We start from the raw sequence: 46,104 nt of genomic DNA on the forward strand, positions 1-46,104 counted from the left end.
TTACGGCGTAGAAGCCGCCAGCCAGCATTATTTTGGCAAACCCGCTAGCAGGCTTAGCGTTAACGAAGCCGCCCGGCTGGCGATAATGCTGCCTAGCCCTCGAAACCGTCACCCGCAGCAGTTAACCCCGTACTTGCAACAGCGAGTTGCTTGGGTAGAGCGGCAAATGCGGCAACTTGGCGCGGGTTATCTTAAGCCAATTCTCGATTAGTATAAAAGTGCCTGCTGATTTTAAGCTTACGGATCAGTGATGTAGCTTTTGCAAACATCAAGCGGCTTTGTTATTCCTCTGCCATGCTCTTGCGCAAGTCTCACCACTTACTATACTTTTGTTTTAAACGGAAGGATGCTAAATGGTGATTAAAAAGTTAATTTTAACGATTTTGCTTTGTTGTTGCCCCTTAGCCGCTGCGTACAAACCGGAGCTTGTACTGGCACAGGTTTATAGCAATAACATCGATGTAACGCAGTATTGGGTTAGCGAAAAGCTAGATGGTGTGCGGGCATACTGGGATGGCAAGCAGCTTATTTCCCGCGGGGGGAATGTGATTGCTGCACCACCATGGTTTGTCGCAGATTTCTCAGCGCAGCCTTTAGATGGGGAGCTGTGGTTGGCCCGGCAGCAATTTGAAAAGGTGCTAAGTATTGTCAGCAAGCAGCAGCCTGTAGCCAGTGAATGGCAGCAGCTGCGTTATTATATTTTTGAGCTGCCAGATGCACCGGGCACCTTTACCGAGCGGGTTAAGGCCATGCAAGTGTTAGTGCAGCAGCAAAACAGTCCTTACTTGCAAGCGGTTAAGCAGTTTCGGGTGGCTGATCGGGCTGAATTATTTGCAACCTTACAACAGCTGGAGCAGAGCGGTGCCGAGGGTTTAATGCTGCATCATCAGGATGCGCGCTATAAAACTGGCCGTAGCGCCGACTTACTTAAACTAAAAAGTTATCAGGATACCGAAGCTATTGTCATTGGCTACCGGCCGGGTAAAGGCAAATATCAGGGGAGGGTAGGGGCGCTAATTGTCAGAACGCCGGAAGGCAAAGAATTTGCCATCGGCAGTGGTTTAACCGATGTATTGCGGCAAACACCACCAGAAATAGGTACTGTGATCACCTATCGATACAATGGTTACACCAACAATGGCATACCCCGCTTTGCCCGGTTCTTAAGGGTGCGGGAAACGTTTTAAAGGTGAGAGCCAGCCTCAACTATTGTCTTATAAGCTGGCCCTGGCTTGCTGATTAACCGGCCATATTTGCTGTACTGCGGTTTAGCAGCAGTGCTCTGATCCTGGCAAAGGGTGTAAGTACTATGGCATTGCCCAGCAGCACCAGCGCAAAGCCGCTAAAGGTGTAGCCGGTCCAATGAAAATCTTCAAATAAGGTGCTAAGCACCACAGCAACTAGCGGGAAGAGCACTATGGTATAGCTGGCTTTTTCCGGCCCTATTTGTTTTAGCAGGGCAAAGTAACTGGCAAAGGCAATCACCGAACCAAATACCGCTAAATACAGCAGGGAGATAATATAGGCCGGTTCGGTGCTAAAATTAAAGCTGTGGCCTTTAAACAGCGCGGCTGCCAGTAGCACCAGGCTGCCATATAACATACCCCAGGCATTAACCTGCATAATCGGCATATTTTCCCGCGAGTTACGTACACTAACCATATTGCCGAATGAGGCTGACAGCGCACCGGATAAAATCAGCAACAGGCCAAGTAGGCTGGCGTTGGTGAAGTCTATACCGTCTAAATCTGGCCAAAACAGCACAACAATGCCGGCAATACCCAGCAAGGCGCCAAAGTAGATGCGTTTGGCTACGGGTTTACCAAAAAATAGCCGGGTGTTAATAATGTTCATTAGCAGCATGGTGGTAAAGGCAATGGCGGTCATGGCCGAGGTAAGGTATTGCTGCGCCTGATAAATAAATAAGAAATTCAGTGCAAAATTCAGGCTGGCTAGCAGCAAAATAAAGCCATGCTGGCGCAGCGTAAAATGCATATCCAGTTTGCGCCACCAGCAAAATAACCACATTAGCGCTGCTGCGATAGCAAAGCGGTACAGCAAGGAGACTTCAATAGCGACTTCGCCTAATTGAAACTCAATAGCAAACCAGGTAGAGCCCCATATAAGTACGGTAACCAGATACAACAGCATATTTTTCATAGTGGGTAGGATGGGCAACGCCGGCAGCAATAAAGGCTGCGATCATAAAGCCTGGCCCGCATTTTAAACAGTAGCGGCGTTAAAAAAATTAAAATGCCTGACGAAAGCGCGCGACATCGGTTTTCGGTGGGGCGCCAAATAAGCGGCTGTATTCACGGCTAAACTGTGATGGGCTTTCATAGCCTACTTTGTAACTTGCTGTCGCTGCTTCGATGCCTTCATGTAACATAATACGGCGGGCTTCATTAAGGCGTAGCTGCTTTTGAAACTGCAACGGCGACATAGAGGTTACGGCTTTAAATGCCTGAAAGAATGCCGACTCACTTAAATGTACCGTTTCAGCCAGTTCTTTAATGCGTAATGGTTCATTAAAGCGTTGGTGCAGCATTTCTATTACTTTGCTGATGCGATGTGCCTGGCTATCAATCTGGGTGAATTCGCGTAACTGGCTACCAATAGGGCCAAGTAATAAGCGATACAGCATTTCGCGTTTTAACAACGGTAACAACACCGGAATATCTTGTGGCGATTGCAGCAACTGGCTTAGGCGCTGCAGCACCGACATCAGGCTTAGATCGGCATCGCCAACGGCAATACCACGAACGGGAGTACTATTAACGGAAGTACTGCTAACGAGAGTGTGCTGCGGTAACTCCTTATGGGCAATATCAATAACCAGATCTGTCAGCTCACGCAAGTCTAAGCTGATACTCATGGCAATGTACGGGCTGGCAGGGCTGGCGGTAACCACTTTTCCGCTTACCGGCAGTGTAACCGGGGCTATCAGATACTGCAGTTCCCGGTATTGTAGTAGCTCATCACCCAGCCATACTTGCTTTGAGCCCTGTACCAACAAACACAAAGTAGGTTCATAAATAGCAGGGGTGGCACTGGTAGGACCGTCACTACGGTACAACTTTACGCCGGGAATATTGGTTTCGTTAAATCCACTTGACTGTATTGTTTGCAACAGCGACTGCAGTATTTGCAGGCGTATGCTTTCACGTTCGTCAGTCATATTGAGGCTCCGCGGGATTGATAAACCCAGTATAAGCAGCAGTAGGCGTTTTGCCTATTGCTGCCGTCGCACTTTGGAGGATTAGGCAATAAGTGTGGAGTTTAAGGCAGCAGAGATGTGCTTAGCTTCGTGGAAAGGCTTGTAAGGTCATTTGCGCGACCTGACGTAGCTGCTCTGAAGTAGCGCCATTATTGGCTTGAATCGCCATACCTTGTAGCACGGTACCAAGATAGCGGGCCAATACTTCAGTGTCGGTATCTGCAGGTAAGTCACCATCGACTTTAGCTTGATCAAAACGTACTTTAAGCTTTTGCTCGCCCTCTACCCGGCGATTCATCAGGGCTTCTTTTACGCTGGCTGCAGCCTCACTGCAAGAGAGTGCGCCCTGCACAATCACACAGCCTTGCGGTTGTGTATTGTCAGCCATATTCATAGCCGCGCCGTGCAGCATATGCTCGGCAACCTGATAGGCGGTAGGCTTTTCCAACGCAGGTAAAAAGAAGGCACAGGGCCGGCTTTCATAAAGCTCAATGGCTTTTAAAAACAGCTGTTCTTTGTTGCCAAAGGCAGCATATAGGCTGGGTTTATTAATACCCATAGCGTCGGTTAAATCGGTTAACGAGGTGCCGTCATAGCCTTTGCGCCAAAATACTTCCAGCGCTTTTTCCAGTGCTGTATCCATATCAAAAGCGCGGGGGCGCCCAACATGGGGTGTGCAACTTACTACTGACATTGCTCAGCTCCTGTGTGAAAAGTTCGGCCTATCCTAAACAGCTAAAGCCCTTATGTCTAGTAAGGCTTACTTACTGACCAGTATAAAACCCCTACTAACAGTATGCTTATCCTTACAGCGGGGCACTTTATGCTATCGCGCTATAGAGTTTTAGGCAAGTTGCCAGCAGCTTTCGGCATTAACCCGCCGCCGTTGCCCTTATACACTATCAGCCAAAATAAAAATATTTTACCGTTCGGTACAAAAATAAATTGACAGCGCGCAGCGGATCTATATATTTACCGAGTGGTACATAATTAGCAAGTTATTTCTATTGCGTGAAACAAGGCTACGGCAATCGGACTATGGAAACGTATTTTTTAGAAACAAATTTATGCAAACAAAGGTGGAGAACCTCGTCATGAGCACAAAAAGCACAGTAAGAACTTTTATGTTAGCAAGCGTCGCGGCGCTGGTGTTGGTTGCTTGTGGTAACCCTGAGGCCGCTAATCAGTCGCAAATACCAGCGGCACCTCAGATCAGTGTGGCGCAAGTCGTATCTGAGCGTATTACTGAGTGGGATGAGTTTACCGGTCGCTTGCAGGCGCCAGAAACCGTTAATTTGGTACCGCGCGTCTCGGGTTATATTGAACAAGTGCATTTTAGCGAGGGGGCCCTGGTAAACAAAGGTGATTTGCTGGTGCGCATTGATCCACGGCCTTTTACCGCAGAAGTAACAAGGTTAAAAGCCGAGCTGCAAAGCGCGCAAAGTGCCGCCGATTTGGCAGCAAGTGATTACAACCGGGCGGAAAAGTTGAGCAATGCGCGGGCGATCTCCGCGGAGTTGTTAGACAGCCGTTTAGCACGTAAACAGCAAACCGCTGCTACAGTGGCGTCGGTAAAAGCAGCGCTGGAGCGTGCCGTACTGGATTTAAGCTACACCAAAATTATCGCGCCTATTAGCGGCCGGGTAAGTTACGCCATGGTTACTACCGGTAACTATGTAACAGCCGGGCAGAGCCAATTAACCAGTTTGGTTTCTACCGAAAAAATGTACGCTTACTTTGATGTAGACGAGCAAAGTTATCTTAAATATAGCCGCTTAACCGAAGCGGGAAAACGTGCCGATACCCGCGATGCTGCCGTCAATCCGGTATATATGGGTTTGGCTGATGATACCGCTTTTAGCCATATTGGCAGCATTGATTTTGTGGATAACAGCGTAAATCAACAAACCGGTACTATCCGCATCCGGGCCAGCTTTAGCAATGCAGATAACAAGTTGCTACCTGGCCTGTTTGCCCGTATCAGATTGGTTGGTAGCGACAGTTATGAGGGTATTTTGATTGACGAAAAAGCCATAGGTACTGATCTCAACAACAAATATGTACTGGTAGTAAATGCGGACAATCAATTGGAATACCGCGCGGTAAAACTGGGTGAGAAGGTCAATGGCTTGCGCATAATCCGCGAAGGGCTGGCGACGGCAGATCGTATTGTCGTCAATGGCTTGCAACGGGTTATGCCCAGCATGCAAATCGAACCAAAGCTGGTAGATATGGCAAGCAAAGAGCAACTCGCCGCTTTGCGCAGCGCACAACAGTTAGTGGATCAGAACAGTAGCGCCTTGACTGCAAAAGCAGATGGCGAGGCGACAGTTAATGCCGGCACAACGCCGGGACAGGGTTAAGGAACGTATCATGTTGTCGCAGTTTTTTATAAAAAGGCCAATTTTTGCTGCTGTTATCTCCCTGCTGTTTTTTATTGTTGGCGCGATAACTGTATGGGAGCTGCCTGTTACCGAATACCCGGAAGTGGTGCCACCAACGGTGGTGGTTACAGCGAATTACCCTGGGGCCAACCCCAAAGTGATTGCTGAAACGGTAGCCTCGCCACTGGAGCAGGAAATTAACGGTGTGGAGAACATGCTGTATATGTCATCGCAGGCAACTTCAGATGGCCGCATGACCTTAACAGTAACCTTTGCTATCGGTTCCAATGTCGATTTAGCCCAGGCTCAGGTGCAGGCGCGGGTAGACCGCGCTATGCCGCGCTTGCCGCAGGAAGTGCAGCGGCTTGGCGTGGTAACGGAGAAATCCTCACCAGACTTAACCATGGTGGTGCATTTAACCTCGCCAGACGATCGTTATGACATGCTGTACTTGTCTAACTATGCAGCACTTAACGTCAAAGACGAACTGGCTCGGATTCAGGGCGTGGGTAATGTGCAGTTATTCGGTGCCGGTGAATACAGTATGCGGGTGTGGTTAGATCCGAACAAAGTGGCCGCTTTAGGGTTATCTCCCACGCAAATTATTGCGGCTATTCGTGAGCAAAACCAGCAGGCGGCGGCAGGTAGTTTAGGCGCCCAACCGAGCGGTGACGCGGATTTCCAGCTACTGATTAACGTAAAAGGCCGCTTGGCTAGCGTAGAAGAGTTTGAAAACATTATTATTAATGTGGGTAGCCAGGGCGAGCTAAGCCGCTTAAAAGATGTTGCCCGGGTGGAGCTTGGTGCCTCTACTTACGCCCTGCGATCTTTGTTAAATAACAGAGATGCGGTAGCTATTCCTATTTTTCAGGCCTCTGGCTCTAATGCTATTCAAATTTCGGATGATGTACGGGCCAAAATGGCCGAGTTGTCAAAGGGCTTCCCGGAAGGTTTAGCCTACGACATCGTTTATGATCCTACGGTGTTTGTGCGTGGCTCTATTCAGGCCGTAGTAAAAACCTTACTGGAAGCGGTACTGCTGGTGGTGTTAGTGGTGGTGCTGTTCTTACAAACCTGGCGCGCTTCTATTATTCCGTTGGTCGCGGTGCCGGTGTCCTTAGTGGGTACCTTCGCCTTTATGCATATGCTTGGCTTCTCGATTAATGCTTTGTCGTTGTACGGGCTGGTACTGGCGATTGGCATCGTAGTAGATGATGCCATCGTAGTGGTAGAGAACGTTGAGCGGAATATCAGTGAAGGCTTAGCGCCACTGGCGGCTACGCAAAAAGCCATGAAAGAAGTAACAGGGCCGATAGTGGCTACTACGCTGGTACTGGCAGCGGTATTTATTCCTACTGCCTTTATGTCGGGCTTAACCGGGCAGTTTTATAAGCAGTTTGCGCTAACTATTACTATTTCTACCTTTATCTCGGCCATTAACTCCTTAACACTAAGCCCGGCGTTAGCCGCCATGTTATTAAAGGGGCATAACGAGAAAAAAGATGCCTTAACCCGCGGTATGGATAAACTATTAGGTGGCTGGTTATTTGGCCCCTTTAACCGCTTCTTTGCCCGCTTATCACAGGGGTATGGCTATGTAGTAAGAAAGGTGATCCGCTTTGGCGCCATTGTGGGCGTAATGTATATCGCCTTAGTTGGAGTTACCGGCCTGCAGTTTGCTACAACGCCTACCGGCTATGTACCAGGCCAGGATAAACAGTACCTGGTCGCTTTTGCGCAATTGCCGGATGCCGCCTCGTTAGATCGTACCGAAGCCGTAATTAAAGAAATGTCGGCCATCGCACTGGAATACCCTGGTGTGGCTAACTCTATTGCCTTTCCGGGCCTGAGTATCAATGGTTTTACCAATAGCCCGAATTCCGGCATCGTGTTTGTGGGCCTGGATGATTTTGATAAGCGTGGTTCAGCTGAACTGTCGGGTAACGCCATAGCGGCGGCCTTAAACCAGCAGTTTGCCGGTATTGAAGATGCCTTTATTGCCATTTTCCCGCCGCCGCCGGTAATGGGGCTGGGTACTATCGGTGGTTTTAGGCTGCAAATTCAGGATCGCGGCAACCACGGCTATGAAGAGCTATACAACGTGACGATGCAGGTGATGATGAAAGCCTGGGCTACGCCAGAACTGGCTGGGGTGTTTTCCAGCTATCAGGTTAATGTGCCGCAATTGGATCTGGATATCGACCGCACCAAAGCCAAGCAGCAAAACGTAGCACTGGACGAAATCTTCCAGACACTGCAGGCCTATATGGGCTCGGTATATGTCAACGACTTTAACCAGTTTGGCCGCACCTATCAGGTTAATGTGCAGGCCGACGAGCAGTTCCGGCAAAGTGCTTCGCAAATCAGCCAGTTAAAGGTGCGTAATCTGCAGGGTGAGATGATCCCGCTGGGCTCCTTTATTAATGTCACCGACTCGGCCGGGCCTGATCGGGTAATGCACTATAACGGTTTTACCACTGCTGAAATTAACGGTGGTCCGGCGCCAGGTTACAGTACAGGTGAAGCGCAGGCGGCAATTGAAAAAATTCTGGCGGAAACTCTGCCAAACGGTATGACCTACGAATGGACAGAACTTACCTACCAGCAAATTCTGGCCGGGAATGCCGGTATGTATATCTACCCGTTGGTTATTCTGCTGGTGTTTATGGTGTTGGCGGCGCAGTACGAGAGTTTGAGCTTACCCTTGGCGATTATTCTGATTATTCCGATGACCTTGTTATCGGCACTAAGCGGCGTACTGATTTACGGTGGAGACAATAACATTCTGACCCAGATTGGTCTTATCGTACTCGTGGGGCTGGCAACCAAGAACGCCATTCTCATTGTCGAGTTTGCCAAAGAGCTGCAAGACCATGGCATGAACGCGCTGGACGCTATTTTGGAGGCCAGCCGTCTGCGCTTGCGGCCAATCCTGATGACCTCTATCGCCTTTATTATGGGCGTGGTACCAATGGCGTTTTCCAGTGGTGCCGGTGCCGAAATGCGTCAGGCGCTGGGGGTAGCGGTATTCTCCGGCATGATCGGCGTCACCATTTTCGGCTTACTGTTAACCCCGCTGTTCTACTATATGCTGGCCAAACGCGGTAAGCAGACCACAGAGCAAGCAGCACAACCAGCACAAGCAGCAGTGACAGACAAGGTGACAAACAAGGAGGAGACGACTCATGCGTAACACCTTAAAAGTATCCGTTATTGCGGTATTGGTGGCAGGCCTTACCGCCTGTGCTGTTGGGCCAGACTATCAAACGCCGGCTAAGGTTGCTGATATCAGCTTTAACAGCCCTTATCAGCAAGCTGAGCAGCTGCAAAACTGGTGGCAGGCTTTTGATGATGCTGCCTTAAACCAGCTGATCAGCCGGGCCTTGCAGCAAAACCGCACGCTGGCAGAAGCCAGCGCCAATGTTGACCGGGCCTATGCGGTATTTCGGGATGCTAATAACGACTTTTTGCCCAAAGGTACCTTGGACGCTGGCTATCAGGCTAGTGAAAACGGCACTGTGCTGCCGGAAGATAACGGCGTGATTAGCCGCGGTTACAGTACCGGTGCCAGTTTAAGTTGGGATCTGGATATTTTCGGTAAACTGCGCCGGGCCAGCGAAGCGGCGGAGGCACAAGCGCAACAAGCCGATTTGCTGTGGCATGATGCGCAGTTACAGATCATTAGCCAGGTAGCGATAAGCTATGGCGAATACCGTGGCGCGCAGCTACGTCTCGCCGTAGCCGAGCAGAATCTGCATAACTTACAGCAAAGCCGCACTATCGTATTGGCGAGATTAGAGGCCGGTATGGCGTCGGAGCTGGAGCTGGCGCAAATAGATGTACAATTGCATCAGGTAGAGGCCTCAGTACCGGCGTACCGGGCGGCCTTACTTAGCGCCGATGCGACCTTGTCGGCGTTATTGGCAATGCGCCCGGGCGAGCTAAAACTGGGTTCAGTACCCAAGTTACCAGAGTTAACGCAGCCGGTGGCGTTGGTGGCCGGTGAGAACTACCTGCGCTATCGCGCCGATATTGCCAGCAGCGAGCGGCAACTGGCGGCGCAAACGGCCAGCATTGGCGTAGCAACAGCAGATCTGTATCCGAACCTGTCGGTACGGGGCTTTTTAGGCTTTATCTCCGGCCCTGGTTTAACCCTGGGTAGCGATACGCAAAGTTGGTCAGTTGCGCCCACGCTGAGTTGGCAAGCCGCCGATTTAGGCTCGGTGAGGGCGCGTATTCGCCAGGCAGAAGCCAGCACACAAATGGCGCTGGCGCGCTTTGAGCAGCAGGTATTTACCGCCATTAACGAGATGCAGTTGTCGTTAACCAGCTATAACTTAAGCCGCGAGCAGCAATTAAGCGCCGAGCAACAATGGCATGCCAGTAATAAAGCAGTGCAGATCGCCCGCCAACGTTATAACGCCGGCAGCGGTGAGTTTTTCGACTTACTCGATGCCGAGCGCGAACAGCTACGCAGCCGCGATCAACTGGCGCAGCTACAACAACAAAGCTTTATCCGTTTAGTGGGCATTTACCGCAGTTTTGGGGGTGGGATACAGCTGATGTAGCCTGCTGGTTTGATAAAAGCCGGAGTAATCCGGCTTTTTTATGCGGCCGCAGTTATTGTCAGCCCTACTGCATTTGGTTTTACGCTTTTAAATTTGCAATACCGTGTCGATACCCAACTGCGCGATAAAGTGCTGATCGTGACTTACCACCACAAAGCCTGCCGGATAGTGATACAGCGCTTCTGCCAGCAAGGTTTTGGTTTCTAAATCCAGATGATTATCCGGCTCGTCTAATAACAGCAGGCTATCGTTATGCTGGCTGACCATAAGCATGGCCAGCTTCATACGTTCGCCGCCACTTAATACGCCCGCGGGTTGTAATGCTTTATCGGCGCGTAAACCGGCGCTGGCTAATAAGGTGCGGGCGGCGGTTTCGCTGATAAGTGGGCAGTATTGGCGCAGGTTAGCCAGGGCACTTTGGCTAAAGTTGAGCAAGCTAAAGTGCTGATCCAGATAGTGCACAGTGCAGTTTAGTTGCAATTGACCTGCCGCAGGTGCGAGCAGGCCCGCCAGGGTTTGCAGTAAGGTCGATTTGCCACTGCCATTACGGCCTTGCAAATGCACCCGTTGCTTGTTGCGCCAGTTAAAACTTAGCGGCTGGCGATTACCGTATGCCAGTTGCAGAGCCACGGCATTGACCCACAACTTATTGTTGTTTGCTGCCGTTGCCTGTAGGTAAAACTGCTGCGGTTTAATGATCTCTTGCTGCGCTTTTACCTGTTGTAGCTGTTGCTGCGCCTGCTTTAGCTGATGTTGCTCTTGCGTGCGCCTTGCTGATACGGCACTTTGGGCGCGGTTTTTTTGGTAGTCCAGCAGTATCGTTGCCTGACTGCCACGCCGCTTTTCGCCTTGTTGCTGCCGTTTAGCAGCGCGTTCTGCGGCGCTTTGTGCCTGGCGCTGTTGTTGCGCCAGATTACGTTCTGCCTGTTGGCGTTGCTGTTGCAAAGCCGTGTGTTGTAACTGGCGCTGCTGCTGATAAAAGGCGTAGTTACCACCATAGCGGTGTAAGCCGATACTGGTTAATTCATACAACACACTGGCTTGCTGCAGAAGTGCCTGATCATGGCTTATCAGCAAAATGGCGGTTTTTGGCCGGGCCAAAAAGCGCGCAATACGCTGACTTAGCCAAAAGCGTGCCTCTGAGTCCAGATGATTCGAGGGTTCATCCAGAATAAGCAGTGGCCGCTGCTGGTAAAAGGCCCACCAGAGTCGCAGGTGATTAAGCTGGCCACCGCTTAAGCTGCTGCACACTTGCCACAGGTCCGGCGTTGCACCAATCTGTTGCAGTTCATGGCAAAGGTCGTCTTGCAGTTGCCAATGCCCGTCAATCAGGCTCAGGGAGCCAGTATCACAATGCCCGTTCGCCAATTGTTGCAGGGCGTTAAGGATAGGGGTAATACCAAGCAGATCGGCCAGCCGAAGTTGCTGCCAGTGCGTTGGTGGTAGTTGTGGCAGCAAATAGCAATCTGCTGGCTGTTGCGCGGCCAGTTGCGCTGCCAACAGCGATTTACCAATACCATTACGGCCAATTAGGGCACTTAGGCCGCTATCCAGCGACAAACGGATATCACGGTACAGTATATCGCCATTCGCCAGGCTAAAGCTGCAAGGGGAAAAGTGGTATAAGGTCATAAAGCCTCCCGATAACTCAGGGGGCGGGTAATAAGAATAGCTAGGGCAGTGCTGCTGAAAGCCCAACCGAAACAAACCCGCTAACCCTGATAAGTCCAAAAAATAATATTGACGGCTAATCAGGATTTAGTTGTTCATTTCGATGTGGTGCTCCAAAAAGTGGGGACTGCGGCGAAATTATAATCTATTTTACTGCGATCTCAAGAGCAGCGATAAATGTAGCTCAGTACTCTTACAGATTCTTATTTTTGAAAGCCGGGTGAGTCCGGCTTTTTTACTCAGCCGGATCAGGCCTGATTAAGGTTGATCCGGGATGTCGGGCTCGGTCAGCAGCGCCAGCAATTGCAAGGATTCCTGCCAGCCAGCATAACAGAATTCAGCCGGTATGGCTTCTGGCACACCGCTTTGCTCAATCGTCAGTTCTGTCCCTATTAGTACTGGCTTTAAGCGGATCGTTACCTGCATTTGACCGGGTAAGATGGGATCGTCAAACTGGTCATTCAAGCGGATCAGGCTATTGGGCACTAACTCTAAAAAAGTACCAGCAAAGCTATGACTTTTGCCGCTGCTAAAGTTAGTGAAAGCCATTTTATAACCACCACCAACCCTGGCATCCATACTGAATACCTGACAAGTAAAACCGTGCGGTGGGTACCATTTTACCAGCGCCTCAGGCTCTAAAAAGGCGCGATACACCCGCTCTGGCGGGGCCTTTAAGACCCGATGTAGAGTAATGGTATTGCCTGACATAATGCGTCTCCTGTAACAAAAAAGCGCTAATGTACAGCTGTTGTTTAAACACTGCGTAAACGATAACGGGTTATTCCAGATCCAGATTTAAGGTACGCAGCTCTTTTACTGTTTGCGTTTGCAACATCTCCAGGGTTTTATGGTGTGGTTCTGGCCGTTGCGTTTGTGCGTCTACTCTCACAAACACAATATCATCGGCAAAGCAGATGGTCTTTTTAGTGGCTTTATTGCGCACTAAGCAGCTTACGGTAATCGAGGTTCTGCCAACGGCTTTGGTGGCCAAGCCAAACTCGACCACATCGCCAAGTTTAGCGGGGCTCTCAAAACTGATGGCGCCCATATGCTTGGTAACCAGGCTATTGGTCTCAAGCTGGCAAATAGCGTAAATCGCTGCCTCTTCATCTATCCATTCCAGTGCCCTGCCACCAAACAGCGCATTGGCATAATTTAAATCACCTTGCATAACTAGCCGACGACTTAGAAAGCGCATATTTTCATCCATACCGTTGTAATTTGATATTTTAGTATAACAGTGCTGACGCAGTGCACCAATGTGCCCTGAGTTGATAGCTAAAAGCATTTAATATTTTGCGGCCCCTGGCGCTTTGCTGCTACCTAAGCCACCACTGAGGACCAGTTGCAAGGCTTCGGCGGGTTTCATATCAATGTTACGGGTACAGCTGCGCGGGATGATGATGGTATAGCCACCGACGTTATAAGCCATTGGAATAAATACCGCCAGTTGCTCTTCCTGCATCAGTGAAGACATACGATCGCCCGGCTGTCCGCCCTGTTTGGTGACAATGCCAATTAATTCAATTTCAGAGGAGGGTAGCTTTACCATCACTACCGAGCCATCGGTAAAGTTTTTGCCGGACATCACGTCAATAATGTCTTGCAGCATGCCGTAGATCTGTTTGGTGCCGGGGAGCTTCATTAAAACCTTGCCGGGCACTTGCCACAACCAGTTAAAACTTGGCCAGCGCGCACTATAGCCAATGGCGGTGCATACGCCTAAAAACCCCAATATTGCCATACCTGGCAGGTACCATTCACCCGGTAAGACGACTTGCAGCACCGGCGTTAATACCGTTTCAACCGTTAGTAGCAGCCAGCGCAGGAGCTCGATAGTGATAACCAGTGGCAAAACAATCGCCAGACCTTTTAATAAACTTTTAACAATGACTTTCATCAGGTTTTTATCGCACAGCTAAACGAAGTAGTCGTAGCATAACAGCTCTGCAAAGCATTACACCATAAAAGCCTGGGTTCAGTTACTTTTAGCTATACTGCTTAGCCATACAGCAACAGGAGCTACTGATGTCGGAAGATTATCTTAACCCGTCTGATCCTTTGGCCAAGCATCATAAACCCGCGAATTTATCGGATCGTATTGCGCTGCGCCTAACCAAAATGCTGCGTTTTTGCGCTGATACCTTTTTTGCCAAACGCTACGGCCACCGTGCGGTGATTTTGGAAACGGTAGCCGGTGTGCCCGGTATGGTCGCCGGTATGTTACGTCATATGCGCAGTTTACGCCGGATGGAAGATGATCATGGCTGGATCCGCACATTGCTGGACGAAGCCGAAAACGAGCGAATGCACCTGATGACCTTTATTGAAATCGCCAAACCAAACTGGTTTGAACGGTTATTAATACTGCTAGCACAGGGGCTGTTTTTTAGCGGCTTTTTATTGCTTTATATTTTTTCGGCTAAAACAGCACACCGCTTAGTGGGCTACTTTGAAGAAGAAGCGGTGTTTAGCTATAGCTGTTATCTGGCAGAGATAGATAGCGGCGCTATCGACAATATTGCCGCGCCGCAAATTGCTATAGATTACTGGCAGCTACCGGCTGATGCCAGATTACGTGATGTGGTTATTGCCGTGCGGGCAGATGAAGCCGGACATCGTGACGTGAACCATGACTTGGCTAACCAATTAGCGAGCTAAGCAAATCAGGCTACGCGAAGACTGCGTAAAAAGTTAGGATAAAAACGCCTTAAGCTATTGCTGTCGTTAGCCTAAGCAGCCAAAATAGCGCTCTTATTGGTTGGGGTGCTTATGGTTAATCTCACATTGCTGGGCGCTTTTATTCCCACTTTTTTATTTGTCTCAGTAACGCCTGGCATGTGCATGACCCTGGCGATGACACTGGGTATGAGCCAGGGTGTACGCCGCACCTTTTGGATGATGTGGGGCGAAATGCTGGGGGTTGGCTTAGTGGCCATGGCGGCAGTGCTGGGCGTAGCAGCGCTAATGCTGCAATTTCCTACAGTGTTTCAGTGGTTTAAGATTGTTGGCGCCTGCTACCTTGGCTATATTGGCCTGCAAATGTGGCGGGCTAAAGGCAAACTGGCAGTACCCGAGTTAGGCGCTTCGCCGCAATTGATGCCCAGAACCACCTTGTTTAGTCAGGGCTTTGTGACGGCGGTGTCTAACCCTAAAGGCTGGGCTTTTCATATGGCGTTGTTGCCGCCCTTTATCGACAGCAAACTGGCATTTTGGCCACAGCTATTGGTGCTGGTGCTGATTATTTTGCTACTCGAATTTTTATCTATGTTGCTGTACGCCAGTGGCGGTAAAGCGCTGGCGTCTTTGCTGCGTCAGCAAAGTAAAGTGCAGTGGCTAAACCGGATTGCCGCTAGTCTAATGTTTGCCGTGGCGCTGTGGATGTTACTTGGATAATTGGCAACTATTTTATACCCCTGTAGTGTAGTTTTTACACTTTGCGACCAGTCTCCAACTGCCTGCTGTGGCGGGTCTCTTCGCCCTGCGCTAGCTATGATAAACTCCGTAAAATTTTTCCAGAGTTGTAATCAGGAGTTACTGTGACCGCTATTTCCAGTTTATATCCGCAGCCGTTGTGGCAATGGTTTGCGCAAATTTGTGCTATTCCGCATCCCTCTAAGCATGAACAGGCACTAAGCCGTCATATTCAGGCCTGGGCGCGTGATAAAGGGTTAACGGTGCTGGAAGATAAAGTGGGCAATTTGATTATCAAAAAACCCGCAACAGCAGGTATGGAGAACCGCAAAACCGTGGTGATCCAGGCACACCTGGATATGGTACCGCAGAAAAACGCCGATAAAAAACATGACTTTACTAAAGATCCTATCGAAGCTTATGTCGACGGTGACTGGGTAACAGCCAATGGCACTACCCTGGGAGCCGATAACGGCATTGGTATGGCTTCTGCGCTGGCCATTTTGGGTAGCGATGAGATAAAACATGGCCCACTGGAAGTATTGTTAACGGTTGACGAAGAAGCCGGAATGACCGGCGCCTTTGCCTTAGAAGCGGGCATGTTAGAGGCGGAGATCCTGATTAATACCGATTCTGAGCAGGAAGGCGAGATCTATATGGGCTGCGCCGGCGGCGTAGATGCCGAATTTACTGTGCCGATGCAATGGCAGCCGCTGCCTGCTGGGCATCAGGCTTACCGTTTAACTATCAGTGGCTTAAAAGGTGGCCATTCTGGCGTGAATATTCATTTAGGTCGCGGTAATGCTAACAAGCTGTTAGCGCGTTTCTTGGTGGAACAGGCCAGCGAACTGGATTTTAAAGTCAGTGAAATTGCCGGTGGTTCGCTACGCAATGCCATTCCGCGTGAAGCAGAAGTGGTGATTACCCTGGCTGCCGATAAAAGAGCGTTGCTGGAAGAGAAAGCAGCAGCATATCAAGCGTTATTGCAGCAAGAACTCTCAGCGACTGAGCCTGCGTTAAAGCTGGCTGTCACCGAAACCATTTTACCGTCTCAGGTAATGAGCACTGAGTCGCAGCAGAGTCTGCTGCATCTGATCAACGTATGCCCGAATGGCGTAATGCGCATGAGTGATGATATTGCTGGTGTGGTTGAAACCTCGCTGAATTTGGGGGTGATCACAACGCAGGGCGACAGCGTGCAGGTACTGTGTTTAATTCGCTCGTTAATTGATTCTGGCCGTGAGCAGTTAGAGTCGATGCTCGCCTCGTTAGCGGCGTTGGCGAAAGTGAACGTGAAGTTTAGCGGGGCTTATCCGGGTTGGAAGCCGGATCCAAGCTCACCGGTGATGGCAATTGTTAAAGACACCTATCAGGATATTTATAACAAAGAGCCGGTGATTATGGTGATCCATGCCGGTTTAGAATGTGGTTTATTTAAAAAGCCCTATCCAGAAATGGACATGGTATCGATAGGCCCAACCATCCGTTATCCACATGGTCCGGATGAGATGGTGAATATTGAAACGGTAGGCCAGTACTGGCAATTATTGTTGGCGGTGCTAGAGCGCATTCCAGAGAAGGCTTAAGCACAGCGTTGTTAGGCAATGTTAAGCCTTTGACCGCTTAGGCTCACATCAACTAAAAACGCCGGCAGCTGTCGGCGTTTTTAGTTGGAGGGTGTTAGTTTTACACCCTAACATTCAGGGATTACCGCTATCTGCCCTAGTCTTTAGTTACAGACGCTTAGCCAAATTAACTTTTCTACTGCAATACCAATGCGCTCTGCTTCTGCCAGATAAGGCGCACATTCAGCTTGAGTGAGTTGAGGCTTGCGTGCGAGCAACCAGGCGTATTTCAAATTGGGGCCGACCACCAGTGCAATCTGGTAATCGTTATCTAACTTGGCAATATTATAACCACCATAAAAAGGCCCGAAAAATGACACCTTTAAGCGGCCAGTATTGCTGTCGCCAACAAAGTAGGCCTTGCCCTCTGCGGTTTTCCAGCGCTCTTTTGCCGCCTCATAGCCTTTATTAAGCACCGCTACACCGCCATCTTCACGCATATTGTATTCTGCTGTTACCTGGGTTAACCCACGTTCAAACGAGTGATCCAACCGGGCTATTTCATGCCAGGTACCCAAATAGCGCTCTAGTTCAAACGGCGTTACGGGGGTAACCTTATCTGGCACACTGGTACAGCCGTTGAGCAGTACGGCACCCAGAAAAGCCAGGCAAAGGGTAAAAGCGCGCATAAAAATTCCTGTATTAAGCAATCGATTTGCTAAGTGTATACGTTAAAGCAAGGTATTAGTTTAACAGGATGGCTAACATGGATAAAAATGTACTGGGTGAGGCGTTAGCTGCGTGCTGCTTTAACCCGCGAACGGGCTATTTTCGTGATGGCTATTGCCGTACCTCTGGTGCAGATACGGGTAGCCATGTGTTATGCGCAGCGATTACTGAAGAATTTTTAGAATACACCTTAAAGCAGGGGAATGATTTAATTACCCCTAAACCAGAATGGGATTTTCCGGGTTTACAAGCTGGTGATTTTTGGTGCTTATGCGCCGTGCGCTGGTTGGAAGCAGAGCAAGCCGGCGCTGCGCCCTTACTGAAATTGTCGGCGTGCCATGAACGCGCGCTAAGTTTTGCGCCGTTATCTTTACTTCAAGCGTACGCTATTGCCGAGGAATAATACTTTATGACGGATTTTACCGACGAACAGCGCTCTCGCATTATCGAAATGGCTTGGGAAGACAGAACCCCCTTTGAAGCGATTGAGCGTTTATTTGGCTTAAATGAAAGTGCGGTGATTAAACTGATGCGCGCTGAACTCAAAGCTAGCAGCTTTCGGTTATGGCGGGCCAGAGTCAGTGGGCGTAAAACCAAGCATTTAAAATTGCGCAATCCTGAGATTGACCGCGCCTATTGCCCAACACAGTATAAGCGCTAGCGGCACTGCTGCTAAACCTGGTATGGGTTTCTCAAAGCAGTGGAACATGGTTAAATAGGGCGACTAATCAGAGGATGCCCCATGTTGCCACTGCAAGATCCGACACTGCTTAAAACCGCTTCTTACCTTAATGGTGCTTGGTATACCCAGGCAAAAACGCAGTTTGCTGTTTATAACCCCGCAGATGGTACCTTGCTAGCAACCGTTGCTGCTGCAGGTGCAGAGCACGCTACAGAGGCGGTAGAGGCAGCAGCTGCGGCACAACCTGCTTGGGCAGCCTTGTCTGCAGCGGAGCGTGCCAAGGTGTTAAAGCGCTGGCAGCAGCTGTTTAGTCAGCATGAGCACGATCTGGCGCTATTACTGACCTTAGAGCAAGGCAAACCGCTGCATGAAGCTGAAGCGGAGATCCGGTATGGCGCTTCCTATTTGGAGTGGTTTGCCGAAGAAGCCAAACGCCTTTATGGTAGTATTATCCCCGCCCCAAGTAGCGATAAACGTATTTTAGTGCAGCGCCAGCCTGTCGGTGTAGTTTCGGCTATTACTCCCTGGAATTTCCCTAATGCCATGTTAATGCGTAAAGCCGCTGCCGCCTTGGCAGCAGGTTGCAGTTTCGTGGTAAAAGCCGCTCAGCAAACTCCGCTATCGGCTTTAGCGTGCGCCGAGTTAGCGCATCGGGCCGGTATACCGGCTGGGGTGTTTAATGTGCTGGTAGGCACCGATGCTCAGGGTATTGGCGAGGTGTTAACCCGGCATCCAAAGGTGAATAAATTTAGTTTTACCGGCTCTACGGCTGTTGGAAAAAAATTGCTGCAGCAATGCGCTGAGGGCGTAAAACGCGTGACAATGGAGCTGGGGGGTAATGCACCCTTTATCGTCTTTGCCGATGCGGACTTAGATGCTGCGGTAACGGGATTGCTAGCCGCTAAGTTTCGCAATAGCGGCCAAACCTGTGTTTGTGCTAATAGAGTGTTGGTCGACGACAGGGTGCTGGCGCCATTTTTAGCAAAATTATTACCCGCAGTCGCCGCCTTAAAAGTTGGCGTAGGGACTGCTGCTGGCACACAACTGGGCCCTTTGATTGAAGAAAAAGCACTAGTAAAAGTTGAGCAGTTGGTGGCTGATGCTATTGCTAAGGGCGCGCAACTGCAACTGGGTGGTACACGCCTGACCGCACATTCCTTGTTTTATTTACCGACAATTCTAACGGCCGTTACGCCACAAATGGCACTAGTACAACAAGAAATCTTCGGCCCGGTTTTACCTATCATACGTTTTAGTGATGAAGCAGACGCCATCGCCCTCGCCAACGCGACCGAGTATGGTTTAGCTGCGTATTTTTACAGTAAAGATCTTGGTCGGGTGTTTCGGGTAGCGCAGGCACTGCAGTTTGGTATGCTAGGGATTAATGAAGGCATTATCTCGAATGCTGCGGCGCCCTTTGGCGGTATTAAGCAATCGGGCTATGGCCGCGAAGGCTCGCAATATGGGCTAGACGATTACACCGATTTAAAATATCTGTGTATAGGTGGTCTTGCCGATTGAACTGGTAAAGTTGTTAACAAAAGCTAAGCTTAGGTGTAGTTACTTAGACGGTAAGCGTTTAGTCTTGTTGCTAATGCAGTACCTTTTACACGCAGTGGGTGAAAAATGGATAGACAACTAGAGCAATTAGCGCAATTTGTTGCTAATGCTAATTCGTTAGAGGGCTTAACCAGGCCTTTGCTGGGCTTGCTACAACAAATTACCGGTTTAGAATCAACCTACCTGACGAGTATCGATGAACTGGCAGGGCTACAGCGTGTTGATATGGTGCATAACGCCGGCGAGTTGCAGCTGCCTGAAGGCTTAACAGTACCCTGGCATGATACCTTATGTAAGAGGGCGCTACAGAGTCAGTGTTTTGTTACTGAGAATGTTGCCGAGGTATGGGGCGATTCAGAGGCTGCAAAACAGCTTGGCATTAAAACCTACATTAGCGTACCCATTTGCAGTAACACGGGGGAGTTGGTAGGCACCTTATGTGGTGCCAGTACCCAACACCATGGTTTGCATAACAGGCCTGAGTTAACACAGATTATTAAACTTTGCGCAGATCTTATTAGCCATCAGCTAAACCGGGAAAGTGCCAACGCTGCGGCGCATGCCAGAGCAGATGCCGCAGAATATCAATTAGAGCGGGTGCAGTTACTGGCCACAGTAAGTGAGCTTTGCGTCGCTGCGCAATCGTTAAGTTTAGCGGTTATGCAAATTGCCAGCGTTATGCAACAAAGTGGCTACTGGCCGCAGGTCCTGCCTTTTGAAATGCAGCAGCAAGAGTTTATTGCCTTATCGGTGAATGGGGTGGCCTGGCAATCGTTACTCACGAACTGGTTTAGCCAGCTTGCACCTTCGCAGCTTGCGCATCATGTTATGCCTTTGCCTACCGAGTTTTCCGCTACGCTGACACAGGATAATAATGGCCTGGTAGTTGCTATTTATGCACAGCAGCAGATTGTGGCTGCCTTGTTAGTCGTGGATAGCCGCGACTCTACTTTTGTAGACAATAAGCTTTTGCTATTAAGTATTAGTAATGCGTTATCGCTGCTGGCCGCCCGGCTGGATGAACATCAGCAGTTAGTTGCTCTTAATCAGCAGTTTTCTTATTTTGCTTTGCATGATCCCCTTACCGGTTTACCTAATCGCCGGTATTTATTAGAAGAGTTGCAGCGGCAAATAGCACGGGCTGAGCGGCAGCAGCAACATTTTTGCGTGGTATTCGTCGATTTAGACAAATTTAAAGCCATTAATGATCAATATGGTCATGAAACTGGGGATGACTTTTTAAAAGAATTTGCCCGCAAGTTAAACAGTGGTTTGCGTAAAGGCGACTTTGTTGCGCGCCAGGGCGGAGACGAATTTGTGATGATTTGTCAGCTAACTGAGCACTCTGAGGTGCAGTGTCAGGAGCTTGAGCAACGGATCCGCCAGCTATGCTCTGGTGACTTTTATTTGCCGAAACACACTTTGCTCTATGAGGGGCCAAGTATAGGCATTGTCGTTCGGCACCCGGGTGACAGCAGTGATGTAGACACGCTGTTAAGCCAGGCAGATGCTGCTATGTATCAGGATAAACAACGGCGCCGGCAAGGGGCGGCGCCGCGTTAATTTAGGCAGGATCTTTGCGATAGCGCTTAAACCAGGCTAAAGCATGCTCTATCTTGGCAATCATCCAGGAGGGTCTGTTAGTTACGCCATGATAAGCATCGGGTACCCGTACCATCGCAGTATCAACTTGCCGCAGCTTGAGTGCTTGATAGTATTGTTCAGTTTCAGCCATTGGCGTGCGGCGATCCTTCTCACCGGTAAACAGCAATACCGGCGTGCTAACATTGCCGACTAAAGACAGTGGTGAGCGTTGCCAGTAATGTGCCTGATGCTCCCATGGATTGCCTGGGAACTGATTTTGAATTTGCCCGACATAGCTATCGGCTGCCAGTACTTTTGAGGTCCAGTTTACTACCGGGTTGGTTGCGGCTGCGGCGTTAAACCGATCCGTCAAGCCAACGGCATAAGTGGTGGCGATACCGCCTGCTGAGCCACCGGCGATAAACAGATTATTTTGGTCAATAAAGCCTTTCGCCAGCATGGCATCTACCCCTGACATATGATCCTGAAAATCATATTCAGACGCATAGTTATAATGCAGCAACATGGCAAAACGCTCGCCATAGCTGGTACTACCGCGATAATTGTTATACAGCACTACATAACCTTCTGCAGCATAACGCTGCAGTTCCGCCGCAAACTGCGGGCCATAGGCTAAATGCGGGCCACCGTGGATCTCTAAAATAAGCGGGTATTTTTTGGTTGGGTCAAAGTTGGGTGGAGTGATGTACCAGGCATGGATTTCTTCATTACCGGCGCTGGAGGTATAACGTAACTCATGTACCTCACCAAGGGTGCGTTGATCCAACAAACCACTATTAAGTGCAGTAAGGGTGCGGCTACGTTTGTTCGTAAAAACGGCAACCTCGGCCGGGCGCTGGCTACTGCCCTGGGTATAGGCCAAGGTACCATTTTGTGCCACGCTATACATACCGCTTAAGTACGGGCGTCCCAGCGAGGTACCCCCTAAATCATCGACTAAATCCTGCATCCGATCACGGGTGCTGATTTGCGCGACCTTAGTTTTCCCCTGGTCGGCATATTGAAACACCAGGGTATTATTGTTCACCCAGTTCGGGCTCTCAACACTGCGATCCAGCGCTGCTGCTAATGGCGTGATCTGGCCTGAATCGAGTGCTAAAAGTTTAAGTTTACTATTGCTATACGATATGGCTGCCGGGCTAACATACGTAAAGGCCAGGGTTTTGCCATCGGGCGATAACGCGGGTTCACTCTCCTGGCCATCCAGGCTGGTAAGTTGCGTTAATTGTTGGCCATTGATAGTAACTTGATACAGGTCAGCCTGACGGCTTTGGTATTCCCAATCAGCGCTGCGGTTCGCAGAGAATATTACGGCACGGCTATCCTTAGTCCAGACTAAAGGCCCGCGATGTGAGTAAGGCCCATCGGTAAGTTGCTGCTCAACTCCGCCTTCAGCTGGCACCACAAATAATTGATTGTAAGCAGAACGCATAACACCCCGGCCATCGGCCTGGTAATAGGTGCGTTCCACCACAATGGGGCTGGCAGACCAGTTGGCACCCGCAGGTTTTTTCGGCTGATAAACGCTTTTAGCAAAATCGGTGGTGGCAGCGGTAACTTCAGCGGTAAAGGCAATTTGCTTACCATTTGGCGACCAGCTTATTTGTGCCGGCCGTAATTGTGTTTGGCTGATGGCTGCGGTTTTTTGCTCTTTTAACCAATGTACATAGATTTGTGAGCTGCCGTCACGGTCAGAAACAAAGGCAATACGGTTGTTGTCGGGGGCCCAGCGCGGCTGACTATAGCTAAATTTATCGGCAAATAGTGGGTAGTGCTGGCCGCTGGCGACGTCAAGCAGCCATAAGCTACTTTGGGTGCGATCAGTCATAATGTCGTTCTGCTGGCGCACATAAACAATAAGTTTGCCGTCAGGCGAGATTTGTATATCGTTGGCAGCTGCCAGTTTAAAAATATCTTCTGCTTGCAGCGGGGTAGTGGCAGGGGTTGCCAGAAGCAATGGACTAAAGCCAAGTACCGCCGTTAGAGCGCTTAGAGCCAAAAATTTCATAGTGCCTCGTAAATTTAATAAAGTTGGCACTAACATAACCTGTTGCAACAGCAACACAAGCGGTGATCAGCTAAAGCGAGGGATTTTTAGGATAATCGTACTAGGCAAGAGGGCATTGCAGTTCACTAAATGTAGGAGTAGCAAGCCCGCAAAGATTAACCTGGTAACGAAAGCGGGCTTATAACGCTATGATGCGGCTTGGATACCCCCTGGATATTGAGGTGCTTGATAAGGCCGCACTGCTGCAAAGCGCAATGACTGGCTGTTAGCCATCACTTCGTATGGTAGCAATTAACGCTTGCAGCACCTCATCGGCTTGTGCGGTGGCAATTTGGCAGGTGCCGGCATTTAAATGGCCACCCCCGCCGTATTTTAAACAAAGCTCGCCCACGTTCGTGTTAGAACTGCGATTGGTGATAGATTTACCAATCGCATACACCACATTTTGTTGTTTTAAGCCCCACATTTTGTGGATAGAAATATTACAGTCCGGGAACATGGCATAAATGACAAAACGGTTGGTGGCGTATATGGTTTCTTCAGCCGTGAGATCTAACACCACCAAGTTACCATGTACAGTGCTGCAGCGTTCAATTTGTGCTTTGGCAAGTTCATTATGTTCATGGTACAGCGCTACGCGCTCAGCCACATCTTCCATGGCCAGAATTTGCGTAATAGAGTGGTCTTTACAGGCATCTATCAGCTTCATCATTAACTGATAGTTCGAGATCTTAAAGTCACGGAAACGACCTAAACCCGTGCGCGCGTCCATAATAAAATTCAGTAATACCCAATCGGTCGGGTTTAAGATTTCATCTTTAGAAAACTGCGCCGAATCGCCTTTATCTACCGCATCCATCATATCTGTAGAAATGTTCGGGAACTTGGTTTGGCCACCGTAATAATCGTAAACCACGCGTGCCGCTGAAGGCGCCTTGGCATCAATAATATGGTTTTTAATGTCACTACTATTGCGCACCGTTTCACTTAGGTGATGATCAAATGCCAGATGACAACCGGCAACATACGGCAGGTTAGTGGTGATATCTTTATCTGTGATAGCAATTTTGCCGTCTTGCATATCTTTGGGATGCACAAACAAAATATCGTCAATTAAATCTAAGTCTTTTAATAATACCGCACAGACCAGGCCATCAAAATCACTGCGCGTGACAAGTCTAAACTTTGGGTTGCTCATAATTGTTCCACTGCTGGTTTATTGTTCTACACCGAGTGTAACAGCTAAATAAAAATTTTAAATGCGGATTAGAGGGTATTTTTTATAAGCTATCTACGCCAACGCCTTTGTTTGAGAGTAGTAGGTTTAGATAGCTTAGCGGTTAAATTAACGGTTTAAAATTAATAGGAGTAGCGGCCCAACGAGTGAGCCAGCGATAAAGGTAACCGCTGGAACCCAAACCGGTACTCCATAATGCCTCGCTTGCTGCTCCGCTATGGGGTCTTCTTGCTGCAATTGTTGCCGCGCTATTGCAAATGCAACCGCAAGTGCTTTACTGGTTTCTAAAGAAGCAATGCCATGTAATTCAACCCGTTGAATGGTTCTAAGACTAAGATTACAAATATCGGCCAGTTGCTGTTGTGTCCAGCCTTTATCTGCTCGTAGTTGGCGTATCAAAGTGGTATTTAACTGCATAGTTTACCCCTTTAAAAAAGTTGCCAGGCTAAAACCAACAAAGGCCCCTAAGGCACCACAAAAGGTCACAACGATAATAAAAGAGGCCACACGTTTCCAACGCGGAATATCCGCTTGGGCTTGTTTGACATGCTGCATAATGCGCTTCATATCCCATTCGTCGGAATCAATGAGTTGTTGGTCTAACCAGAACTCAATGAGATAGGGCCCACGCATGAGGCTGGCAATACTGACCTTGATGATGGCTTGTTGACCATCCAGCATAAAAGTGTGTTCCGATTTGAAGCGAAAGCTGCGTTTTTCAGAAACGAGCTGGTCATCAACAAAAACATATTCTTTACCGCTGGTAAAGGAAGCGATGACTTTAATGGTATGTTCGCCACAATCAAAAAAACTTATGCTGGCTTCTTTAGGTATGTTCATATTTATTCTCCTGTGTTTGACCACAGTGATTTAAGCGCTTTTGTCTGAGCTAGTGTGAGGACAGAGTAGTGACAGTCTATAAACTGTCACCTGCCATTTGTATGACAGTTGTTTAAATTCAATAGATTATATGTTTTCAATTTAGCCTGTTTTCAGCGTAAAAGCATCCGCTTTTGGCTAAGCGTTAAGCTTGTAAAAGAAAGAGCCCGCCGGCTGGCGAGTAAAGCAAGGTAGGGATGCAAGCTTAGATTTTATCTGACAGTTACCGTGTTTAAGTGGCGTCGCTAACCGTTTATTAAATGGTTTGACAACTAATTTATGAAAACTAGTTAAATCACAAGTTTTAGCTTATTTAGCTGGTCCGAGTATCTTCCATTTCTCGTCTGCAGCGAGCTGGTTGAATGTGGTACCCGTTCCCAAGCTCCACTGTTCTAAGGTATTAAGAAAACTTTCCTGCTTATGCACTGAATATCCTTTTAACTAATAGTATTAGTTATGTAGTGTAAGTATGTCTGCTTCGGGTACACCTATAAATCCTCAGCTTACCGTTCCGAGCAATTGTTGCTATTAGGGAATATTGTAGCGATACATGGTGTTTTGCAGAGGTTGTATAGCGGTTATGTGGTAGTTTGACATGAATTTTTGTAGCGTTGGTTTGCTACCGGTGCTATTGATATAGCAAGATTCAGGATAAGAACGATAACAAAAACCGGAAAACTTGAAATGACGTACAGGTTTACTGGCTCTCCAGCATTACGCTATCTGGGGGCGACTAAAGAAACTAAAAGAACCCATTCACCACACTTTATTGCAGAAGATGAACTTATTAAGCATTTAATTGCCTACGAGCCGATATTTGCTAACGTTAAAGGAAAATTGATTTGGGATCTAAGCTGCTGTTCGATGATATGTGCCGATTTGACAGTATTTAACGCTGCTATTGACGATCTGTTACTGAATATACTTAATCACTGTGGATCGTCAAACGTAGCAGTTTCCGGTGAAGCTCATACAGATAGTGTATCTTTATCTGTTGTTATTTCTGGTGCCAGCTCCAAAGCCCACGCAGACATTGATAACCACCACTTTCGGCAACTTATGTGTTCTATTAATGCCGATATTAATTTTACTGAATCTGCTGCTGGCCTATCAATTAAGATAATGCTGCCTGCTGAACAGCGGTTAGTTAACGGTGAACAACCAGCTGAGCGTCAAATCAATCAATATAACCTTGGTGAGTTAGCTAGGTTCAGCAGCGAAGCTGACAGTTTTCATCCGCTGCTGCTTGTAGTTGAACCCAACAATGAGCTTAGGGAATTTTTAAAGCAATTGCTGCAGTCAGATTATCGAGTGTTAGAAGCAATTAACGGTAAGCAAGCATTAAAAACCGCTACTAGTGATATTCCAGACCTGATTATTACTGATGTTCTGCTGCAAGAGCTAGATGGTTTAAGCCTGATAAAAGAGCTTTCGACTCAGGACAGTACCAGTCATATTCCGGTGATGTTTTTATCCGGTATAAAGGCCACTGAAACCAAAATCGACGCACTAACGCTAGGTGCCGTTGATTATCTGACAAAGCCTTTTAATGCTGCGGAATTACTGCTTAAAATACGCAATCTGGTACAGACACGATACCGTGTTGTTTTAACTAATGGTGGCCGTTTACCTGTCGATCGATTGAAAAATGCTCTGCCAGAGCGGGAAATAAAATTCCTGACAGCTTTAGAGCACAATCTAGCATCGCAGTTCGCAAATGCCTTGCTGGATACCACTCTGTTAGCATCGAACTTGGCAATGAGTGAGCGCCAACTTCAACGTAAACTTAAAGCGATGCTTAATCAGACTCCAGCGGAGTACATCCGTGAGTATAGGTTACACCGAGCTAAAGATTTGTTGTTAAAAGGAAAGCCGGTGGCGTTAGTTGCAGATTTAGTCGGTTTTACATCATCCAGCCATTTCAGTCGAAGTTTTAAATCGACTTTCAAGCAATCGCCATCAGAATTTATACAAGCTTATGCTGCTTCGTACAGTTAGCTTCCAGTGTAGTCTTATATCTACGGAGGAAGCTACGTTTAGCAACAGTATTCTTGGTAAAAAATTAATTTAGTTACTGTGGTAAAGGCAGTATTGAATGGCCAAAAGTCCACTTATCTTGCTTCTTTCCATCCAGTTCATAGCTAATTTTTATATAATCGAAAGGAACCTTTGATTTTCCTTTTAAATAATCGCTACTGTAATGCTTACTAAGCTCTATAATCGTAACTGTCAGTCCTGTACTCAACTCTGTTATATCGCACTTACCTTCTTTAAAAAGCTTAATAACATTGTGGCGTTCACTTTCAACGGCATGTATGGCTTCGACGATTATCAAAGAGTCCAAATCTAAACAGGATAATAGCTGTCCGCGATGAAGCTTTGTCGTTTTTCCCAATAATTTTTCGAATTGTGGATCATATTCCAACCCTGCCCATTTGGGAGGCTCCATAATAAACCACCCACGTTCAGCACGTACCAGATTATTAAACACAATTTTGTAGCGTTTTGAATTAAAGTTGATATGAAGAACGATCGCAGCTGACGAACTGTACTCACTGCTTTTATGCTGATCATCAAAATGCCGAACATCAACTTTTTCTAGTGATGAACTATTCCAACCACCATGTAACTTACCAAAAGAAATGATTTCTTCTGTATTATTTTTGATTTCACTTTTCAAAAGTGCGGCGTGCTTAGCAATTTCTGATGGGGTTAATCCGGCGAATTCATTTGAATGCTCATTTCGCTTAGCCAGCATTAAATAAAAATCATCCTCTGTGGGAGCAAGTGCAGAAAGCTTATCCATATTTTGCGATTTTAGTAATAGAAAGATTTCTTTTCCGAAGTCTTCAGGATTGCTTGTCTTACTACAAGCGCTTAGCGAGAGTGCAATAATAACAAGTAAAGTTTTCATATATATGCATAAGGTATCCCTTTCATCTATAGACCCTTGCTGGATCTTTATTCTTTACTTCCAGTAACTTAAATGAAACTGCTAGAGTCAGGTTGCACATGCGCGACAATTTCATGGTTAAAAGCGACAATTATCAACCCAGTTGGGTAGCTCGTGGGCTTCTCCCATAATTCATGGTAATCCCGTGATAAGAAAAACTCGGGCACGAAAAATATTTTCCATGCCCGCGTGAAGGTGTTTTATGTGAGTTCGCGGCTAGATCGTACTTGCGCTCTTAGCAATAGAATCATTGTTAAAAATATTACGAATAAACTCAGACTTCCGCCTGATTTTTCTTTGCTGGCAGGTTGTTCAGGTTTTACACTTGTATCTTTGATAGCAATTGTGACTGTTGAAAGATTCGATTCGGTGCCATAACTGTTACGAACAAAATACTGTAGCTGAATGCCCGCTCTGGCAGGATAGTTGTCACTACTTAAAATTTAACCAGTTGGGGCGTTAAGGCTTAATTGTGCCGAGTTACAGTGAAGAGCGTAAGCAGCAGATTTTAAATAAGTTACTGCCTCCTTCGAATATGACCGTAGCAGAAGTATCAAGAATCGAAGGGATTGGGCTGCAAACTTTGTATAATTGGCGGGATAAAGCCAAACAACAAGGTCGTCCTGTGCCCGGAAGTAAACCAACCTCAGAACATTGGTCAGCAGAAGCTAAGTTTGCCACTGTGCTTGAAACTGCCAGTTTAAATGAAGCTGAATTGAGCGAGTATTGTCGCGCAAAAGGCCTGTTTGTTGATCAGGTAAAAGCCTGGAAAGCCGATGCACTCCGAGGGTTTATGAGCTCCCGCGAGCAGGAATTGGAGGCTAAGCGACAGCGCCAGGCCGACCATAAAGAAATCAAACAGTTAAAAGGCGAACTGAGGCGCAAAGAAAAAGCGTTGGCTGAAACCGCAGCATTGTTGGTGCTCAGAAAAAAGTTAAATGCGCTCTGGGAGAACGACAACGAGGACGATTGACCTTGGTCTCAGAGCGCACTGAATGTGTGAACTTGATACAGGAAGCGAACCTGGCTGGAGCGAGACTTCCTCTGGCCTGCGAAGAAGCTAGCATTACATTGCGCACCTATCGGCGCTGGTATCGGGATGGCAAGATCACCGCTGATCAAAGGCCGGATGCGGTTCGTCCACCGCCCTCGAATAAGCTGACGGAAGCTGAACAAGCGAAGATTATCGAGGTGTGTAATTGGCCAAAGTTTGCTAGCTTGCCGCCATCGCAAATTGTCCCAACCCTGTTGGATGAAGATGAATATTATGGTTCTGAATCAACATTTTATCGGGTACTAAAAGCTTTTGGCCAGCTGCATCATCGTGGTCGAAGCTTAGCGCCAAAGGGCTTTGCACTGCCAACGACATTTACCGCAACAGGGCCAGGCCAGGTTTTTTGCTGGGATATTACCTATTTACCGAGTACGGTTCGTGGGCAGTTTTACTACCTGTATATGCTAGAGGATTTGTTCAGTCGGAAAATCGTGGGCTGTGAAGTGTTTGAACAGGAAAGTGGAGAAAACGCAGCAAAGCTGCTTGAGCAAACGCTTATCCGGGAAAAGTGCTTACACAGTGGTGTGGTACTGCATTCAGACAACGGTGCGCCAATGAAATCGCAAACCATGCGGATGAAAGCGTATGAGCTTGGTGTGACGACATCGTACAGCAGGCCACGGGTGAGCAACGATAATCCGTTTGCAGAGTCACTGTTCCGAACCTGCAAATATCGGCCGGACTGGCCATCAGCAGGCTTTAAAAGCCTTGATGAAGCAAGGGGATGGGTACTGAAGTTTACGCGGTGGTACAACTACGAGCATAAGCACAGTAAGTTGCGGTTCGTCACGCCACATCAGCGCCATACAGGGCAGGATGTTGCGATACTGGCCCAACGCAAAGAACGAATTGAAGCCGCAAAAGCAGCTAACCCAAGTCGTTGGGGAAACCGCGAGGTTAGGAACGGCACACCAGTGGGACCGACAACGCTGAATCCTGAAAAACAGCAGACTAAACAGATAGAAAAACAGGTCGCTTAAAACGGTCAATGGTGACAACTAGCTTGAAAAACGCCGATTTGTTTCTCTTCTTATTCGTATATTTTTTACTCAGATTAAACATACTATAGCAAAAGCGTCTGCAGAAATTTGGCATGCCAAATTTTCTTGTTGATACGTAATTGACGGGTGTGAAAAAGACTCTGAAGCCAGAGTCTAAAATGTTGTTTCTATTTTTTATGTTCGTGAGGTTTTAAATCAGGGTGTTTGGGTTGATTCTCTGGCGTCACACGGCGTCGTTTATCCGGTGTGCCGTCATCCTTTTTTGGCTTTGGTCCTGGTTTGATACTCATAGTGGCTAGCTCCTCAAAACATAATTAATTTACCTATTACCAGTACATATATAGTCGATAAGTTTGTAATTGCAAGGTCTAAAGTAACTTGATTATGATCTGAATACTTGTCACGATTTGCTCAAAAAAAAGCTCGGGAAAGTTCACCCTACCTTTTTCCAGCGGAATGTATTGCAAATCGATTAATATATTTTAGACAGCGCATGCCGCGATTCGTCACCGATAGTGTCGGCCCACACCTGGGTGCTGAAATAGAGCTATGGTGCATCTGGGAACGACCCAGGAGGCGCGTAATCCATCAGACGTTAGGGTTTATCGTCTGTAGTCTTCGAGGATAGTCGTGTGGTCCCCACACGCGCAGCTCATGAAATTGAGCTGTTCTTCTTAAGAACTGGCATGCGCTGTCTTTTAAATCAGAAGAAAATAGTTTCTTTTTCCCACTCTTGTGGAAAACCCATGGAAGCATGGAACTGAAATACTGACGGGTATTGTTGAAATAATGAGGCCAATATTGGACCGAGTTTTTCAGTGTATCCCAGATTGGTATATAAATGTTGGAGTGCAGCTATTGCTGTATATAGCCGATTAAGTTGTTCGATTTCTCTGGTATCTTCTTTATGCTTGGTTTTAATGAGTGGTATATCGGGCGATAAGATACTTTTTATAGCTGTCGGGGACTTTAGATTGCGGTTAAAAAGCCGCATATGGTGCCCACAATGGTTCCGAACTTCCTGAAGAGTGGCCATCCATGACGCTAATGATTTAAATTTCTGAACACCTAAAGTTTTTGCATACCTGTTTAATTTAAGAGCTTGGATCGATTCCTCAGTCACTCCCGCCATTAATTTGGTGAGATTGCCGAATGTCATTAATTCAATTGCGACCCACCCCGGAGGTAAATCTCTGTAAAATGGGCAATACTCATTAAAATACTTGTTGCGGAAATGCTCAGCAAATAGCTCCTTTGATTCGACAAACATATTTCGAACGTTATTAACTGTTCTGATATGGCTATCGCTATTTTCAAAGAGTGACGTGTCCAGATACCAGAAAAGGTTTTGAGTTTTAGTAGTCATCCATTGTTCAAAGGAGCTCCTTACACCAATTTCAACAGAAGCAATAATTCGAAATACTTCAGAGCGTAGTTTGCTGTCGAACATATAGATGTCATGAGCTGCTTCAAAAGTAGCTCCAGGGTAGAATCTCTTATCGGCTTGTTGAAATGGGATTAGATATGCTTTAAATCTGTAATAACTACATTTCTCAAGAATGTCTTCAGCAAAACGTCGATTAGCTATCGTCAGTCCTTGCTCCAGAAGTTTATCGCAAAGCTCTGAGCTACTTCTGTGAGGTTTTCGGTAAGCTACTAATTCTGCCAAAAGATAAATTCCTTTAATTAAGGCAAAAAAAAGGCCTCCACTCTTACGAACCTAAGTTCAGGAGGAAGCCGTTGTTACCAATAATATATAAGTTACAGACTGATTCGTCAACCATTGTTTTAATGGCTGTAACTTTAATGAGCTTACAAGCTAGAACTTCTAGGTTTAGTTAAGTTCTGAGTGGTGAATTGCAGTACTGACGGTAAAATTCTACAATGCAGTAGCACAGAGGTAGCACCGAGCTATTTTCAGGAAGTAGGGTAAAACAACAAGCCTTTAAAAATGGTGGCCCCAGCTGGACTCGAACCAGCGACCGATCGATTATGAGACTCCGCTTGCAAGCAAATACCACCGCATTTTCTGCGCTTTAACCACCATGTTGGTTCACTACCTTACCAGTTTCGTTACCAGTGTAACGTTATACTGGTAACGTATTACCATGGCTTTGCTCATCTCCCCATTAGCTACCAATGTGGTTGCTCTCAACTCTTACCACCACGCTGAATCATAAATTAAACGCCTTTAACAAAATGGTTTCTTTTGTATCACTCTGTTTAATATCGAATCTCCCTATCAGTAACCGAATTGGCCGCCATTCGCAGTAATTGATTAAAAAACAACCTTCAAAATATTGTTTGAAGATTTGAGTCTAACTACATTTTCAACATCGGCTAATTAATTGATTTTTTTAGCTATTGGCATCATCACCATTTCAGTATATTTTTTTTCAATGTTTGAAATGGTTGTTTGATTTCAAATTTCCATCACATTATTCAATAGGTTACGTGGTTTTTTATTGAGATCTCTTTTTTTTAATGTTTAAATTTTTAACGGGTTCAGTGCTTTTATCGAGAGTAATTTAGGTTTTTCGTTTGTTGGAAGCTACGCATCACTGCAATCAGTGATTTTTTTAGTAACACGCAATCGTGTGGATTTTACGCCCGATTGTTTTTTAAAAATTAACTTTAGTTATAAGGAGTCTCCTATGACCAAAAATACTTGTTTCAATTCCAACACGAAAGCCAACATTAATACTATCGCTCATGCGATAAATACCGAAACTCATGCAGCAAATTCCATCGACGATGAGCCCAAGTTGGTTACTGTTAATCCACTCTTGCATAGAGAAGATATCGATATATTTGATCAGGTTCTAATGGGGGCTAAGCAGTACTACGAAATGCTAAAGTATCATCTAGAAGATAGGCTTGAAGCCAAAATGCCTGATTTTTTAGATTCAAAAATATACGCTCACCTTTTCACGATTAAAGATTACGTTTTATACGGAAAACGGCCTGTTGGCTGGTTTGGTGATGACTTCAGCTTTTCGGTTGAAGAATCCGTGATTCACTCGCTTTATTCCATTTTTAAAGCCAATCTTGAAAATCTTAACTATCGGCATGCTGAACTCACCACGGCAGAGAGATATTTTTGTTGCTTTGTTCTATCAGCTTGGAGTCGCTTCAGGATTGATACGGGGTGGTTAGGTGAGTTTACCAATGAAAATTTTGATGATGTAGATGATGTCTACTATACACAAGCTGACCTTGCATCACTCATAGGTGTAACCTGTGTTCAGTTTGGTCGTCTTATTGAAAAAATTGATCCGTGGCTCGATGACGATAATGTGATATCAGAGTTGATTGACGAAAATGGTGACAGATTGATTGACTGTATAAACAGAATAGCAAAACCTGCTCAGGTAATTAATGGAACTCGCAATTCAACGTTACCAATGTCAGCAGTCATTGAGATTCATTGGAAAGAAAAGTTTCGCAGAACATTTTCTCTGGACGATTTTCGCGATAGTCCTGAAGAAATCCCATATGCTTATTCTGTTCTGTCGCAATACAAAGAACTTGCGGGGTACAGCATGTACAGAAACAAACATACCAAAATTAAAAACGTTTACCCGCGAAAAAATGCGTTGTGTTTGCTAAATCTGCTCGCTGTTAAAGGCTACTACACCCCGACGCACTAACATAAGTGGCTTCAACTATCAATAGGTAGCGTGGGGGCAGTTGCTTCTTCGCGTTAAAATTGTCGGAAATATAAACTCCTGTTCGTCACTTAAGACAAAACAAAACAGGAGTTTATATAATGAACACAGTAACAGTAAAAACCACCCTCAACCAAATAACTTGCTTCATTAGGCTCTCGATGGACAATTTAATTGAGCTTACAAGTTTAAGGCATTCGATTGAGCTTCGGTATCCTGACGTACCAGGGGGTTCTGTTATAGAGCCCTTAATCCTGCATCATGATGATTACGAAAGCTTTGAAGATGCTCTCGCAGCTGATTTCAATTTAATCAGTATCGATTCCGATACATGGGCTCGTACCGGTCTGGATGAGAGTCATAAACGTGGCTTTGCTGCTCATGTGATTGGTCTCTCTACGATCGAAAAAATCTGCAATGGTACATATGAAAGGTTCAGTAAGTTACTTAACGAAACCGATTTGGAGCAACGCATCACAGTTGCTATCACCATAGATAGTTTTAATTACATCACGTTCGGTGTTAAATCACTTGATTCGTCTGCTACTAGCGAATTCAAGCCCAAATTTTCACCAGAATGCCCAAAATTAAAACCAGTAATTGCTGAAGCTCTTGGGGCTGAACACGGTAACTATCAAATTCATGAACCATTTAACTTGCCTTTGGATTTTAACTTAGAAAATGACGGCATTTACTGCGTCGTCTGTGATTATGTCACTGATCCAGCGACAGCTGGTATTGCCAAAAATGTCGTTGTAGCAAAACTACTGCACTAATCCCATCAGATTTTGTACCTTTTTTGGTGTGATAATGCACCGATGCACACAGGTAAATCTCGATGATAAATAAGGTAGATGTTAAAAGTTTAACAGCATCTACCTTTTCACAGCTGCAGCAATGATTACGTTTTTATTTAATGGGTCCTCTTGCTGTTGCTTCCACAATTCAGATAACTCATGCACACCGTTAACGGTAGTGCGTTGGTTATTCTATTGTTTGATGGAACATGAACATGGTAGCAGCTACTACTACACGTAATGCCATGATTGACTGGTTATTGACCAATAACACCTGTTATCACCTTACTTTGACGTTTACGAGGTTTACCCCTGAACCAGTATGCGTTTCCCGATTAAACAAGCTTATCAAGCAGCTGAACAGAGCGATTTATAAGCGACGTTTTAAACAAGGTTTATCGTATTTAAATGGTTTTGCTGTGCAGGAATATACCACTGCAATGCAAACATACCACTTCCACATACTGATTGCTGACGATGACTGGTTACCCAAGCATGAAAGGTTTGAGCAGCTGTTAAACAAGCAGTTGGACTACCTGAAGCGCTACAACAGCCAGTACTACATAGCTCACTACTTACTACAAGACTACTACAACGACGGAACCAACAAGCTGGAATGGTACTTAACCAAGCAATTTGAGTTTGGTGGTAGCAGATCCAGTAACCGTGTTGGGTTGCTTTCTGACACATCAATCTATTTCGGAGATTTCAAATGAGTACCAGAGTTAAAGAACCAAAACCAGCCAAGCTGATACTGGAATCCAAAGCGAACCGGAGAACCTTGGACAGGGAGCAGTGCCATGAGTGCAAAAGGTGGCGTTCTCCAGCATGGAAGTATTTTAAAAGTAACTATGGACCAGTACACCTATGTATAAGGTGCGAAGCAAAGGTACTTGACCGATCTTTTGGTAAGATTGATGTACTGGATAGAGCGAAACACAATGGCCATTTCTATGCCAGAGGTTTTCGACAGTGATATTGCTATAACCAGAGCTGTGGAGCCTATTAGCTGCTACAGAGAATAAACCACATCTATAAACGATTGTAAGCCGATGCAATGCCTTTTGCTGATAGCTCATTACGACAGTGAGCAACCACTGTTAAAATCGATTTTAGATGTGGTATCAACGTGACTACAAAGTATCCTATCCGAGGAAGCAGTGGTATCGAACAGCGATGGAGTGTGCACGGTATTTTGTGAGTTACCCAACACCGTGAAAATAGTTAGCGGATCTGGATTGTATAGCAGGTAAAACAATACGTGGTAATAGTTCCACGTATTGCCTAGTTCGATGGGAAGCCTGAACAGATATTAAGACTTTTTACTGGAAACCCGTTTTTTAATGGTGCTGTAGTAAGTAGCTGCACCAGCTGGGGTTAATTCACAGTGCTTGACGAATTCATCAATAATATCTTTACGGGGGATATGTGGATCATCCGCCAGTAACTTGCCGTAAAGAGCCGTAGCCCGTTCCATTTTAGTAGCTGGTCCTTTTGCATTTGTATCTGTAACAGGGGCTGCTGCATCAGCTTTAACAGGTTTAGTTGCTGGTAAGTTGTTGCCAGATTTCATTGGTAATCTCCTTAATTTCAGTATCAGAAACACATTCCAGACCGGATACATCTTCAAGCAGCATCCCAGAGAGTTCATCGACTGTTTCACGGGTTAAAGCTTGCCCACTAAGCAATTCAGCGACCATTTCTGACAGCTGGATAATTTGCTCTGCGGTAAGGTGTTTATCGGTAATCATGGTTTGTGTTCCATTGGTTTTGATGGGGTAAGCATCAAACCGTTTACCCTTAATGGCAACGCGTTGACCCTAAAACTTTTTAGCGGGATGGTGGTACTACAACATCAGGAGGTATCACTATGAACGAGCAAATAATCCGTTATCCGAATGGCCAGATTATCGGACGTATACGGGAGTTACCCGACAGGATTGAAGCCAGAGCACCAGGTGGGGTGTTGTTGGGGTGGTACTGTAAAGTATCAGACCGAACCCGTTACGCAACTGGCGTACAGTTTGCCATTGGTAACGCAGTTCGGATGCTGTTGTAGCTTACTTTTTCTTGCGTTGATTATCAGGTATTGCCTTAACCTTTGCGGATTTCGGTAATGCCTTTTGAAACGGAGCTTTAGCACGATACTCCAAGTAAATAACGTGTTCTCCGGTTTTTTCATCAAAGCCCTGTTTAACCCGTTTGAGTTTTGACGGTAAATCAGTAGTAAGACCAAATAACTTGTCCAGCCACTTACGGACGGCTTCCCAGCCGTTACTTTCCGTTAAAATATCATCGACTTTCATTGTAGTTCTCCTTGTGTGAGACGATGCAGGTTTTCCAATACATCACGCGCTTTTGCGCTGACATCTTTGCGTTCAAGGTGTGCGTAAATCTGTGTGGTTGAAACATCGGTATGCCCTAAAATGCTGGCAACTTCATAGAGTGATAATCCAGCCTGTACCAATCTGCTGGCACAGGTATGACGCAAATCATGGATTTTAAAATCAGTAATACCAGCACGTTGAAAAGCAGAACGAATACCTTTTGACTGATAACCCCGTTGCTGACCATCCAGATTGGTAAACAGGTGATCATCACTTACCCGATCTGAATAACGACGGGTGAGAATATCTTTTACCCGACTGGTCATGTAAATGATGGACTCATTGCGAACTTTAGGACGCCACAGGTTGATTATTCCATTTTCCAGATCGATGGCTGACCACTTGATATTAGCTATTTCACTGTAACGAGCACCCGTATCCAGCAGTAACACCACCAAATCGTAGTTATCCTGATACATCCGGTTTTCAGCAGCAGGACGAAACTCATAATCAGGGCGATATGGCCGTTTACGTTTTGGATCTAAATCGGCCAGTAACCGTGCTTCTTCATCGTGTGATAGATAGCGTAACCTGTGCTTATTAAGCTTAACTTTGGGAAAGGTTAACGGTTTAATCTGATAGCCATGATCTTTAGCCCATGCAATAGCACTGCGAATAGCTTGCAGGTTATGCTTTATGGTTTGAGGTGCCATACCATCAGCTTCACGACTGGACTTAAATTTGTTTAAATCCCAATCCCGTAGTTCATCGATAAACACCGATGTATCCATCTTGGATTCGATAGCAGGTAGGTTGTTTTTTGCATACACACTGCTGCCTGTATTGGCTTTGCTTTGAACGTAGCCGTTTAAAGCATCTTTTAAGGTAATGCGTGGCCGTTCACCAAGTTCTTCAATCCGGTGAATTTCATCACGCCAATCCCGTTCCATGCGTTCAGCTGTGCGCTTGTTGGTGGTTTTTGAGCTTTTGCAGTAGGTTTTACCGTTATGGTTAAACTGGATGTAGTAATTACCCATGCCGTTTCGTTTAAATACACTCATTGTTGGATTCCTTGCATCGTTACAATGCGGTTACTTTCCAACTATTTATGCTTACGGAAAACGGGGGATAGCCAAGCTTGGCGGCACTTTTACTAAAAATGTGGTCGAAGCTTGGTAGCAAGTAATCAGGTATCAGTTATTAAGGATTTTCATGGCTTGCTCAGCTACCGTTGCTTGTTCCAGATGCGAGTAACGTTGGCTCATGGAAATACTGGAATGGCCCAAAATTTTCGATACAGCAAACAAGCTCATGCCATTTTTAACCAGTTTACTGGCTGTGCTATGACGGATGCTGTGGGTGCAAAAATCATCTAAGCCAGCCTGTTTGTAAGCCTTTTGAATGGTTTTTGGTGTAGTGCGACGAATGCCACCTGATTTTGATGGAAACACCAGTGACAAACCCTGATTGATCTCTGCTCTGCGTTGCAGGATAGCCAGTGACCTATCTGTAAGCTTTAACAGTGATTCAGTTTGCGTTTTGGTGCGCCATACACGCAGTTCACCAGCAGCTAAATCCACTGAATCCCATGTAAGTTGCTGGATTTCGTTTAAACGTGCTGCGGTATCAAGCAATAACACCACCAAATCGTAATCATCGGGGTTTTTGTGAGTTTGCAGGATTGCCAGTAAACGTTGTTCTTCTGAATCTGACAGGGTGCGGGTTCTCTGGTTGCTGACTTTTAAACGTGGTATAACCAGATTAGTTGGTTGCAGATAGCCTGCCGATTTAGTGAAGTTGATCACCCCTTTTAACGTGGTGAACATTAAACGAATGGTGCCATCGGATACATCATCTTGCCGACGAAGTGCAACTAAGCGGTTTAAATGACCACCGTTTAAGCCATGTAAACCGTTTTTAAGTGAGTACACTCTGTTCAGTTGAGTACGTAGCGTGGTGATCTGTGTTTTAAGGTTACGACCATTCACTGAACCAGCTTTGGTTTTAGCATAATCAGCAATGGCCTGTTCCAAAGTGATGGTTTGTTGTTCACCTAACACCACCTGACGATATAGCTGCTCACGTAGTTGAGCTTCAAAGCGCAAAGCATCCGACTTTTTAGTTGTTTTGGTGCTACGGATAACGGTTTTGCCGTTAATGGTGATTTCACAGTAGTAGTTAGATGAGTTTTTACGTTTGTAGATTGCCATCTTGAAACCCGTTATTGAACTGATAATGGGTACTATCCGGTCAATAGGGTAAAGAGCCAACAGCTAACAACAGCAATGGTTTGCATACGTTAAAACCATCGAAAATCCATCCGATACACGGATGCGCGCTAATACTTCCCCTAATAGTTTCTCATACAAGCCTATCAAAGCTGCTGATTTACAGGGGCTTACCTAAAGGGCATACTTATACCTTATAACAATACCTGTCTATCAGGTTAATAATACAAGGATTTTGCATGTCTAGAATTAGTTTGATATCCCCCTTAGACCAGCCTTTGAATAACGTTAGACTTTTGGATATTTTAAAAGAATCAATGGAAGATGATTCTGGTTTTACAAGTTTGAGATTTGTTGTTGCATATGCCAAATCAGGTGTTTTAGCTAAGTTGGAACCCTCTTTCGTCAATTGGTCTTCAAAAGGCGCAAGCTCAAAGTTATTTGTTGGAATTGATCAAAAGGTGACTTCCAAGGAAGCTCTAGAAAAGGCTGTTACGCTTTTTGATCATGCATTTATAATCAATCATAAAAGTGTAACTTTCCATCCTAAAATCTATCTTTTCAGAAATGACGTAAATGGGCGAGTGATTGTTGGTTCAAATAACCTAACTGTTGGTGGTTTGGAATCAAACTTTGAGAGTGCCGTTATCATCGATTACGATTTGGAATCTGCGGATGAAGCCAAATTATTTAACGACTTTTGGAACTCTTTGGATAGTCTACTGCTCGCTGAAAATGGTATTTCAATTCAGTTGGATAGGGATTTAATAGAGAAATTGCACGCTGAAAACTTGCTAGCAGTTGAAACAAAAATACCTGGCTTCGTTGATACAGAGACCAAGTTTCAGAAGAGAAGTGCACTGTTAGACGAGTTATTTTCAAGTGGGTTTTCAGTAAGTGCAAGCCAATCTGCCAAGAAGAATAAAGACGTGGCGAGTAAGCGAGCTGATACATCAACTAAAGTTGCCGCAAATACGAAAGCTGAAGTAGGCATTGCCGAAAGCGCTGTTACTACATATCAGAATACAGTAACTGTAAGCTCGTTTGATACGTTTCTAATACAGATTAAACCCCATCATAATGGTGAAATCTTTTTAAGTAAAAAAGCTGTCAATGAGCGACCTTATTTTTTTGAGTTCCCATTTAATGGCAGGACCACACCGAAAAATCCTAAAAATCCTAGCTACCCGCAAAGAGATCCTGACCCAGTTGTAAATATTTTAGTATACGGGAGCAACTACGATGAGCTTCTAAAGCTGGAGAAATATCAGCTTAATACGGTTTTTTACGAGGCAAAAAGTGAGATCCGAATTACTTGTAGTCAGCTTGTGGGAATTGTTCCTGAATACTCCATCATGATCATGAATAAACCTAAAGGGCGTTCTGTAAGTGAGTTTGATTATGAACTGATTATTCACACTCCAGACAGCCCGGATTATGATATGTGGGTAAGCAAATGTGATAAAAAAATGCCGAGTGGGGGTAAAAAACCTAGAGGGTATGGGTGGTTGTAACAACCACCACTTTCATACATAAATTTAAGAATTTAATCTGATGCTTTGTGGAATTTAAGTATCAGATTATTTTCTATAAAGTTTTTTGAGTTGATTTTATTGTCATTTGTAACTGAGACTTTTAAAAACTCACTAGCTACAAATCCAACTTGATTCGCGATCAACACCAGCATTTCACATGTGTTGATGTGGAACCAGTCATCACCTAATTTTGTTTTTGAATCCCCGACAACAAAGAATGCATCTGCGCCGGGTTTTAGTACTTTAAGACAATTTTCCATCACTGCTTTCATGTCAATGAAATACCTGAATAAGAGTGCTGCTGTATTTTTTTTTCTAAAACCAGCCTTGGAATCATTCAAATTCCCCAAGCAAATAACTTTAAGCATTTCTTTAGTTTTAACTGGTAGGTCTGAATCGCCATTAATAATGATATCATTGATTGCATTCAGCTCCTTTTTTGTTATTTCTCTTGAGCCTGTAAGTGACTTTTCAATAGATGATCTTTCGCTAGAACTAAGACTGTTTATAACCAATATAGATAATCTATCGGTATCAATATAGGGAAGCGCCGTTGCATATGGTGGGCTGGTAACAATGCAATCCACACTGTCTGCATTAAGACCCAGTTTTTCAAAAGAAAGAAAATCTCTGTTATCTAACAGGCCAATGCTAAAGCTACCTAACTTAACATGCCCCTGTTCGTAACAATTCCAATAGCTTAATAGTTTTCTTGTTTCTTGTTCAATGGATTTAATGTAAAGCTCAATTACCGGTGCGTCTTCGATCAATTCTTTCCGCTTTCTTATTCTTAAATCACTTGGATCTTGTTGAGATACATTTCTTATTATAGAGCTAAGTACAAGTTCAAAGTAGTTTACTATTTTCTTATTCCCATAAACTCTAGCCTTGGAAAGTAAAAAATTAATTTTATTAATTACTTTAGGTGGAAACCATGCTCTCACTTCTTCCATTAATATATCTGGAATTTCGCTTTTATATTCCATCTCTACATTGTACGACCCGAGTTCCTTCATTAAAGCATTTATAGCGTTAAAGACGAGTGTTTTTTCTACCGTTAAAATTTCATTTTTAGCGCGGCTTATACTGATTGCTATGGGGTTAATATCCATACCAAAAGCATGATTTCCTGAAAGAAATGACTCTAAAACTGTTGTCCCTGAGCCACAAAAAGGATCAAATACTACGCATTCAGTATTACCTTTGCTTCCAATATTAACTAGAGATTTAGCTAGCTGTGGGTAAAATTTCCCCTTATACGGATGGAGTCCATGCGTAAAATACGTAGAGTTTTTTCTAACGCGATTACTAATTTCTTCTTTATAACTTTGATCTGTTGTTATCTTAGAACCATTCTTAAATATAAGCTCATGAGTAAAAGTTAACGCTCTTAACTTTCCAGCTTCTGAAGATAATATCTTGTCGCCTTCTAAGCATATGTTACTGCTACTTATTTCGGTGCGGTAATCTTTGCCTGTTAACGCTTTTATTTCATGGCGGAGCAACTCTATCTCATAATCATAAAATTTGTAATTTAGCTTCGCTAAGGCCAACTCCAATTTTGTATCAGGTTTTCTCAAAATTACAATTTGTTCTTTACGCAAACGACGGCCGGGTTTTACGAATGAACGTTTTGTTTCATGTAATGGTCGTTCAATTGTGAATGTATGCTCAAAGCCTATTTTCATCGCGACTTTAGCCAATATTTTGTGGGTTTCAAATACTTCTTCTTTGAAAATAGAGTCACCTACAACTAAAGCAGCATATTTTCCGGGTTTCAGGACCTTAAACATACCATTTAGAGATGCTTCCATATCGTCTTGATACTCGGCATAGCCAGAATTATTACGCTGATGTTTTAGGTGAGAACCTATTTCTATTTTGCCTAATTCTCTAGGATCATAACCAAGCCAAAACATACGGAATCTATGATATAGGTGATAATCTGTAGCATTAGCATACGGGGGAGATGTAACGATTAAATCAACTGAAGCCTCTTCGAGTTCGGAGACTTTTACCCTAGAGTCGCCAACAAGGAACTGCCCCATTGAACTGTTTTTAGCTTTGTTCAGACTAACCTTACGAACTACATAGTTTAAACTCTCGATGAATGAGGTGAGTGTTTCCGCTTGCTCGATTTTATTATCTTTAGCAGTGTATCTAGTTTCTGAATCTTGGTTTGAAACTCTTATTATTATTCTGGAAAATGCGACCAATGCGATATTTTTAGCTGTTTCTGAAGTTACTGATAGAATTAATCCTCTTATCAGTGATAGCTCCGTGAATACGTAACTTTTGAACCACTTTTCATGGTTTGGAATTTCAGGCGCGAAGTGTCCGAAGCGCTTGACGATGTCTGAATATATTTCTAGATCACCGTCAGATTTTATTGCTGATATAAAACTATATATATGAGTTTTTAGCGAGTCTAAGTCGTCTTCATCTTTTTTATCTAATAATGCGGTTTTAGCTTTTCCAATGACCGCACTCAATGGGTTAGCATCAATTGAGACCGCCTGTCTCCCCAGTCTTACTGCTTCAGTAGCTGTGGTGCAGCTTCCGCTGAAAGGATCAAGTACTAGATCACCTCTTTCACTTAACCCCAAAATTAAATTTTCTGGAATTTGAGGGATGAACTTCGCAGGGTAGGGGTGGATGTCATGAGTGAACTGAGATGTATTATCATCGGTAAAAGCCCAATCGATATCCTTTAGTGCATCAAGATTGAGTTCTTTAGGAGATTGGGTATCTGAAGTTTCTTCAAGTAAGAGGTCAATCTGTTCTGAAAACCAACTATGCACAGTGTGCCCTTTGGCTTTCAGGGAGTTTTTGAGTTCTCTTTCATGAGTTGTGGGGATATCGATTGTAAGTTTGGACATATCAAATCTGGGTTATTATCAATAATCCCAGAATCTCATTTTTAGTGCTATTTTTCAATGGTGACTACAAATTTTATAGCTCATCCAGCATATTCAACATGTAATCTACATCGGCTCACCAGTAAGCAAGACAATTTTCATACCGTTGAATTTGTAATCTATAGACGACTGATAAAGAACAAACGGGCAGTTTTCTTGCCGAATGCCAAAATACTCCGGATTTACAACGGTATGTGTGCGGTTGTACGGAAGCGGTTCATCAAGTTGGTAGCTTTTTGGTATATACAATTCTTCAAAACCACGATTTTTCCAAACTGAAATAATCGTATCGAATTTATCTACCATAATTACTGTAATAGGCTTGGCTGATAGTTCTTTGAGTCTATAAAGAGTCGCAAGTAGACTTGTACCGTATCGACTAGATAAAGCTGTTACTAACTCTAGATCTGCTGGAGAGCCCATTAGCTGCGTTCTAAAATCAGAAGCTGGCATGAGCAAGTTAGCTGCAAAAAGGTTTGCTTCTCTCTCAATATCTTGGCCATGGGGCGGAGTGCTACCGATATTATCAAGGTCATCTAAAGTACACTGACGATCCCCTAGATTCCGATGTAAACAGTAGTGTCCTAATTCGTGGCCTATCGTGAAGTTTAATCTCCCTGCTACCGATACAGCTGAGTTATAGATTATGGCTTTGACTTTCCCTGATAGGTATAAGCACGCTTGAAAATCATCCCCCATGCTTTCGCCGATAACTTCTATTCCAAGGTTTTTCGCAATAAACTCACAATCAACAGGGTACAACTCATTGCTAGACCTGCCCAAAGAGAAAGCTTTGAAAAGATCTATTGCCGCCTTTTTTGCTGGGTGAATCTCAGTCATTCGGCTTATCTTTAAGAGATTTTAGAATTTTCTGTAATGTGTTTTTTGTTTCTGAACCCAGCGATTTGTATTCTCGGAAAAAAACTTGATCTTCATCATTACCATCACCGTGAACCAAATGCTCAACAGTGCAATCAAGCTCTTTGGCTAAGCGATTAACTAGATCTGCAGATGGTTTGATATCTGGCTTGTTTTCTAGTTCCCAAATGTAGCTCTTGGTAGTACCGGCTTTTGTCGCCAGTTGCTCCAAAGTTAAATTCATCATTTTTCGACGAGTCTGAAGCCTTTCACCAAACACTGTACACCTCTTAGTTACTAACACGCATCACTTACGGATTGCGAGTATAGCTTAAAGTTCGCTATGGTGAAACTTTTTGTACCAGATCACTTGATCGTGGATTGCTTTGGTATTATTATCTGTATCGCTATAACGAACTTGTTGTGGCAATTTAATTAAACATCACCTTAAGGGGTATTGCTGATGACTGATAGACTTAAACCGGGCCAAGGTGCTCCACGCTCAGGCCAATATGAAATAGTAGGACCACGGGGTGGCAGAACAGGTGAAGAACGGACGATAGTTCGTGGTGAGCCTATGCCACCAACTCCAACGAGTGGGCAAGGATATATTCTCGTAGACCCTACTAAAAATGGTAGTGGACGTGGAAAATAAAAAGCGGTAATTGAAAACTAGTTTCAACACCGCTTTTATGCTGAAAGCAGTTAAACTACTAACAGTTGGGAAACTGGAGTTTAGCTGCTTTTTTTTATGGGTTCAAGAAAGCTTTTCTGTATTAAAACCAATTTTGCTAGGTGGAATAAAGCCCTTACGACTTTCTACACGATGTTGTAGCCGGTGTATTGAGTGGTGCTTTGGTTGTGCTTGAAACCATGAATAATTTACTAGCCCAAGCTTTTTCAGCTACAGCCAGTCGATTTTGCTAGTAAGAGTGATAGATTTTGGTGCTGAACACAGCTAGAAGCCACGTATTTAGTGGATTGGTGGCCCCAGCTGGACTCGAACCAGCGACCGATCGATTATGAGTCGAGCGCTCTAACCAACTGAGCTATGGGGCCACGATTTTACAACTTGAACCAACATTTCCTATGGTACCACATGGACTCACTAATTATGAGTCGAGCGCTCTAACCAACTGAGCTATGGGGCCATTTTTAAACTTACTTTTTGAGTGCAGTGTTTACACATCCCTGATGATCGGCACTCAGCTCGGCCATCCACGGCCTCGCGCTCAAGTCTTTC

At 45.4% G+C, this 46,104-nt stretch carries 42 protein-coding genes and 1 tRNA gene (1 of these 43 running past the window's edge); 19 read left to right on the forward strand and 24 right to left on the reverse strand.

Going from position 1 to position 46,104, the window contains the following annotated elements; genetic code table 11:
* Together mtgA and IE163_RS02830 are read left to right on the forward strand one after the other, a co-directional pair.
* Window positions 1–211 carry the 3' portion of a monofunctional biosynthetic peptidoglycan transglycosylase gene (gene mtgA, locus IE163_RS02825; protein ID WP_189429954.1) on the forward strand. Its footprint begins 479 nt before the window's first position, so only the last 211 of its 690 coding nucleotides appear in the window; its start codon lies beyond the left edge, outside the window; its stop codon occupies window positions 209–211.
* 142 nt (window positions 212–353) lie between these two features.
* Entirely contained in the window at window positions 354–1,187 is an 834-nt protein-coding gene (locus IE163_RS02830) for a DNA ligase (protein WP_189429956.1), read from the forward strand.
* Between the two features lie 52 nt (window positions 1,188–1,239).
* Here IE163_RS02830 and IE163_RS02835 read toward each other — a convergent pair whose 3' ends face one another.
* The 3 genes from IE163_RS02835 to IE163_RS02845 all read right to left on the reverse strand — a co-directional run bounded on the left by IE163_RS02835 (window position 1,240) and on the right by IE163_RS02845 (window position 3,911).
* Window positions 1,240–2,160, reverse strand: a complete 921-nt coding sequence (locus IE163_RS02835; RefSeq protein WP_189429957.1) for a DMT family transporter — start codon at window positions 2,158–2,160, stop codon at window positions 1,240–1,242.
* 88 nt (window positions 2,161–2,248) lie between these two features.
* A complete protein-coding gene (locus IE163_RS02840) occupies window positions 2,249–3,178 on the reverse strand; it encodes an AraC family transcriptional regulator (RefSeq protein WP_189429958.1) in 930 nt (309 codons plus the stop codon).
* A gap of 121 nt (window positions 3,179–3,299) precedes the next feature.
* Window positions 3,300–3,911, reverse strand: coding sequence for a TetR/AcrR family transcriptional regulator (locus IE163_RS02845; protein ID WP_189429959.1), 612 nt, complete (start codon window positions 3,909–3,911; stop codon window positions 3,300–3,302).
* 400 nt (window positions 3,912–4,311) lie between these two features.
* Between IE163_RS02845 and IE163_RS02850 the strand changes: the two genes are divergently transcribed.
* Genes IE163_RS02850 through IE163_RS02860 form a run of 3 tightly spaced genes read left to right on the forward strand, consistent with a single transcriptional unit; the run spans window position 4,312 to window position 10,169 of the window.
* Complete coding sequence (locus IE163_RS02850; protein ID WP_189429960.1) at window positions 4,312–5,580, forward strand: efflux RND transporter periplasmic adaptor subunit; 1,269 nt, start codon at window positions 4,312–4,314, stop codon at window positions 5,578–5,580.
* A 7-nt stretch (window positions 5,581–5,587) separates the two neighbouring features.
* On the forward strand, window positions 5,588–8,794 hold the full coding sequence (locus IE163_RS02855) for an efflux RND transporter permease subunit (protein ID WP_229833422.1): 3,207 nt from the start codon (window positions 5,588–5,590) through the stop codon (window positions 8,792–8,794).
* Window positions 8,787–10,169: an efflux transporter outer membrane subunit gene (locus IE163_RS02860; protein WP_189429963.1), complete on the forward strand. Its 1,383-nt coding sequence runs from the start codon at window positions 8,787–8,789 to the stop codon at window positions 10,167–10,169. Before IE163_RS02855 ends, IE163_RS02860 begins: the two co-directional genes overlap by 8 nt.
* An 87-nt stretch (window positions 10,170–10,256) precedes the next feature.
* Here the strand turns inward: IE163_RS02860 and IE163_RS02865 are convergent, their stop codons facing one another.
* The 4 genes from IE163_RS02865 to IE163_RS02880 form a co-directional block, all read right to left on the reverse strand.
* The gene (locus IE163_RS02865; RefSeq protein ID WP_189429965.1) at window positions 10,257–11,801 is read right to left on the reverse strand and encodes an ATP-binding cassette domain-containing protein; all 1,545 of its coding nucleotides are present in this window, start codon (window positions 11,799–11,801) and stop codon (window positions 10,257–10,259) included.
* A 297-nt stretch (window positions 11,802–12,098) separates the two neighbouring features.
* On the reverse strand, window positions 12,099–12,551 hold the full coding sequence (locus tag IE163_RS02870) for an SRPBCC family protein (protein WP_189429967.1): 453 nt from the start codon (window positions 12,549–12,551) through the stop codon (window positions 12,099–12,101).
* A 70-nt stretch (window positions 12,552–12,621) separates the two neighbouring features.
* On the reverse strand, window positions 12,622–13,041 hold the full coding sequence (locus IE163_RS02875) for an acyl-CoA thioesterase (RefSeq protein ID WP_189429969.1): 420 nt from the start codon (window positions 13,039–13,041) through the stop codon (window positions 12,622–12,624).
* Between the two features lie 90 nt (window positions 13,042–13,131).
* Complete coding sequence (locus tag IE163_RS02880) at window positions 13,132–13,743, reverse strand: DUF502 domain-containing protein (RefSeq protein ID WP_189429971.1); 612 nt, start codon at window positions 13,741–13,743, stop codon at window positions 13,132–13,134.
* Window positions 13,744–13,871: 128 nt separating this feature from the next.
* On the opposite strand from IE163_RS02880, the gene IE163_RS02885 reads away from it, so the two are divergent.
* The 3 genes from IE163_RS02885 (at window position 13,872) to IE163_RS02895 (ending at window position 16,843) form a co-directional block, all read left to right on the forward strand.
* Window positions 13,872–14,504, forward strand: coding sequence for an alternative oxidase (locus tag IE163_RS02885; protein WP_189429973.1), 633 nt, complete (start codon window positions 13,872–13,874; stop codon window positions 14,502–14,504).
* A 111-nt stretch (window positions 14,505–14,615) separates the two neighbouring features.
* Complete coding sequence (locus tag IE163_RS02890) at window positions 14,616–15,239, forward strand: LysE family translocator (RefSeq protein ID WP_189429975.1); 624 nt, start codon at window positions 14,616–14,618, stop codon at window positions 15,237–15,239.
* Window positions 15,240–15,382: 143 nt separating this feature from the next.
* A complete protein-coding gene (locus IE163_RS02895) occupies window positions 15,383–16,843 on the forward strand; it encodes an aminoacyl-histidine dipeptidase (protein ID WP_189429977.1) in 1,461 nt (486 codons plus the stop codon).
* Between the two features lie 143 nt (window positions 16,844–16,986).
* Here the strand turns inward: IE163_RS02895 and IE163_RS02900 are convergent, their stop codons facing one another.
* Complete coding sequence (locus tag IE163_RS02900) at window positions 16,987–17,511, reverse strand: lipocalin family protein (protein WP_189429979.1); 525 nt, start codon at window positions 17,509–17,511, stop codon at window positions 16,987–16,989.
* A gap of 77 nt (window positions 17,512–17,588) precedes the next feature.
* Between IE163_RS02900 and IE163_RS02905 the strand changes: the two genes are divergently transcribed.
* From IE163_RS02905 to IE163_RS02920, 4 genes are all read left to right on the forward strand, one after another.
* Entirely contained in the window at window positions 17,589–17,954 is a 366-nt protein-coding gene (locus IE163_RS02905) for a DUF2237 family protein (protein WP_189429981.1), read from the forward strand.
* A 6-nt stretch (window positions 17,955–17,960) separates the two neighbouring features.
* Window positions 17,961–18,212, forward strand: coding sequence for a TIGR03643 family protein (locus IE163_RS02910; protein ID WP_189429982.1), 252 nt, complete (start codon window positions 17,961–17,963; stop codon window positions 18,210–18,212).
* A gap of 81 nt (window positions 18,213–18,293) precedes the next feature.
* Window positions 18,294–19,754 (forward strand): NAD-dependent succinate-semialdehyde dehydrogenase, encoded by a 1,461-nt coding sequence (locus IE163_RS02915; protein WP_189429984.1) that lies wholly within the window; start codon window positions 18,294–18,296, stop codon window positions 19,752–19,754.
* A gap of 105 nt (window positions 19,755–19,859) precedes the next feature.
* Complete coding sequence (locus tag IE163_RS02920) at window positions 19,860–21,356, forward strand: sensor domain-containing diguanylate cyclase (RefSeq protein WP_189429986.1); 1,497 nt, start codon at window positions 19,860–19,862, stop codon at window positions 21,354–21,356.
* A 1-nt stretch (window position 21,357) separates the two neighbouring features.
* Here the strand turns inward: IE163_RS02920 and IE163_RS02925 are convergent, their stop codons facing one another.
* The 4 genes from IE163_RS02925 to IE163_RS02940 form a co-directional block, all read right to left on the reverse strand.
* On the reverse strand, window positions 21,358–23,406 hold the full coding sequence (locus IE163_RS02925) for a S9 family peptidase (protein WP_189429988.1): 2,049 nt from the start codon (window positions 23,404–23,406) through the stop codon (window positions 21,358–21,360).
* A 265-nt stretch (window positions 23,407–23,671) separates the two neighbouring features.
* Window positions 23,672–24,604, reverse strand: coding sequence for an exopolyphosphatase (locus IE163_RS02930; protein WP_189429990.1), 933 nt, complete (start codon window positions 24,602–24,604; stop codon window positions 23,672–23,674).
* Between the two features lie 147 nt (window positions 24,605–24,751).
* Window positions 24,752–25,060 (reverse strand): helix-turn-helix transcriptional regulator, encoded by a 309-nt coding sequence (locus IE163_RS02935; protein WP_189429992.1) that lies wholly within the window; start codon window positions 25,058–25,060, stop codon window positions 24,752–24,754.
* 3 nt (window positions 25,061–25,063) lie between these two features.
* Window positions 25,064–25,483, reverse strand: a complete 420-nt coding sequence (locus IE163_RS02940) for a hypothetical protein (protein ID WP_189429994.1) — start codon at window positions 25,481–25,483, stop codon at window positions 25,064–25,066.
* 723 nt (window positions 25,484–26,206) lie between these two features.
* Between IE163_RS02940 and IE163_RS02945 the strand changes: the two genes are divergently transcribed.
* Window positions 26,207–27,520, forward strand: a complete 1,314-nt coding sequence (locus IE163_RS02945; RefSeq protein WP_189429996.1) for a response regulator transcription factor — start codon at window positions 26,207–26,209, stop codon at window positions 27,518–27,520.
* A 73-nt stretch (window positions 27,521–27,593) separates the two neighbouring features.
* Here IE163_RS02945 and IE163_RS02950 read toward each other — a convergent pair whose 3' ends face one another.
* A complete protein-coding gene (locus IE163_RS02950) occupies window positions 27,594–28,436 on the reverse strand; it encodes a hypothetical protein (RefSeq protein WP_189429998.1) in 843 nt (280 codons plus the stop codon).
* Window positions 28,437–28,947: 511 nt separating this feature from the next.
* Here IE163_RS02950 and IE163_RS02955 point away from each other — a divergent pair.
* Window positions 28,948–30,509, forward strand: a protein-coding gene (locus IE163_RS02955) for an IS3 family transposase (protein ID WP_189429999.1) whose coding sequence is annotated in 2 segments (ribosomal slippage) — window positions 28,948–29,416 and window positions 29,416–30,509 — 1,563 coding nt in all. Because the reading frame shifts where the segments join, the coding sequence is not laid out codon by codon here.
* Window positions 30,510–30,697: 188 nt separating this feature from the next.
* Here IE163_RS02955 and IE163_RS17920 read toward each other — a convergent pair.
* Together IE163_RS17920 and IE163_RS02960 are read right to left on the reverse strand one after the other, a co-directional pair.
* Window positions 30,698–30,820 (reverse strand): hypothetical protein, encoded by a 123-nt coding sequence (locus tag IE163_RS17920; RefSeq protein WP_268248609.1) that lies wholly within the window; start codon window positions 30,818–30,820, stop codon window positions 30,698–30,700.
* 413 nt (window positions 30,821–31,233) lie between these two features.
* The gene (locus IE163_RS02960) at window positions 31,234–32,199 is read right to left on the reverse strand and encodes an Abi family protein (protein WP_189430001.1); all 966 of its coding nucleotides are present in this window, start codon (window positions 32,197–32,199) and stop codon (window positions 31,234–31,236) included.
* Window positions 32,200–33,184: 985 nt separating this feature from the next.
* Here IE163_RS02960 and IE163_RS02965 point away from each other — a divergent pair.
* The 3 genes from IE163_RS02965 (at window position 33,185) to IE163_RS02975 (ending at window position 35,711) form a co-directional block, all read left to right on the forward strand.
* A complete protein-coding gene (locus IE163_RS02965; protein WP_189430003.1) occupies window positions 33,185–34,180 on the forward strand; it encodes a hypothetical protein in 996 nt (331 codons plus the stop codon).
* Window positions 34,181–34,299: 119 nt separating this feature from the next.
* Window positions 34,300–34,974 carry a hypothetical protein gene (locus IE163_RS02970; protein ID WP_189430005.1) on the forward strand — a complete coding sequence of 225 codons (675 nt, stop codon included), beginning with the start codon at window positions 34,300–34,302 and terminating at the stop codon, window positions 34,972–34,974.
* A 236-nt stretch (window positions 34,975–35,210) separates the two neighbouring features.
* Window positions 35,211–35,711: a hypothetical protein gene (locus IE163_RS02975; RefSeq protein WP_189430006.1), complete on the forward strand. Its 501-nt coding sequence runs from the start codon at window positions 35,211–35,213 to the stop codon at window positions 35,709–35,711.
* A gap of 596 nt (window positions 35,712–36,307) precedes the next feature.
* Here IE163_RS02975 and IE163_RS02980 read toward each other — a convergent pair.
* Together IE163_RS02980 and IE163_RS02985 are read right to left on the reverse strand one after the other, a co-directional pair.
* Window positions 36,308–36,568, reverse strand: coding sequence for a hypothetical protein (locus IE163_RS02980; protein ID WP_189430008.1), 261 nt, complete (start codon window positions 36,566–36,568; stop codon window positions 36,308–36,310).
* On the reverse strand, window positions 36,537–36,746 hold the full coding sequence (locus tag IE163_RS02985) for a hypothetical protein (RefSeq protein ID WP_189430010.1): 210 nt from the start codon (window positions 36,744–36,746) through the stop codon (window positions 36,537–36,539). The genes IE163_RS02980 and IE163_RS02985 overlap by 32 nt, the downstream gene beginning before the upstream one ends.
* Before the next feature lie 119 nt (window positions 36,747–36,865).
* Between IE163_RS02985 and IE163_RS02990 the strand changes: the two genes are divergently transcribed.
* The gene (locus tag IE163_RS02990; protein ID WP_189430013.1) at window positions 36,866–37,054 is read left to right on the forward strand and encodes a hypothetical protein; all 189 of its coding nucleotides are present in this window, start codon (window positions 36,866–36,868) and stop codon (window positions 37,052–37,054) included.
* Between the two features lies 1 nt (window position 37,055).
* Here IE163_RS02990 and IE163_RS02995 read toward each other — a convergent pair whose 3' ends face one another.
* The 3 genes from IE163_RS02995 to IE163_RS03005 all read right to left on the reverse strand — a co-directional run bounded on the left by IE163_RS02995 (window position 37,056) and on the right by IE163_RS03005 (window position 39,532).
* Window positions 37,056–37,301 carry a hypothetical protein gene (locus tag IE163_RS02995; RefSeq protein WP_189430015.1) on the reverse strand — a complete coding sequence of 82 codons (246 nt, stop codon included), beginning with the start codon at window positions 37,299–37,301 and terminating at the stop codon, window positions 37,056–37,058.
* Entirely contained in the window at window positions 37,298–38,383 is a 1,086-nt protein-coding gene (locus tag IE163_RS03000; RefSeq protein ID WP_189430016.1) for a tyrosine-type recombinase/integrase, read from the reverse strand. The genes IE163_RS02995 and IE163_RS03000 overlap by 4 nt, the downstream gene beginning before the upstream one ends.
* 132 nt (window positions 38,384–38,515) lie before the next feature.
* Window positions 38,516–39,532: a site-specific integrase gene (locus IE163_RS03005; RefSeq protein WP_189430019.1), complete on the reverse strand. Its 1,017-nt coding sequence runs from the start codon at window positions 39,530–39,532 to the stop codon at window positions 38,516–38,518.
* A 257-nt stretch (window positions 39,533–39,789) separates the two neighbouring features.
* On the opposite strand from IE163_RS03005, the gene IE163_RS03010 reads away from it, so the two are divergent.
* Entirely contained in the window at window positions 39,790–41,064 is a 1,275-nt protein-coding gene (locus IE163_RS03010; RefSeq protein ID WP_189430020.1) for a phospholipase D-like domain-containing protein, read from the forward strand.
* 32 nt (window positions 41,065–41,096) lie between these two features.
* On the opposite strand, the gene IE163_RS03015 is transcribed toward IE163_RS03010, so the two are convergent.
* The 4 genes from IE163_RS03015 to IE163_RS03030 form a co-directional block, all read right to left on the reverse strand.
* On the reverse strand, window positions 41,097–43,964 hold the full coding sequence (locus IE163_RS03015; protein ID WP_189430022.1) for a DNA methyltransferase: 2,868 nt from the start codon (window positions 43,962–43,964) through the stop codon (window positions 41,097–41,099).
* A gap of 105 nt (window positions 43,965–44,069) precedes the next feature.
* Window positions 44,070–44,843 (reverse strand): ImmA/IrrE family metallo-endopeptidase, encoded by a 774-nt coding sequence (locus IE163_RS03020; protein WP_189430024.1) that lies wholly within the window; start codon window positions 44,841–44,843, stop codon window positions 44,070–44,072.
* Entirely contained in the window at window positions 44,836–45,165 is a 330-nt protein-coding gene (locus IE163_RS03025; RefSeq protein ID WP_308430893.1) for a helix-turn-helix domain-containing protein, read from the reverse strand. The genes IE163_RS03020 and IE163_RS03025 overlap by 8 nt, the downstream gene beginning before the upstream one ends.
* Before the next feature lie 678 nt (window positions 45,166–45,843).
* Window positions 45,844–45,920, reverse strand: a tRNA-Ile gene (locus IE163_RS03030).
* Window positions 45,921–46,104: the final 184 nt, after the last annotated feature.

It is taken from the genome of Alishewanella longhuensis (assembly GCF_014653435.1).
Classification (GTDB): Bacteria; Pseudomonadota; Gammaproteobacteria; order Enterobacterales; family Alteromonadaceae; genus Alishewanella; species Alishewanella longhuensis.

Coding starts and splice junctions, on each gene's coding strand:
- IE163_RS02830 (WP_189429956.1), top strand. CDS start 354: ATGGTGATTAAAAAGTTAATTTTAACGATTTTGCTTTGTTGTTGCCCC.
- IE163_RS02835 (WP_189429957.1), bottom strand. CDS start 2,160: ATGAAAAATATGCTGTTGTATCTGGTTACCGTACTTATATGGGGCTCT.
- IE163_RS02840 (WP_189429958.1), bottom strand. CDS start 3,178: ATGACTGACGAACGTGAAAGCATACGCCTGCAAATACTGCAGTCGCTG.
- IE163_RS02845 (WP_189429959.1), bottom strand. CDS start 3,911: ATGTCAGTAGTAAGTTGCACACCCCATGTTGGGCGCCCCCGCGCTTTT.
- IE163_RS02850 (WP_189429960.1), top strand. CDS start 4,312: ATGAGCACAAAAAGCACAGTAAGAACTTTTATGTTAGCAAGCGTCGCG.
- IE163_RS02860 (WP_189429963.1), top strand. CDS start 8,787: ATGCGTAACACCTTAAAAGTATCCGTTATTGCGGTATTGGTGGCAGGC.
- IE163_RS02865 (WP_189429965.1), bottom strand. CDS start 11,801: ATGACCTTATACCACTTTTCCCCTTGCAGCTTTAGCCTGGCGAATGGC.
- IE163_RS02870 (WP_189429967.1), bottom strand. CDS start 12,551: ATGTCAGGCAATACCATTACTCTACATCGGGTCTTAAAGGCCCCGCCA.
- IE163_RS02875 (WP_189429969.1), bottom strand. CDS start 13,041: ATGCGCTTTCTAAGTCGTCGGCTAGTTATGCAAGGTGATTTAAATTAT.
- IE163_RS02880 (WP_189429971.1), bottom strand. CDS start 13,743: ATGAAAGTCATTGTTAAAAGTTTATTAAAAGGTCTGGCGATTGTTTTG.
- IE163_RS02885 (WP_189429973.1), top strand. CDS start 13,872: ATGTCGGAAGATTATCTTAACCCGTCTGATCCTTTGGCCAAGCATCAT.
- IE163_RS02890 (WP_189429975.1), top strand. CDS start 14,616: ATGGTTAATCTCACATTGCTGGGCGCTTTTATTCCCACTTTTTTATTT.
- IE163_RS02900 (WP_189429979.1), bottom strand. CDS start 17,511: ATGCGCGCTTTTACCCTTTGCCTGGCTTTTCTGGGTGCCGTACTGCTC.
- IE163_RS02905 (WP_189429981.1), top strand. CDS start 17,589: ATGGATAAAAATGTACTGGGTGAGGCGTTAGCTGCGTGCTGCTTTAAC.
- IE163_RS02910 (WP_189429982.1), top strand. CDS start 17,961: ATGACGGATTTTACCGACGAACAGCGCTCTCGCATTATCGAAATGGCT.
- IE163_RS02915 (WP_189429984.1), top strand. CDS start 18,294: ATGTTGCCACTGCAAGATCCGACACTGCTTAAAACCGCTTCTTACCTT.
- IE163_RS02920 (WP_189429986.1), top strand. CDS start 19,860: ATGGATAGACAACTAGAGCAATTAGCGCAATTTGTTGCTAATGCTAAT.
- IE163_RS02925 (WP_189429988.1), bottom strand. CDS start 23,406: ATGAAATTTTTGGCTCTAAGCGCTCTAACGGCGGTACTTGGCTTTAGT.
- IE163_RS02930 (WP_189429990.1), bottom strand. CDS start 24,604: ATGAGCAACCCAAAGTTTAGACTTGTCACGCGCAGTGATTTTGATGGC.
- IE163_RS02935 (WP_189429992.1), bottom strand. CDS start 25,060: ATGCAGTTAAATACCACTTTGATACGCCAACTACGAGCAGATAAAGGC.
- IE163_RS02940 (WP_189429994.1), bottom strand. CDS start 25,483: ATGAACATACCTAAAGAAGCCAGCATAAGTTTTTTTGATTGTGGCGAA.
- IE163_RS02945 (WP_189429996.1), top strand. CDS start 26,207: ATGACGTACAGGTTTACTGGCTCTCCAGCATTACGCTATCTGGGGGCG.
- IE163_RS02950 (WP_189429998.1), bottom strand. CDS start 28,436: ATGAAAACTTTACTTGTTATTATTGCACTCTCGCTAAGCGCTTGTAGT.
- IE163_RS17920 (WP_268248609.1), bottom strand. CDS start 30,820: ATGAGTATCAAACCAGGACCAAAGCCAAAAAAGGATGACGGCACACCG.
- IE163_RS02965 (WP_189430003.1), top strand. CDS start 33,185: ATGACCAAAAATACTTGTTTCAATTCCAACACGAAAGCCAACATTAAT.
- IE163_RS02970 (WP_189430005.1), top strand. CDS start 34,300: ATGAACACAGTAACAGTAAAAACCACCCTCAACCAAATAACTTGCTTC.
- IE163_RS02975 (WP_189430006.1), top strand. CDS start 35,211: ATGGTAGCAGCTACTACTACACGTAATGCCATGATTGACTGGTTATTG.
- IE163_RS02980 (WP_189430008.1), bottom strand. CDS start 36,568: ATGAAATCTGGCAACAACTTACCAGCAACTAAACCTGTTAAAGCTGAT.
- IE163_RS02985 (WP_189430010.1), bottom strand. CDS start 36,746: ATGATTACCGATAAACACCTTACCGCAGAGCAAATTATCCAGCTGTCA.
- IE163_RS02990 (WP_189430013.1), top strand. CDS start 36,866: ATGAACGAGCAAATAATCCGTTATCCGAATGGCCAGATTATCGGACGT.
- IE163_RS02995 (WP_189430015.1), bottom strand. CDS start 37,301: ATGAAAGTCGATGATATTTTAACGGAAAGTAACGGCTGGGAAGCCGTC.
- IE163_RS03000 (WP_189430016.1), bottom strand. CDS start 38,383: ATGAGTGTATTTAAACGAAACGGCATGGGTAATTACTACATCCAGTTT.
- IE163_RS03005 (WP_189430019.1), bottom strand. CDS start 39,532: ATGGCAATCTACAAACGTAAAAACTCATCTAACTACTACTGTGAAATC.
- IE163_RS03010 (WP_189430020.1), top strand. CDS start 39,790: ATGTCTAGAATTAGTTTGATATCCCCCTTAGACCAGCCTTTGAATAAC.
- IE163_RS03015 (WP_189430022.1), bottom strand. CDS start 43,964: ATGTCCAAACTTACAATCGATATCCCCACAACTCATGAAAGAGAACTC.
- IE163_RS03020 (WP_189430024.1), bottom strand. CDS start 44,843: ATGACTGAGATTCACCCAGCAAAAAAGGCGGCAATAGATCTTTTCAAA.